This window comes from Phormidium sp. FACHB-1136, from assembly GCF_014697375.1.
Taxonomy (GTDB): Bacteria; Cyanobacteriota; Cyanobacteriia; order Phormidesmidales; family Phormidesmidaceae; genus Nodosilinea.
In genome coordinates this window covers 1-56,706 of sequence record NZ_JACJRS010000020.1, presented here as the reverse complement: position 1 = coordinate 56,706, position 56,706 = coordinate 1, and the positions used below count along the sequence as shown (strand labels likewise).

General features: G+C 58.0%; 57 protein-coding genes (1 of these 57 only partly in view). 33 read left to right on the top strand and 24 right to left on the bottom strand.

The features are described from left to right. The 4 genes from H6G62_RS08455 to petB form a co-directional block, all read right to left on the bottom strand. Window positions 1-719, bottom strand: partial view of a glycosyltransferase gene (locus H6G62_RS08455; RefSeq protein WP_347239313.1) — the 5' portion only. It extends 172 nt beyond the left edge of the window; 719 of the gene's 891 nt are visible here — the first part of the coding sequence; the start codon lies at window positions 717-719; its stop codon lies beyond the left edge, outside the window. 278 nt (window positions 720-997) lie between these two features. Beyond that, window positions 998-1,444, bottom strand: coding sequence for an anti-sigma regulatory factor (locus H6G62_RS08450; RefSeq protein WP_190494028.1), 447 nt, complete (start codon window positions 1,442-1,444; stop codon window positions 998-1,000). 228 nt (window positions 1,445-1,672) lie between these two features. After that, window positions 1,673-2,155 (bottom strand): cytochrome b6-f complex subunit IV, encoded by a 483-nt coding sequence (petD, locus tag H6G62_RS08445; RefSeq protein ID WP_190494026.1) that lies wholly within the window; start codon window positions 2,153-2,155, stop codon window positions 1,673-1,675. Window positions 2,156-2,324: 169 nt separating this feature from the next. Further along, window positions 2,325-2,993 (bottom strand): cytochrome b6, encoded by a 669-nt coding sequence (petB, locus tag H6G62_RS08440; protein WP_190494024.1) that lies wholly within the window; start codon window positions 2,991-2,993, stop codon window positions 2,325-2,327. Between the two features lie 727 nt (window positions 2,994-3,720). Here petB and ctpA point away from each other — a divergent pair. The 3 genes from ctpA to H6G62_RS08425 all read left to right on the top strand — a co-directional run bounded on the left by ctpA (window position 3,721) and on the right by H6G62_RS08425 (window position 7,660). After that, window positions 3,721-4,962 (top strand): carboxyl-terminal processing protease CtpA, encoded by a 1,242-nt coding sequence (gene ctpA / locus H6G62_RS08435; protein ID WP_190494022.1) that lies wholly within the window; start codon window positions 3,721-3,723, stop codon window positions 4,960-4,962. Window positions 4,963-5,097: 135 nt separating this feature from the next. Beyond that, the gene (locus tag H6G62_RS27315) at window positions 5,098-5,340 is read left to right on the top strand and encodes a hypothetical protein (protein WP_199324836.1); all 243 of its coding nucleotides are present in this window, start codon (window positions 5,098-5,100) and stop codon (window positions 5,338-5,340) included. Between the two features lie 43 nt (window positions 5,341-5,383). Next, window positions 5,384-7,660, top strand: a complete 2,277-nt coding sequence (locus H6G62_RS08425; RefSeq protein ID WP_190494012.1) for a GUN4 domain-containing protein — start codon at window positions 5,384-5,386, stop codon at window positions 7,658-7,660. Between the two features lie 96 nt (window positions 7,661-7,756). On the opposite strand, the gene H6G62_RS08420 is transcribed toward H6G62_RS08425, so the two are convergent. Beyond that, window positions 7,757-8,302, bottom strand: a complete 546-nt coding sequence (locus tag H6G62_RS08420; protein WP_190494010.1) for a transposase — start codon at window positions 8,300-8,302, stop codon at window positions 7,757-7,759. A gap of 244 nt (window positions 8,303-8,546) precedes the next feature. On the opposite strand from H6G62_RS08420, the gene H6G62_RS08415 reads away from it, so the two are divergent. From H6G62_RS08415 to argB, 3 genes are all read left to right on the top strand, one after another. Next, window positions 8,547-8,762 carry a hypothetical protein gene (locus H6G62_RS08415; RefSeq protein WP_190494008.1) on the top strand — a complete coding sequence of 72 codons (216 nt, stop codon included), beginning with the start codon at window positions 8,547-8,549 and terminating at the stop codon, window positions 8,760-8,762. Window positions 8,763-8,826: 64 nt separating this feature from the next. Continuing rightward, window positions 8,827-9,390 (top strand): shikimate kinase, encoded by a 564-nt coding sequence (locus H6G62_RS08410; protein WP_190494006.1) that lies wholly within the window; start codon window positions 8,827-8,829, stop codon window positions 9,388-9,390. A 40-nt stretch (window positions 9,391-9,430) separates the two neighbouring features. Then, a complete protein-coding gene (gene argB, locus H6G62_RS08405; protein WP_190494005.1) occupies window positions 9,431-10,333 on the top strand; it encodes an acetylglutamate kinase in 903 nt (300 codons plus the stop codon). A 136-nt stretch (window positions 10,334-10,469) separates the two neighbouring features. Here argB and H6G62_RS08400 read toward each other — a convergent pair whose 3' ends face one another. The 3 genes from H6G62_RS08400 to H6G62_RS08390 form a co-directional block, all read right to left on the bottom strand. Next, window positions 10,470-11,285, bottom strand: coding sequence for an ABC transporter ATP-binding protein (locus tag H6G62_RS08400; protein WP_190494003.1), 816 nt, complete (start codon window positions 11,283-11,285; stop codon window positions 10,470-10,472). 182 nt (window positions 11,286-11,467) lie between these two features. Next, window positions 11,468-13,243, bottom strand: coding sequence for a serine/threonine phosphatase (locus H6G62_RS08395; protein WP_190494001.1), 1,776 nt, complete (start codon window positions 13,241-13,243; stop codon window positions 11,468-11,470). 231 nt (window positions 13,244-13,474) lie between these two features. Then, window positions 13,475-14,059, bottom strand: coding sequence for a pseudouridine synthase (locus H6G62_RS08390; RefSeq protein ID WP_190493999.1), 585 nt, complete (start codon window positions 14,057-14,059; stop codon window positions 13,475-13,477). A 199-nt stretch (window positions 14,060-14,258) separates the two neighbouring features. Between H6G62_RS08390 and H6G62_RS08385 the strand changes: the two genes are divergently transcribed. Next, window positions 14,259-14,573, top strand: coding sequence for a hypothetical protein (locus H6G62_RS08385; protein WP_190493997.1), 315 nt, complete (start codon window positions 14,259-14,261; stop codon window positions 14,571-14,573). Window positions 14,574-14,843: 270 nt separating this feature from the next. On the opposite strand, the gene H6G62_RS08380 is transcribed toward H6G62_RS08385, so the two are convergent. Further along, window positions 14,844-15,731 carry a tetratricopeptide repeat protein gene (locus H6G62_RS08380; protein ID WP_190493995.1) on the bottom strand — a complete coding sequence of 296 codons (888 nt, stop codon included), beginning with the start codon at window positions 15,729-15,731 and terminating at the stop codon, window positions 14,844-14,846. A gap of 355 nt (window positions 15,732-16,086) precedes the next feature. Here H6G62_RS08380 and H6G62_RS08375 point away from each other — a divergent pair, with 355 nt between their 5' ends. After that, window positions 16,087-17,139, top strand: a complete 1,053-nt coding sequence (locus H6G62_RS08375; RefSeq protein ID WP_190493993.1) for a hypothetical protein — start codon at window positions 16,087-16,089, stop codon at window positions 17,137-17,139. Window positions 17,140-17,164: 25 nt separating this feature from the next. On the opposite strand, the gene H6G62_RS08370 is transcribed toward H6G62_RS08375, so the two are convergent. The 10 genes from H6G62_RS08370 to H6G62_RS08330 all read right to left on the bottom strand — a co-directional run bounded on the left by H6G62_RS08370 (window position 17,165) and on the right by H6G62_RS08330 (window position 26,575). Then, a complete protein-coding gene (locus H6G62_RS08370; protein ID WP_190493990.1) occupies window positions 17,165-18,349 on the bottom strand; it encodes a homocysteine biosynthesis protein in 1,185 nt (394 codons plus the stop codon). Between the two features lie 4 nt (window positions 18,350-18,353). Further along, a complete protein-coding gene (locus H6G62_RS08365; RefSeq protein ID WP_190493988.1) occupies window positions 18,354-18,560 on the bottom strand; it encodes a hypothetical protein in 207 nt (68 codons plus the stop codon). A gap of 42 nt (window positions 18,561-18,602) precedes the next feature. Next, window positions 18,603-19,493 (bottom strand): 50S ribosomal protein L11 methyltransferase, encoded by an 891-nt coding sequence (prmA, locus tag H6G62_RS08360; protein WP_190494067.1) that lies wholly within the window; start codon window positions 19,491-19,493, stop codon window positions 18,603-18,605. 206 nt (window positions 19,494-19,699) lie between these two features. Then, a complete protein-coding gene (serA, locus tag H6G62_RS08355) occupies window positions 19,700-21,280 on the bottom strand; it encodes a phosphoglycerate dehydrogenase (RefSeq protein ID WP_190493986.1) in 1,581 nt (526 codons plus the stop codon). Window positions 21,281-21,419: 139 nt separating this feature from the next. Next, window positions 21,420-22,640, bottom strand: a complete 1,221-nt coding sequence (gene hemW / locus H6G62_RS08350; protein ID WP_190493984.1) for a radical SAM family heme chaperone HemW — start codon at window positions 22,638-22,640, stop codon at window positions 21,420-21,422. A 59-nt stretch (window positions 22,641-22,699) separates the two neighbouring features. Then, entirely contained in the window at window positions 22,700-22,834 is a 135-nt protein-coding gene (locus tag H6G62_RS28285) for a hypothetical protein (RefSeq protein ID WP_277883011.1), read from the bottom strand. Further along, entirely contained in the window at window positions 22,821-23,174 is a 354-nt protein-coding gene (locus H6G62_RS08345) for a XisI protein (protein ID WP_242051891.1), read from the bottom strand. Before H6G62_RS08345 ends, H6G62_RS28285 begins: the two co-directional genes overlap by 14 nt. Then, window positions 23,174-23,452 (bottom strand): hypothetical protein, encoded by a 279-nt coding sequence (locus H6G62_RS08340; RefSeq protein WP_190493982.1) that lies wholly within the window; start codon window positions 23,450-23,452, stop codon window positions 23,174-23,176. The genes H6G62_RS08345 and H6G62_RS08340 overlap by 1 nt, the downstream gene beginning before the upstream one ends. Next, a complete protein-coding gene (locus tag H6G62_RS08335; protein ID WP_190493980.1) occupies window positions 23,452-23,679 on the bottom strand; it encodes a hypothetical protein in 228 nt (75 codons plus the stop codon). Before H6G62_RS08335 ends, H6G62_RS08340 begins: the two co-directional genes overlap by 1 nt. Window positions 23,680-23,761: 82 nt before the next feature. Further along, the gene (locus H6G62_RS08330) at window positions 23,762-26,575 is read right to left on the bottom strand and encodes a tetratricopeptide repeat protein (RefSeq protein ID WP_242051890.1); all 2,814 of its coding nucleotides are present in this window, start codon (window positions 26,573-26,575) and stop codon (window positions 23,762-23,764) included. A gap of 503 nt (window positions 26,576-27,078) precedes the next feature. Here H6G62_RS08330 and dps point away from each other — a divergent pair. The 4 genes from dps to trpA all read left to right on the top strand — a co-directional run bounded on the left by dps (window position 27,079) and on the right by trpA (window position 29,729). After that, window positions 27,079-27,612: a DNA starvation/stationary phase protection protein Dps gene (gene dps / locus H6G62_RS08325; protein ID WP_190493978.1), complete on the top strand. Its 534-nt coding sequence runs from the start codon at window positions 27,079-27,081 to the stop codon at window positions 27,610-27,612. Window positions 27,613-28,280: 668 nt separating this feature from the next. Next, complete coding sequence (locus H6G62_RS08320; RefSeq protein ID WP_190493976.1) at window positions 28,281-28,523, top strand: NAD(P)H-quinone oxidoreductase subunit L; 243 nt, start codon at window positions 28,281-28,283, stop codon at window positions 28,521-28,523. 4 nt (window positions 28,524-28,527) lie between these two features. Beyond that, window positions 28,528-28,830: a DUF3007 family protein gene (locus tag H6G62_RS08315; protein WP_190493975.1), complete on the top strand. Its 303-nt coding sequence runs from the start codon at window positions 28,528-28,530 to the stop codon at window positions 28,828-28,830. A 104-nt stretch (window positions 28,831-28,934) separates the two neighbouring features. Then, a complete protein-coding gene (gene trpA, locus H6G62_RS08310; RefSeq protein WP_190493973.1) occupies window positions 28,935-29,729 on the top strand; it encodes a tryptophan synthase subunit alpha in 795 nt (264 codons plus the stop codon). Window positions 29,730-29,757: 28 nt separating this feature from the next. Here trpA and sufR read toward each other — a convergent pair whose 3' ends face one another. Next, window positions 29,758-30,447 (bottom strand): iron-sulfur cluster biosynthesis transcriptional regulator SufR, encoded by a 690-nt coding sequence (gene sufR / locus H6G62_RS08305; RefSeq protein ID WP_190494061.1) that lies wholly within the window; start codon window positions 30,445-30,447, stop codon window positions 29,758-29,760. 138 nt (window positions 30,448-30,585) lie between these two features. On the opposite strand from sufR, the gene H6G62_RS08300 reads away from it, so the two are divergent. The 6 genes from H6G62_RS08300 (at window position 30,586) to H6G62_RS08275 (ending at window position 38,092) form a co-directional block, all read left to right on the top strand. Then, entirely contained in the window at window positions 30,586-30,948 is a 363-nt protein-coding gene (locus H6G62_RS08300; RefSeq protein ID WP_190493970.1) for a ferredoxin-thioredoxin reductase catalytic domain-containing protein, read from the top strand. A gap of 59 nt (window positions 30,949-31,007) precedes the next feature. Then, complete coding sequence (gene sufB / locus H6G62_RS08295; RefSeq protein WP_190493968.1) at window positions 31,008-32,444, top strand: Fe-S cluster assembly protein SufB; 1,437 nt, start codon at window positions 31,008-31,010, stop codon at window positions 32,442-32,444. 157 nt (window positions 32,445-32,601) lie between these two features. Beyond that, on the top strand, window positions 32,602-33,390 hold the full coding sequence (gene sufC / locus H6G62_RS08290) for a Fe-S cluster assembly ATPase SufC (protein WP_190494059.1): 789 nt from the start codon (window positions 32,602-32,604) through the stop codon (window positions 33,388-33,390). Next, window positions 33,390-34,736 carry a Fe-S cluster assembly protein SufD gene (gene sufD / locus H6G62_RS08285; RefSeq protein ID WP_190493965.1) on the top strand — a complete coding sequence of 449 codons (1,347 nt, stop codon included), beginning with the start codon at window positions 33,390-33,392 and terminating at the stop codon, window positions 34,734-34,736. Before sufC ends, sufD begins: the two co-directional genes overlap by 1 nt. A 120-nt stretch (window positions 34,737-34,856) precedes the next feature. Beyond that, entirely contained in the window at window positions 34,857-36,128 is a 1,272-nt protein-coding gene (locus tag H6G62_RS08280; protein WP_190493963.1) for a SufS family cysteine desulfurase, read from the top strand. Between the two features lie 275 nt (window positions 36,129-36,403). After that, a complete protein-coding gene (locus tag H6G62_RS08275; RefSeq protein WP_190493961.1) occupies window positions 36,404-38,092 on the top strand; it encodes an ATP-binding protein in 1,689 nt (562 codons plus the stop codon). Between the two features lie 44 nt (window positions 38,093-38,136). Here the strand turns inward: H6G62_RS08275 and H6G62_RS08270 are convergent, their stop codons facing one another. Next, a complete protein-coding gene (locus tag H6G62_RS08270; protein WP_190493951.1) occupies window positions 38,137-38,712 on the bottom strand; it encodes a hypothetical protein in 576 nt (191 codons plus the stop codon). Between the two features lie 435 nt (window positions 38,713-39,147). Between H6G62_RS08270 and mdh the strand changes: the two genes are divergently transcribed. Both mdh and H6G62_RS08260 read left to right on the top strand, forming a co-directional pair. Continuing rightward, window positions 39,148-40,122, top strand: coding sequence for a malate dehydrogenase (gene mdh, locus H6G62_RS08265; RefSeq protein WP_190493948.1), 975 nt, complete (start codon window positions 39,148-39,150; stop codon window positions 40,120-40,122). Window positions 40,123-40,590: 468 nt separating this feature from the next. Then, complete coding sequence (locus H6G62_RS08260) at window positions 40,591-41,976, top strand: cytosine deaminase (protein WP_190493946.1); 1,386 nt, start codon at window positions 40,591-40,593, stop codon at window positions 41,974-41,976. Here the strand turns inward: H6G62_RS08260 and H6G62_RS27500 are convergent. Then, window positions 41,956-42,306: a hypothetical protein gene (locus H6G62_RS27500; RefSeq protein WP_206755639.1), complete on the bottom strand. Its 351-nt coding sequence runs from the start codon at window positions 42,304-42,306 to the stop codon at window positions 41,956-41,958. The genes H6G62_RS08260 and H6G62_RS27500 overlap by 21 nt on opposite strands. Before the next feature lie 131 nt (window positions 42,307-42,437). Between H6G62_RS27500 and H6G62_RS08250 the strand changes: the two genes are divergently transcribed. Further along, complete coding sequence (locus H6G62_RS08250; RefSeq protein ID WP_190493944.1) at window positions 42,438-42,719, top strand: DUF2470 domain-containing protein; 282 nt, start codon at window positions 42,438-42,440, stop codon at window positions 42,717-42,719. A 72-nt stretch (window positions 42,720-42,791) separates the two neighbouring features. Continuing rightward, the gene (locus H6G62_RS08245) at window positions 42,792-43,031 is read left to right on the top strand and encodes a 2Fe-2S iron-sulfur cluster-binding protein (RefSeq protein ID WP_199324835.1); all 240 of its coding nucleotides are present in this window, start codon (window positions 42,792-42,794) and stop codon (window positions 43,029-43,031) included. A 122-nt stretch (window positions 43,032-43,153) separates the two neighbouring features. Here the strand turns inward: H6G62_RS08245 and H6G62_RS08240 are convergent, their stop codons facing one another. Further along, window positions 43,154-43,528, bottom strand: a complete 375-nt coding sequence (locus tag H6G62_RS08240; RefSeq protein WP_190493941.1) for a rhodanese-like domain-containing protein — start codon at window positions 43,526-43,528, stop codon at window positions 43,154-43,156. 289 nt (window positions 43,529-43,817) lie between these two features. On the opposite strand from H6G62_RS08240, the gene mutL reads away from it, so the two are divergent. The 11 genes from mutL to H6G62_RS08185 all read left to right on the top strand — a co-directional run bounded on the left by mutL (window position 43,818) and on the right by H6G62_RS08185 (window position 55,663). Further along, on the top strand, window positions 43,818-45,692 hold the full coding sequence (gene mutL / locus H6G62_RS08235; protein ID WP_190493939.1) for a DNA mismatch repair endonuclease MutL: 1,875 nt from the start codon (window positions 43,818-43,820) through the stop codon (window positions 45,690-45,692). Window positions 45,693-45,980: 288 nt separating this feature from the next. Continuing rightward, complete coding sequence (locus H6G62_RS08230) at window positions 45,981-46,415, top strand: tellurite resistance TerB family protein (protein WP_347239312.1); 435 nt, start codon at window positions 45,981-45,983, stop codon at window positions 46,413-46,415. 25 nt (window positions 46,416-46,440) lie between these two features. Next, window positions 46,441-47,142: a GvpL/GvpF family gas vesicle protein gene (locus tag H6G62_RS08225; RefSeq protein ID WP_190493936.1), complete on the top strand. Its 702-nt coding sequence runs from the start codon at window positions 46,441-46,443 to the stop codon at window positions 47,140-47,142. Window positions 47,143-47,204: 62 nt separating this feature from the next. Further along, window positions 47,205-47,936 carry a phosphoribosylaminoimidazolesuccinocarboxamide synthase gene (gene purC, locus H6G62_RS08220; protein ID WP_190493934.1) on the top strand — a complete coding sequence of 244 codons (732 nt, stop codon included), beginning with the start codon at window positions 47,205-47,207 and terminating at the stop codon, window positions 47,934-47,936. Window positions 47,937-48,091: 155 nt separating this feature from the next. Then, window positions 48,092-50,461 (top strand): BamA/TamA family outer membrane protein, encoded by a 2,370-nt coding sequence (locus H6G62_RS08215; protein WP_242051889.1) that lies wholly within the window; start codon window positions 48,092-48,094, stop codon window positions 50,459-50,461. After that, window positions 50,461-51,405 (top strand): UDP-3-O-acyl-N-acetylglucosamine deacetylase, encoded by a 945-nt coding sequence (lpxC, locus tag H6G62_RS08210; protein WP_190493928.1) that lies wholly within the window; start codon window positions 50,461-50,463, stop codon window positions 51,403-51,405. The genes H6G62_RS08215 and lpxC overlap by 1 nt, the downstream gene beginning before the upstream one ends. Window positions 51,406-51,597: 192 nt before the next feature. After that, window positions 51,598-52,035 (top strand): 3-hydroxyacyl-ACP dehydratase FabZ, encoded by a 438-nt coding sequence (gene fabZ, locus H6G62_RS08205; RefSeq protein ID WP_347239314.1) that lies wholly within the window; start codon window positions 51,598-51,600, stop codon window positions 52,033-52,035. A gap of 68 nt (window positions 52,036-52,103) precedes the next feature. Next, window positions 52,104-52,943 (top strand): acyl-ACP--UDP-N-acetylglucosamine O-acyltransferase, encoded by an 840-nt coding sequence (gene lpxA, locus H6G62_RS08200; protein ID WP_190493926.1) that lies wholly within the window; start codon window positions 52,104-52,106, stop codon window positions 52,941-52,943. Window positions 52,944-52,945: 2 nt separating this feature from the next. Then, window positions 52,946-54,181: a lipid-A-disaccharide synthase gene (lpxB, locus tag H6G62_RS08195; RefSeq protein WP_190493924.1), complete on the top strand. Its 1,236-nt coding sequence runs from the start codon at window positions 52,946-52,948 to the stop codon at window positions 54,179-54,181. Window positions 54,182-54,278: 97 nt separating this feature from the next. Next, on the top strand, window positions 54,279-55,004 hold the full coding sequence (locus H6G62_RS08190; RefSeq protein WP_190493922.1) for a MotA/TolQ/ExbB proton channel family protein: 726 nt from the start codon (window positions 54,279-54,281) through the stop codon (window positions 55,002-55,004). After that, entirely contained in the window at window positions 55,001-55,663 is a 663-nt protein-coding gene (locus tag H6G62_RS08185) for a biopolymer transporter ExbD (RefSeq protein ID WP_190493920.1), read from the top strand. Before H6G62_RS08190 ends, H6G62_RS08185 begins: the two co-directional genes overlap by 4 nt. A gap of 73 nt (window positions 55,664-55,736) precedes the next feature. On the opposite strand, the gene H6G62_RS08180 is transcribed toward H6G62_RS08185, so the two are convergent. Further along, window positions 55,737-56,261 (bottom strand): hypothetical protein, encoded by a 525-nt coding sequence (locus tag H6G62_RS08180; protein WP_190493918.1) that lies wholly within the window; start codon window positions 56,259-56,261, stop codon window positions 55,737-55,739. Between the last annotated feature and the right edge of the window lie 445 nt (window positions 56,262-56,706).

Here is a 56,706-nt window from a genome sequence, read left to right as displayed (position 1 = left end):
GGAACTCGCCAGCCCAAACGCCCATCCTGCAAGGGATCCGCCGAGCCGTCCTGATCACCAGACAGCACGGGCATCCCACAGGCCATCGCCTCTAGGTACACAATGCCAAACCCCTCCTGGGAAGGCATTACGTAGGCATCGGCAAGACGGTAGTGATCTACCAATTTTTCCGTAGGCACAAACCCAGCAAACACCACCCGATCCGCCACCCCCAACGCCTGGGCCAAGGCGGCGAGGCGAGGCTGATCGTCCCCCCGACCAATCACCAAATACTTCACGGTGGGGAACGCCTGGGCAATGATGGGCAGCGCCCGAATGGTCACGTCTACCCCTTTATAAATGTCCCCCGACCACAGACGAGCCACAGTCATTAACACAGGGCCATGCTCTAACCCATAGGCCGCCACCAGGGCCGGATCAGCGGAGCCGGGGCAAAAGGTATCGCCATCCACAACACAGGGCACCATCCACACCCGTTTGGGATCAAGCTGATTGGCTGCACAGGCTTGATCCCGGCTATAGCGGCTAATCGCCCAGATTTGATCCGCTTGCCGCAGAGCCCGCTGCACCCTTGGCGGCTGAGGATACCAAACCTCTTTGCCGTAGGTAATGACAATGTAGGGGATCCGCCACAAGCGACAGAGAGGAGCGACTAAGGGCAACAGCAACACATGGCCACAGATCACCCGCTGGGATCGATGGCATAGCAGGGTTAGCACCAGAGCTATGAATAACCGCAACCGACCTACGACGGCCCAAGGACTGGCAAGCGGGTGAAACCGTAGGGAACCAAGCCTGTTATCGGGGAGGTCCTGGGGGCCATCGCGCAGCAGGAAAACGCTGGCCCCAGGAGCCTGAGGCCAACTCCCATAGGCTGTTAGTAGATCCCTTACGTAGGACTGAATGCCGCCCTCGCAGGAAAAAACTTCCAGGAAAATAAAAATGTTGCGCTGAGATGCCAAGGGGGTCACAGGAAAGATCGACAACCAGAGCAAGGTTAACAGGTTGAACAAGCGCCGTACTTCACAATGGAGAGGCAGTTGCGACCATCCTGCAAGCGCTGGTAAGTGACCCGGTCGGCAAGGCGACGCAGCAGAAACCAACCATAGCCCCCATTATCCAGCAGTTCCCCTGGCTGGGGTTCAGGTAAAAGGTCAGGGTTGAAGGGATTGCCCTGATCCCAAATCCGAATTTCCACACAGTCATTGGCCAGATCAAAATCAATGTTGATGGCGGTGTCCGGGGGCAGGTGGGCATGGGCATGGCGCACGGCATTGGTAAAGCCTTCAGTCAAGGCCAAACCGAGTCGGTCTCGATAGTTGACGACCCAGCCTAAGTCATCCTCTAGAGAACGACAAACCTCATTAAACCAACGTTGCACCTGAAAGACCAAGTCGAGTTGGCTGGTGACCTTAAGCCGTTCTTTCCGTACCGTCTTGACCATCTTCTACCTGCCCTAACGCCATGCCATTAGCAAGCCAAAAGCTTTTGCACCCAGTGCTTAAAGTTTGTGACTTTAAGTTTGTAGTTTTCTATACTCTCTACGATAAGTTTACCGAAAAAACACGCATCCATAAAAAAACTTGCGCAAAACTAAATAGTTCTACGCAAGTCTCAAGTATGTCAAAGTTCTATGAAGATCGGCTATCGACTGAGACGATGGTTCCAAGACCTAGAACAGGCCCAGGGTCAGGGATTCTTGGATGGGGAAGGTGGCCCCAATGCCCAGCCATAGGGTCACCAGAGTGCCAAACAGGAACAGGGTGGTGGCCACAGGGCGGCGGAAGGGGTTTTGGAACTTGTTGATGCTCTCGATAAAGGGCACCAGCATCAGCCCCAGGGGAATGGCGGTCATCGCGCCGATACCCAGCAGCTTGTTGGGCACAATCCGCAGAATTTGGAAGGTGGGGTACAGGTACCACTCCGGCAGAATTTCCAGGGGAGTGGCGAAGGGATCGGCGGGTTCACCCACCAGGGCGGGATCCAGCACGGCCAGGGCCACGCAGCAGGCGATGGAGCCTAGGATTACCACGGGGAAGATATAAAGCAGGTCGTTGGGCCAAGCAGGTTCGCCGTAGTAGTTGTGGCCCATGCCCTGCTTGAGCATTTCTCTGAGCTTAGGATCGTTGAGATCCGGCTTCTTAAGGGTTGCCATTCAAATGTTCTCCTCTTAAACAAAGTAGGTGAGGCCATGCCTCAACAAATTCGACGAGGCCATGCCCCAGCAAACACGGCAGGGAGTTTCCCCTAACCTAAATAGAATTGGATGAGTTGACCGATCATAGGGTGTCCCATCCCGATTCCCAAAATTCGTTAGACCTTGTTTACAAAGGCCCGGAGATGCCTTGCTTACGAATCATCAGGAAGTGCATCAGCATGAACACGGCAATGGCCCAGGGCAGAACGAAGGTGTGCAGGCTGTAGAAACGGGTGAGGGTCGCTTGGCCAACCGCTTCGCCGCCACGCATCAGTTCGACAACGGTGCCGCCCACCACGGGGATAGCGCCAGGAACGCCGGACACGATTTTCACGGCCCAGTATCCCACTTGATCCCAAGGCAGGGAGTAGCCCGTTACACCGAAGGTCACGGTGATCACGGCGAGGATCACGCCCGTTACCCAGGTGAGTTCGCGGGGCTTTTTGAAGCCGCCCGTGAGGTACACGCGGAAGACGTGGAGGATCATCATCAGCACCATCATGCTGGCAGACCAGCGGTGGATGGAGCGAATCAGCCAACCGAAGTTGACGTCGGTCATCAGGTACTGAACCGAGTTAAACGCTTCCGTTACCGTGGGTTTGTAGTAAAACGTCATGGCGAACCCAGTGGCGAACTGGATGAGGAAGCAGGTGAGGGTAATGCCGCCTAGACAGTAGAAGATGTTGACGTGGGGAGGCACGTACTTGCTGGAGATGTCGTCGGCTAGGGCCTGAATTTCCAGCCGCTCATTGAACCACTGATAGGCCTTAGAGTCGGTAACTTGCTTGGTAAACATGAAGCGGGAAACTCTATATATCAATAATTGCCATCAATGAAAAATGTAACATAGCCGTAACGGCAGAACGACCCTGACCCTGGTTGTTTCACCGGGTTTTTCCGGTGACGATACCCCAAGGATCGCCCCCAAACGGCTTAAATTGGCACTTTTGCCCAGTTCTGGATGAGAAATCGGCTTCACTTTTTTAACATTTTGTTACATTCTCTCTCAGAGGCTTAATCCAAAGGCTCTAGGCGGGTTGCCGTGGAATCGGTCAATATGAACAATAGGAAGCGCCTAAGGTAAGGTACAACCAACCTGGGGTGTCTCCCGGTCACTCGGTCAATATATAGAGAGAAAGTTCCTGGTGGCCCTCAACCCTCAATCCCTCTCCCCTGTTGGGCTACTCCTTATACACACGCCTCTGTGCTGCTTGATGCCTGGGTTGGATCCCCCCTAGCCCCCCTTGCTAAGGGGGGAACTGGAATCAAAGTCCCCCGTTGTAAGGGGGATTTAGGGGGATCTCCAAGGACTTACGGTAGGAAAACAAGGTGTGGATAAGCAGTAGCCCATATTGAAATAAGGAACGTTGACTTCCTTCCGGCTCCCCTCTCCTTCCTGGGAGAGGGGTTGGGGGTTAGGGCCAAGCTCAGGTAGAGGGAAGCCTTCTCTATAGAAGTTCGGATCAAATTCAGATCGAATTAAGACGACCCTGTGACAATTCTGTTCGTGGTTTGCGAGGACTATGAGATCACTGCTACGGCTGTTGGTGTTGGGACTATGTATTGCTGGGCTGGTGTTTGGGGCTGTGGGCGCAAGGCCCGCCTTCGCCCTGACCTCGGATCAGGATTTGGTGGCGGAAGTTTGGCGCATTGTCAACCGTGCCTACGTGGATGAGACCTTTAATCACCAAAACTGGTGGTTTATTCGTCAGCGGGCGCTGAAGCGCAATTTTGCCACCCACGAGGACGCCTACGATGCCATCCGCGAGATGCTGGCCAACCTGGATGACCCCTACACCCGCCTGCTGCCGCCGGATCAGTACCACAGCCTGCAAACCAACACCGCTGGAGAATTAACCGGGGTAGGGCTTCAGATTACCAAAGATGACGATCCGGGCTGGCTGCGGGTGATTGCCCCCATCGAAGGCTCCCCCGCCGAACAGGTGGGGCTACAGCCGAAGGATTTGATCCTGTCCATCGACGGTACCGCCACGACGGATCTGTCCCTGGATGAGGCGGCGGCCAAAATGCGGGGGCTGCGCGGCACCACGGTGATGCTAGAGGTTAGAAGCGACCAGGAAACCACCTCCCGCCAAGTGATGCTGACCCGCGATGTGATTACCCTCAACCCCGTCTATGCCCAGATGGACGTGACTCCTGGCGGTCAACTCGTGGGCTATATGCGGCTGAGCCAGTTTAACGGCAATGCAGCAGAAAGCGTGGCCGGAGCGATTCGGGATCTCGCTGACCAAGGAGCCGAGGGTTTCATTTTGGATCTCCGCAACAACCCCGGTGGGCTGCTTCAGGCCGGGATTGAAATTGCGCGGCTGTGGCTACCGGAGGGTACCATTGTCTACACCGTCAACCGCCAGGGCATTTTGGACAGCTTTGAAGCCTTTGGCCATGCCCTCACCGATGCGCCCTTGGTCGTCCTGGTGAACGAAGGCACCGCCAGCGCCAGCGAAATTTTGGCCGGAGCCTTGCAGGACAATGGCCGCGCCAAACTGGTGGGCAGCACTACCTTCGGCAAGGGGTTGATTCAGTCCCTGTTTGACCTACCCGATGGGGCGGGCCTTGCGGTAACGGTGGCCAAGTACGAAACCCCAGACCACCACGACATCAACCGCCTCGGCATTACCCCCGACCGCCTCGTCAAAGGTGTGCCCCTCAACCGCGACACTATCGCCACCGAGGCCGACCCCCAATACCAGGCGGCGCTGGAGATGCTGAGCCAGTCGCCTGTGGTGGTGGCAGAAGTACCCTAGGGAGAGGTTCTACGATGTCCAAGATTTCCCCCTCCTCGGCTTCATCGCCCAACCCCGCCTCTGGAGCAACCGATTCACCGTGGCGGCCCTCGTGGCTACATTGGCTAATTTCGGCGTTGAGTGGAACCGTCGAAATTGTCTAACGACACGCTTTGCGAACGAGAAACAAACCGCTTGGCTGAGGCAAGAAAACGCGAGGCTGAAGCGCGTGAACGAGACCTTAGCCGAGATCGATGCCAAATACGATGCCTTGCGGCGCAAGTCCGCTACCAACTCGACCCCACCGACGACCACCGACGAGCATTAGCCCTGGCCTTGGCGCAGCTTGAGGAATATCAGCAGGTGTTGGATTGGGATTCAGAACAGGGGCAAAACTAAAGAGTGGGCATACCATAGGGAAAATGTAGCCGGAACGATGGCCATGACCGGAACACCGCCCAACCCTACACCCACCACCCTAGAGAAGGTCTTTGAACTGCTCGACCAAAAGTTGATCACCCTGGGGGTGCCAGGAGGATTGAGTGCTGTGGGGATTAACAACATCCGCACTGGGCAGTGGAACGAGGCTGCGCTGTGCTTTGGAGGGGCGGCGGCGGTGTGGATGGCGATCAAGGTGGGCAACAAGCTAGCGCCAGAAATTGACCAAGGGCTAGATCACGCCATTGCGGCGGCGAAACGCTTGCCCCAAACCTTGCGAACCGACTTTACCAGCGTTTATCTACGGCGGCAGGCCCGTCAGTGTGAAGAATCCACCATTGAAGGCTTTAACCCAGAGAACACAGCCATTCCACTTTTGGAAAAGGTCTTTGTGCCCCTAGATTTAAGCGGAGCAATAGGCGCATTAGATCAAGCGCCCCTTCGCCAGCTAGATCCCAGTTTGCGGTCTGAAAATCTGGATATTTGGAAACTGCTAGCCAAATCTCGGAAAAATCGCCAGTTTCGGCAGATGTGCATTTTGGCCAAGGGCGGCAAGGGCAAAACCACTCTGCTGCGCCATATTACGCTTCTCTATGGCCAAGGAAAGCGCCTTCACGGTGCCCCAAAGTTGGTGCCTGTACTGCTGCGTCTGCGGGAATGGGTGGACGAACTCAGCCAATCTCAGCCCCCCGGCTTGGCGCAACTGATGACCGAACACCACATCCCGACCCTGTGGAAAAATCACCCGCCCCAGGTGCCCGACCGCTGGGCCGAAAACCTGCTGAACCGTGGCCAAGCCCTGGTGATGCTGGATGGGTTTGATGAAATCCCCATGGCCAAGCGCCCCCAGGTGAGCCAATGGATTACCACCCAAATGGAAGACTACGACCAGTCTATTTTTCTGCTCACCTCGCGGCCCAAGGGCTACGAAAACTACACCGCCAAACGCCCCTCCCTCCCCATCTACATCAACGACTTCAATGCCGACCAACAGGCCGACTTTATTCGGCGGTGGTACCTCTGCCAAGAGCGCTGCTATCGCTCTACCCGCCGCCATGCCAGGGAAGCCGCCACCGAGTATGCCGACAACCTGATTGCCCAAATCCAAGCCCGTCCCGAAGACCTAGGGCAAATGGCCAAAAACCCGCTGCTGCTGAACCTATTGGTAACGCTGCACCGCTATGCCCCCACCAAAGCCCTGCCCAGCCAACGCCTAGGGCTATATCAGCGCATTTGCAGCCTGCAACTCGATACCCGCCCAGCGGCCCGACTGATCACAATGTGGCTGGACTACGACAAAAACATGGCCCTATTGCAAGCCATCGCCCTACACATGCTCAGCACCCCATCCCAAACCGCAGACCCCAATGAAGAACGCCTCGTCATCGATCACCATGCCCTACTAACGCTGCTGCAACCCCACCCCATCCTCCAAAAGGCCCAGGCAGACCCCGCCGATTGGCTAAAGCAAATTGTGGACGTGAGCGAACTGCTGGTGGAGCGCGAACCCAAGGAATACGAATTTCCCCACGCCAGCTTTCAAGGCTTTTTTGCCGCTAGAGAACTAGCCCAACTCCAAAACACCACCATTGCCCAAAACCTAGTTCTACAAAACTGGAACACCGCCCTCTGGCGAGAAACCGTGCTGCTCTACACCGCCCAACTCGATCCTGATGACCTGAACGACATCATCCGCAAAGCCTGTGAGCTAGATAGCGAAGCTGCCCAACTCGCCAAGCTTTGCCTACAGGAATATCCCCGCCCTGAAAAAGTAGACCCCGACCTCAAAGCGCTGCTGGAGGATCTGGAAACCGTTACCCAAAACTCGACCTATGCCAAGCTAGAGGAACTGCTAAAGGCTGGACAATGGCGCGAGGCTGATGAGGAAACCTATCGCCTAATGATTACCAACCCAGCCGTGGGCAAGGAAGAAGGTCAATGGTTTGACCCCAAAGACCTAGAAGAATTTCCCTGCGAAGACCTGCGAATTTTAGATCAGCTTTGGGTGAAATACAGCAACGGTAAGTTTGGCTTTAGCGTGCAAAAGAAAATTTATGTAGAGACAGGCAACCCGCTTGATGGCAAGTATCATGAAGACACTTGGCTAAAATTTGCAGATCGCGTCGGCTGGCGCAAGGACGGAAGCTATCTGAGCTACAAAGACCTACAAGCCAACCCTTCTTTTTCCCCCACAGCGGAATTTCCGTCGTGGCGTGGGGTGTGGGGGTGGCGTGCGTTGTGGGTGCTTCTCTTCTCTCGCGCGGAGACTTGTAAACTGTAGCAGATAAGCGCTTCAGCCCGATCCAAAAGAATGATTACCGACCCCCTCTGCACGGAAAATTAGGTGTTTCGGGGATCGCTTACCTGGCACCAAGGGTCAGGTCGTATTGGCCTCAAATCGGGCACTTACCACATCTGGGTTCAAACAGTTCGCTAATACAAATTTCTTAGCCACATTTTGCACCGCATCCATGGGCGCTTGCCATTCATCCCACAGGCTTTTTTGGCCAGGGGTCTTTTTCTTGGCCTTCATCTTTTGCCGAATCGCCGCCAGCTTCTTGCTGCCCCAGGTGTTGCGCCGCTCTGGCTTAGGTTTGGGTTTATAGCGCTTGCAAAACTTCCGATAGGCTTCCGCACAAAGTTCCAACGACATGCGGTTAAAGCACATGGCTGTGTACCAGTTCAGCCAATGCATAATCTTCGGCAAATCGTCGGGCTGTTTTGGCTCCAGCAAATAATGCACATGGTTGCTCATAATGCACAACCCATAGAGCTTGAAGCCGTATTTCGCCTTGCAGCGCTCTAGGGCATACAGCAAAATCTCACGGCACTCATCCCGAATTAACCGAAACTCACGGTTATTGCACCGCACCGTAACGTGGTAACAAAATCCGGTCTTGAAGCTACGTTTGGATCGCGCCATAGCCGTAGGGTGCCTTCGCGGCTTAAATCGTTTTGGCTAATTTTGGATCAATCCCTTGACCGCAATGTGCCGATTACCCATCGCGAATTTCTCTGTGTATGGCGTTGGTGCATTGCTTTGCATTGGCGCTAGCCTCGGCGTTATGAACTATACATCATTGGCTCATGGGAATTCGTTGGGCATAGGCATACGATCTAGCGGATTATCGGTCGGATATCGAAAGCCTGCGTGCTAACAACTGGCGATGATCATTGTCAGCGACACATCCCCTATCAGCAGCCCACTGAGAATTGAGCAACTCCCCCTGCTGCAAGCACTGTATGGCCGCGTCGTAATCCCCGAAAGCATCTACACCGAACTCTGCGCCCTACAGGCTTTCGGCGTGGATACATCCTGGTTGGCGGAGACCGAATGGATTGTCGTTCAATCGGTGGATAGTCAGGCCTTGGTTGATGGATGATATGTCTACCGTACGGGCGCACCGCTGTGTGCCCCAACCCTAGATCCCATTTTATTGATCCCCCATGACCCTTACCGAACGACTTCAAGGCACCAACCTCTATCTGATTGGCATGATGGGGGCGGGCAAAAGCAGCACCGGAACCGCCCTGGCCCAGGCCTTGGGGTATCAGTTTTTTGATACCGATGCGGTGCTGGAAACGGCGGCGGGGCAGACGATTTCTGAGATATTTGCTGAGGCGGGAGAGGATGCGTTTCGGCAGCAGGAAACCGAGGTGTTAGCACAACTGGCGGCCTATCGGCGGTTGGTCATTGCCACCGGGGGCGGCATCGTCACCCAGCGGCGCAACTGGAGCTATCTGCACCACGGCATTGTGGTGTGGCTGGAGGTGCCCCTGGGGGTGCTAGAGCAGCGCCTTGCCGGGGAAACGGGACGTCCCCTCTTGCAACGGCCCGACTGGCGGCAAACCCTAGCGGATTTGGTGGAACAGCGCCAACCCCTCTATGCCCAGGCGGATGTGCGGGTGCCCGTGGGGGCGGAGGACAGCGTGGAGGCCATCGTCGCCCAAATTTTAAGCCTTGTTGACGAAAGACTGCGGACGGATGCGCCCTCGGCCCAGCTCAATTGATACACTAGCGGGAGCCAATTATTCCCATTGCCCTAGCCCTATGGTTCAGTCTTCTTCTGCCGCCGATAGTATCCATGCCGCCGAGGCCACGCGAGTACAGATTCTCAGCGAAGCCCTGCCCTACATTCAGCAGTTTCGGGGCCGCACGGTGGTCGTCAAGTATGGCGGTGCGGCGATGAAAGACAGTAGCCTCAAGGCCGACGTGATCCGCGACATTGTGTTCATGGCCTGCGTGGGTCTGCGTCCGGTGGTGGTGCATGGCGGTGGGCCAGAAATCAACACCTGGTTGGGTAAACTGAACATCGAGCCCCAGTTTAAAGATGGTCTGCGCGTCACCGATGCCCCCACCATGGACGTGGTGGAAATGGTGCTGGTGGGCCGTGTCAACAAAGAACTGGTGGGCCTCATTAACCAGGCCGGGGGCAAAGCCGTGGGCCTGTGCGGCGTAGATGGCAACCTGATCACCGCCCGTCCCCAGGGGGCTGAAGGCGTGGGCTTTGTCGGCGAGGTCAGCGGCGTGGATTCTCGCGTGATCAAGACCCTGGTGGAGGCGGGCTATATTCCCATTGTCTCCAGCGTGGCCAGGGACGACAACGGCCAAGCCTACAACATCAATGCCGACACCGTGGCCGGAGAAATTGCCGCCGCCCTGGGGGCCGAAAAGCTCATCCTGCTCACCGATACCAAGGGCATTTTGGAGGACTACACCGACCCCAGCACCCTGCTACCCAAGCTGGATATCCAAAAGGCACGGGAGCTGATTGAGGTGGGCATTGTGGCGGGGGGCATGATTCCCAAGGTGAACTGCTGCGTCCGTTCCCTGGCCCAGGGCGTCGGGGCCGCCCACATCCTCGATGGCCGCATTCCCCATGCTTTGCTGCTAGAAATTTTCACCGACCTCGGCATCGGCTCCATGATTGTGGCCTCCGAGTTTCGGGGCTAATGGCCTAACGCACCGCCAGGACTGTCCGGATCCGAGCCTGGAGACGGATCTGGCGCTGAATGGCCACCGCTAGGGTAGCGGTGGCCTTAATGGAGGAGAAGGGCTTAATTGTCAGAGAGAGGATGGGAGGGCGGCCCTATCCTCGCTGGATGTGATGGCGCAGTTCGGTATACATGTCGTGGAAGTCGTCGGTGAAGCAGAGGTCGAGGGTGCGGGGGCGGGGCAGGTTCACCGATACCCGGTGGACGATGGTGCTAGGGCGAGCGCCGAGCACGTAGATGGTATCGGAAAGGAACAGGGCTTCCCGGAGGTCGTGGGTGACGAGCAGGGCAGTACATCCGGTTTTCTGCCAGAGGTCTTGCAATAGACCCCACATTTCCTCACGGGTGAAGGCATCGAGGGCGGCGAAGGGTTCGTCGAGCAACAAAATCTCTGGTTGGTGAATCAATGCGCGGCACAGGGAGGCCCGCTGGCGCATTCCCCCAGAGAGTTGCCAGGGGTAGTGGTGCTGAAAGGACTTCAGGCCCACGGTATCCAGCAGGGTTTCGGCGGATTTGGTGTATTGGTCGCGGTTTTGGCGAAACTTGCGCTTGTGGGGCTGGACGACCTCTAGGGGCAGCAGCACATTGTTGAGGGTGTTGCGCCAGGGCAGCAGCACTGGGTTTTGGAAGGCGATGCCAATATTTTTGAGCGGGCCAGTGATGGGTTGGCCATGGAAGTAAACCGCCCCTTCTTGGGCGGGGCTGAGGCCCGATACCATCCGCAGCAGCGTGGTTTTGCCACAGCCCGATGGCCCCACGAGGGAGACAAATTCCCCCTGGGCCACCTGAAACGCAACCTGGTCGATCACCGTGAGCGGTGCGCCTTGGCCGTAGTAGGTAAGCCGAATATCGCGAAAATCAAGGGCGGGATCCGTTGGGGTATAGGCAGACACCGGACTGACATCGACCATGGCAGAAACTCAAACGTTTTCCTAGACGCTACCGATCCGAGGGGCAATAAAATGTATTTGGAGCTACATCTTGTCTGACGACTGCGGGATGAACGCCCCATGATCAACGTCGCGTCACCATCGCCCAGGGCATCGGGGCGTCTCCGTGCGCCCGATTGAAGCGAATCTGGGCGATCCTGGGGTTACATCACCAGTTGGTTGAGGTCGGGCCGCAGCTTGAAGCGCACCAGAATAAGGGTGATATTGTCGTGGCCATTTTTCTCATTGGCCAATTGAATCAGATCGGCGACCCCTTGGTCGAGGTTGGCCCGCGAGCTGAGCAGGGGGGCAATGTGGCTCGCTTCGTGGCGTTCTAGCAGGTCATTGTCACTGAGGCCGTCGGAACACAGGATCAGGAGGGTATCTTCGGCAATCTCTAGGTAGCTAATGCCCGGTCTCAGGTAGTCTTGGTCGCGGGGGCCAAGGGCTTGGGTCAGTTGGTAGGCATCGGGACGGGCATAGGCAATGGCGGGTTCAACCCCACGGTTAATTTCCCGCTGCCCCACCTCGTGGTCTATGGTGAGTTGCTGCAAGCCCTGGCGCTTGCCGTAGCTGTAGATTCGGCTATCTCCCACATGCACCAAGGCCACCCGCAGGTCTTGCACCAAGGCCATCACTAGGGTGGTGCCCATTCGCCCCAGCCCTGAGGTGGCCTTCACTTGGTTGGCGTCAAAAATGGCCTGGTTGGCCTGGGCAACCCCGGCGGCAATGGTGGCTTCATCGAGGGCATCCTCACGGCTAAGCGGCCCGAAGTAATCCTGAAGGGTTTTCACCGCGAGTTGACTGGCCACTTCCCCGGAGGCGTGTCCCCCCATGCCATCACAGAGGATATAGATCCCCGCCGCCTGGAGGTGGGGGCCTTGGGGGCCATTGTGCTTTAGCCACTGGGTTTGACAGAAAAACCAGTCCTCGTTGTGGTTGCGCTGTTGGCCCACATGGCTTTGGCCCGCCTCCTCCAAGGACAACAACTTCATGGGGAGCACCATGGTAGGCAAGTCCATGCCGCCGCCCTCGTCAGCCCCTTCATCACCCTCGTCGTCGTCCCGATGGGCCATGGCCAACCGTAGCAGGTCTTCGTCGCTGGGGCTAAGGTCGGCTTCCTGGCCTTCTGTTTCCTGATATTCTGTTTCCTGGCCTTCCGTGGCGGGCGATTCCAGGGGAACTGAGGCCGAAATGGGGCCAGAACGGTATTGTCCGGCTAACTCGGCTAGGGCTTCCTGAAGCCGTTCTAGGGGGGTCAGATGACCGTTGGCTAGGGCATGAATAAGCTGTTGAATGGCCAACGCAGGTGGCAGGGCTTCGGTGAGCAACATCCGTTGCCAGGTTTGGCCTAGGGCAGGCAGATTGGGGGTAGTCGCCGAGATATCAATGTGGTTGAGACACAGAAGATGGTTAGGGCTCAAGATCAGGCAGTCGGGATTGAGCAGGGTGATTTGTCCTTGCCACGGGGCGAGGGCTTGCCACAGTAGGGTAATTTCAAAAAGCCACTGGGTCTGTTGCAAGGGATCGGCGGTTTTGCTGGCCCATAGGGCATCGAGACGGGGCCAGGTACTGCGATCTTCGAGGACTAAGATGGTTTGGCCATCGGTGCGCACCACGTCGTGTAGTTCTGGCACCGCTGGGAAATAGTCGGCCTGAAGGGCAAGGTAGGGCAGCGCCTGATCCGGCAACTCCGCCAGGGCCGGAACCGTTGCCGGATCTAAACCGGGCTGATCCATCCACAGATCTTGGAGGTCTCGGAGGGGGGAAACCTGTTCGGGGTTGCAGTCGAGCACCACTTGGGTGATCACAGCCTCTCCAGCGGCGGTTTGTCGATACAGGGGTTGCCCTAGGCGTTGGTAGCGCTTCTCGGCATCCAAATGGGGGGCTAGATGTCGCTGTTGAGGCTCTGGCAGAATTTCGTGACCGGGCCAGGACAAGCTGTACCAGCGTTGCAATGGCTGACCACACTGATCACACCCCCCTCGCTCATCGGGATTCTGAAACTGGCAAAAAGGGCAAGTTAGCATCGCTGAACGCCAATCCAACCTAGGCTATGGTGCGAATCTGTGGATCAAATCTGATGCCGCCACTACGTCCAGTATGCCATGGGACATCGGGCTAGGGATGAATTGAAAGGTCGGATACTCAGGTCGGATACTTCGTTCTACCTAAACCATGGTTCGCAGCCATCGCTGTTCATCGGGGGAGATGGATCGCCATTCACCGGGCCGTAAGGATCCCAGGGTGAGATCGCCGATGGCCCAGCGCACCAACCGCAGGGTGGGATAGCCCACGGCAGCGGTCATCCGGCGCACTTGGCGATTTTTGCCCTCCCGCAGGGTCATGGCAATCCAGGTGGTAGGAATAGACTGGCGATAGCGAATGGGCGGATCACGCGGGGGCAACGGAGGCTCCGTGGGCAGGCGATTAGCTTCGCAGGGGCGGGTGCGATACCCCCGGATCACCACCCCTTGCCGCAACTGGGCGAGGGCGGCGGCGGTCGGATCTCCTTCCACCTGCACCCAATAGGTACGGGGATGGCCATAGCGAGGATCGCTGAGGCGATGCTGAAGGCGACCATCATCGGTGAGCAGCATTAACCCTTCACTGTCGCGATCCAGTCGTCCCACGGGGTAGACCTCAGGGACGGGAATAAACGCCTTCAGGGTGAGGGCCGAAGTCGCGTCCTCGGAGGCGCTAAATTGGCTCAACACGTTGTAGGGCTTATAAAACAGCAAATATTGATAGGTCATCACCACACTCCTCCCCAGGGTGCTGGGTCAGGGTCAATTACTAACAGGATGGATGACAAACAGAGTTGCAGGATAGGGGCTGCTAAGAACCGTAGGATTGCAACTTTTTATTGCAACTGTTGTGGAAATATTGAGAATCCCCAGGCTTCTAGACTGTCCCGATATGCTGAAATCTATCGTATCAACGCAGGATACCCCTATGGACACCGGAACCCGATACCGCTTTTCTTGCACCCTCACCTTTGGCGACATCTACGGTCAGGTGATTGCTTGGCTGGTCATTTTGCTAATTAGCTTGGCCTCGTCCCTCGCCTTGATGGGGGCGCGGCAACCCGTGGTGGCCTTGGCAGCGGTGGGCTTAATTTTGGTGCTATCCCTGCCGTTCCTGCTGTTTGCCTTCGTCACCACGCTGCTGAACCACATTGAGTTTGAACCCGTGGCTTCCCCGCAAGCGGTGGCCCAATCGACGGGAACCCTTGATCGTGGCCAAGCCCCAGCCCAAGCCCTTAGCTAAATTGAGATCACTGACAGCGGGTTTCACTCGAATGAAGTACACCGCTAAGATCCCACCGTCCCCCTAATAAGGGGGACGGTGAATCTTCTACAGCCATAAACTGGGGGATCTAAAGCTAAACCAGCTTGTCCCTCACTGAAGCGAGAACCGCTATATGTTCCGATCCATTCAACTCGGATCAAGCTAGTTAGCCCCATTCAGCCGCATGAATCTCCTGGGACGCTGGGGCAACGCTGTCCTCGGCCCCAGGGTGATTCACGATCCGCATCGTTAGGGAGCAGCGGGTGTTCCAGTATCAGGGGTGATGTCCAAGGGGGCATCGCCCTCCGGTGGTACAGGGTCGAGGGGCAGAGAAGGATCGCCTTGGCTGGCCATTTGCTGAATTTGGTCTTTGAACTGGTCGGGGGCCATGGCGGCGGCTTGGTCAAAGAGCGCCTTAGCGGCATCTCGGTCGCCCTGTTCCTGCAAGACGAGTGCCTTGGCCAGCACCGGGCGGAAGTCCTCTGGGGTGGCGGCTATGGCCTCATCATACTGGGCCAGGGCTTGGTCGGGGCGGTTGTCCGCCAGGTACACCTGGGCCAGCAATAGCTTGATCGAGGTGGGATCTAGGCCAGGGGCTGCACCTTCGTTCTGGATGCGGTCAGCGGTTTTCAGGGCATCTTGCAAGAGCCCCGCCGCCGCCTGAGGACGGCCTTGCTGCACAAGCAGAGCCGTCAACCCCTGGAGGGCGTTCGTATCGGTGGGCTGCTGATCTAACACCGTACGATAGATTTGAGCGGCCCCTTCCAGATCGCCCGTTTGTTGCTTTGTTTGGGCCAACAACACCTGATATTCCGTCACCGTGGGGTTGAGCGTCACCAGCTTTTCGAGGGGGGCCACCACGGCCTCAACATTGCCCAACTGCACTTGGGTGTCGATCAACCCGCGCAGGGCGGTTTGGTTGTCGGGTTCGCGCTCTAGCACCAGTTCATATCCCCGCGCCTGGGCCTCCAGTTCGGCCTGCATGGCGTTAGGATCAGTGGCAGGAGCGTCGTTGTTGCCCGTGGCTCGACGGTTAGCGGTGCCGCTCAAAAAGGGTAGAAACGAGAGCGACAAGAAGGCGGCTAATGCCAGAATGAGCACTGTGCCCACCAGCCAGCGATTCCGTTTTACAGTCACAGGTCTACCCCCCACGTTCTGGTCTAGATGAGCCCGTTAATTCTAGCGCTTCCGGTGGTTCTTTTTAGGCCGATTTGGGGGCCGAAGCGGGGACGCCGCCGGGAGACCTGTAGGAGGTCTTTCTAAAGAGCTGTCGGACAGTCAACCCCGCCAACGCTAGATCACGGTCTAGATCGTCGTCCTCAGAAAATCACCAAAATGGCCGATCAGGAATTCATAAAGGATACGGATTATGGGCAGATAGGCGTGAAAACAGAGGCATCCTAGGTCGCAAAGTGAATGTTACGCTAGGCTTACTACGCTAATCCGGCAATGGATAGCGGCTGGTTGACGTTGAGAGGAGGTCGGTGGCGTTATGAGTGCTGTAGACAAGAATTCCTGGCCCGAAGCCCAGGGCAATGAGGCGGTGCCCCCCAAGGATGCCGCAGAGAAATCACAACCCTCAGCGGAACGCCCTGCCCTAGTGGCCCCTCCCCCCCGCCCGGTGCGGCCTACCCCGCCCAAACCAACGGTTCCCCCTGCCGCCGCCGCTACCCCAGCGGTTGTGGCGTCTCGCCCCTCAGCGCCCGCTGCGCCCGTCGAGCCCGCCTTTGATCCTGCGGCCTACCGCCATTTGCCCATTGCCCCCCCCAGCGAGCCCATGCAGTATCGCGCTATCGGGCTGGTTCGCGGCACCTATACCCCCGCCGAGGCCGATCAGTTAAACCGGGGTAATCTGGTCACCGACGATGGTTTTACGGTGGATTCGGTGCTGTTGGGGCGGGTTACCAGTTTGGTGAAAAAGCACCTTGATTTGGCCGTACCGCACCTGTGGGTGGTGTATCCACGCACCCGACGCGAAGTAGAAACCAACGAAGATCAGGATCTACATTTTCAAATTGTCGGTGTATGGGAGCCCGAAACCCTAGGCTTACCGGGGGAATCCCCCAAGGGTGAGGCCCAGATCACCGATGACATCCCGGCAACCTCCGAGGCTTCCCCCCTGCCGGATCTCGCTGCGGCAGAGCCCATAGTGGATGACCATTATTTCTCCGTTCGGGGTGAGGTGGTGAAGTGTGAGCCAGAGGAAGAACTCATTACGGTCAAAATTCTCCAGGGCATTAAGCAGACGCCGGGGGGAGCCAAATCCTTCAAACTCACCTTGAAAGGGCAGATTTCGGGCCGAACCGTGGGCTATTTTTGGGACTTCCAAGTCAAGCGCGACGCCAAAACCCTGGCGGTGGCAGCGGCCTCTGTGGTGGGTATTGTGCCACCCAAGAAGCGTCCTAAGGGCAGCGTCGGACGGAAACCTGGAGGCAAGCGTCCCGGTGGCCCCCGTTCCTCTGCGCCCCCCCGTAAACCGACGGGCACCCACGGCAGCCCCCGCCCCCGGAAGGTGATCCCAGATGGGGGGGATGCTCCAGCGTAGTGGGGCATGGGGGGCGAATTTTCGCCTAACTACCGAGGGCGTCCTGGGGCAAGAAAGCTCGATCCATCGGCAAAGCCGCTACTGGGATCGAGAGTTCAAAGGCTCCGGTTTCAATCCATTGTTTGAGTTCCTGCTGCACTTGGCGAGCTAGGTAAACGCTGGCCAGGGGAGCGGTGCGCACGGGTTGCCCCTCAATGGTGATGGTGCCCGATTTAAGCTGGGCATAGCTCACTAGGCCAAAGGTGGGCCGCACCCGACGGGGAATGGAAAAATCCATCACCGGGGCCACGATGTCTTTATCCTGTACGGCACAGTGGGCCGCGACCTGTTCGTTCAGGATGGGTATAGGCACGCCAACGCCAATCATCAACGACGGCCCATAGCCCTTGAAATAGCAGCCCCGTACCCAGCGGGCATCCATGGGTTTGGCATCGCCCACCAGGGCCACCGTCGCCGCAGGGCCGATAGGGGTGTGGTTGGGCAACCGTCGCTGCAAGGGAAAATGTTGGGTGCCCTCCCAGGCGATATAGCCGACGCCGCCGCCGAGGAAAATCCGGGTGCCAATGCCCAGGGTGGCTAAATCGGGATCGTTTAGCAGGGGGGAAATGGCCCCAGGGTTGGCGTAGACCGCATTGCCGAGGCGGGGTTGCAAGGGGCCGAGGTAGGTGGAAAGGGGACGGTCACCGCCGTTCACCCCCACAATAAAATTTTGGTACAGGCCACGGGGGTTAAACAGGTAAAACTGGTTAACGGTGTCGCGGGTGATGGTGGTTTCGAGGGAAGCCCTGGGGTAGCAGTCTGTGGCGTGGCCCGTGGCCTGGAGGTGTACCGTGCGCCCCGCCACTAGGTCGGCAATCACATGGCCACCGCCATGCTCCCGTGCTTCCTCCGACTCCATCCCCTCCGCCAATCGACTCACCGCCACGGGCTGGCTGGCCCCCAAGTAGAGATCCACCGCCCCAAATCCGGCGTAGGCGGGCACCCCATCCAGGTAGCACTCCAGCAGCTTGATCGGCGGGTCGGTATGGCCCAGGTTGATCATCGCCCCGGCAGACTCCATCGGCTCGAAGGTGCCCGTCACTACCACATCCACGGCCTTGGCAGCGGCGGTAATCCCCTGTTCCTGGGCCAGGGCTTTAAAGTCCTCGGCGGTATAGACCACCACTTGTCCGGCCCGAATTTTTTCGTTAATGCTGTCGATGGTACGCATGGGACTAAGCCCCAGCCTTGGTTTTTTGAGCCATGGCCCAAGCCCACAGCAGCACTGCCATCAGCGCCGAGGGCGCAAACAACAGCCCCAGAGCTAACCCCAGGGACGGTTCCAACCCACTCCAGGACAGGCGCGGCAGCAGGTATTTAATCACGATACCTAGCCCTGCCGACAGGGCCACTACCTTAATCAAAAAGCTCAGGTCAGACATGGTGGTTGGGAAACTGTTAACCTGCAATCAGGACATCAGGAATTACGACCGTCGCACATTGAGGCAGCACCACTCCTGGCGACGCCAGAGGGTCGCCACCACCCAGCCGTGCTGTTCGAGGGTATCGGCCACCAGTTTAGACTGCTCTAGCAAAATGCCGCTGAGGATCCCCCATCCCTCGGGGGTGACCAGGGTGTGCAGGTTGGGGATTAAGTCCATTATCACCTCGGCCAGGATGTTGCACACCACGCCATCCACCGGGGCGTCAACGGCGTTCACCAGATCCTCTAAGCTACCGTGGAGTACGGGCATATCCTCAGCGCTCAGGTGATTGAGTTCACGATTTTCCACGGAAGAACGGACGGCAAGATCATCCACATCTGCCGCATAGACCTTCTTGGCCCCCAGCAGCAACGCCCCAATGGACAAAATGCCCGATCCGCAGCCGATGTCGGCAAGGGTAACGTTAGGGGAATCGTAGGTGAGGCGCATTTCCAGGGATTCCAGGCAAAGCTGGGTAGTGGGGTGCGCTCCCGTGCCAAAGGCTACACCGGGATCTAGTCGCAGCACAATCCGCTGGTTGTCGTCGGGGGGTTCCAACCAGGCCGGGGTAATCAAAAAACGATCCCCAATCGGTTCCGGTCGCCAGTGGTCTTTCCAGCTTTTCGACCAGTCTTCTTCGTCGATGAGATTCCAGGTGACTCTGGGCACCGCCAAATCGCTACAGAGGGCGTCTTGTTTCACCAATAGGGCCAACGCCGACAAATCCAGCAGTTCTAGCCGATGCTGGGCAAAGTAGGCTTGGACAAAACTGGCCGACCCTCGCCGCTGGGTCGAGGTGCCTTGGCTACCAAAGCTATCAAACCGCCAGAAGATATCATCCTCCATGGCCGGATCACACAGAACCTGAACTTCCCACCAGCTATTGCCCAACGCCATGATCACCGTACTTTGCCTAGGTTGTTTCACCCCGAATCATATAGCAAAAAGCCCTAGCGGCCCTCACCCCCAGCCCCTCTCCCACGAGGAGAGGGGAGCCGGAAACGGTCTTCAAAGTCCCTCTCCCTTGGGGAGGGGGATTTAGGGTGAGGGCTACGGGGACTTTGCGATCTAATTGCCCCTAGGGAACAGGACACCGCCTAGAGGTTGACGGTGTAGGCGTCGCGGATGCCGTCTACCTTGATGATTTCCTCCAGAATGCCTTCGGGCAGGGGATCATCCAGACTCAGTACCATCACCGCATCGCCGCGCACGATTTTGCGGCCCACCTGCATACTGGCGATGTTGACGTTGAAGCTGCCCAATAGGGAGCCAATTTTGCCAATAATCCCTGGCATATCGCGGTGCAGGGTAAACAGCATGTGCTGGGTGGGGGGCACGTTGATGGGGAAGTCATCGATGTCGGTGACGCGGATTTCGCTGCCGCCCAGCAATACCCCGGTGGCGGAATGCTCACCCAGGCTACCCTTGGCCTTCAGGTTCAGGGCTCCGGCATAGTCGCGGCTGTCCTCGTCGCGGGTTTCGATGACGTGAATGCCCCGCTCCTTGGCTTCGATGCTGGCATTGACGTAGTTGACCCGCTCTTGCAGGGCATTGGACAGCAGCCCCTTGAGGGCGGCAATCACAATGGGTTTGCTGTCGCCGCTGGCAATGTCGCCCTGAATGCTGACGGTCAACTCTTCGACGCGCCCCCCGGCCAGTTGGCTGACCAGGTTGCCTAGGGTTTCCGCCAATTGCAGGTAGGGGCCAAGCTTCTCCAGCACCTCAGGCCGCAGACCGGGGATGTTCACCGCCGAGCGGGCGGGCAAGCCCAGCAGCACATCGCGGATCTGCTCCGCCACGTCGATGGCCACGTTCACCTGGGCTTCCTCGGTGGAGGCTCCGAGGTGGGGGGTGAGGATGACGTTTTTACCCAAATCCCGCAGTTCCGATTCCCCCAAGGGTTCCGAGGCGTACACATCCAGGGCCGCACCGCCAATGACGCCATCCCGCAGGGCTTGGGCCAGGTCGGCTTCGTTGATGATGCCGCCACGGGCGCAGTTGATGATCCGCGCCGTGGGCTTCATGGTGGCCAGGGTTTCGGCGTTGATTAGGTTGGCGGTTTCGGGGGTTTTGGGAATGTGCAGGGTGATGTAGTCGGCCTCGCGGAAGAGGAAATCCAGATCTACCAGACGACAGCCCAACTGTTCAGCCCGGTCAGCGGAAATAAACGGATCGTAGGCCAGCAGTTTCATGCCCATGGCGCGGGCGACGGTGGCGACGTGGGAGCCGATTTTGCCCAAGCCCACCACACCCAGGGTCTTTTTGTAGACCTCCACCCCAGTGAAATCCTTACGTTTCCATTCCCCCGACTTCACCGAAGCATCGGCGCTGGGCACATAGCGAGACAGGGACATCATCATCGCCAGGGCATGTTCGGCGGCGGCGATGGTGTTGCCCTCCGGCGAGTTGACCACCACAATGCCGCGACGGGTGGCTTCGGGCACGTCCACATTATCCACCCCAACCCCAGCCCGACCGATGATCTTGAGGTTGTTAGCCGCCTCGATCACCGCCTTGGTGACCTTGGTACCAGAACGAATCATCAGCGCGTCATACTCGCCAATGACGTTGACCAATTCCTCCGGGGAGAGGCTGGTGTTTACATCCACCTGCGCCACCTGGGACAGAATGTCAATACCTACCTGATCAATGGGATCGGAAACGAGAACCTTGGGCATGGGTCGGCCATAAAAATGTCACAGGAATCTACTTTACTGCAAAGGCGTAATTAAGGAAGACTGTGCCGAACACGATGCAATGACCAAGGTCCATCGCCACAGAACCCTTTTCCACCAAGCCCCCAGGCTGGACGCGGCCCTAGGCCACCGAGGGATCTAACTGCCGAAAACAGTCCACCAGCACCACATTGGAGAACAGAAAACCTTCGGGATCACTGAGCCGAATCCGCCGCAGATTGTCCCAGGTAATGCCGTCCCCACCGTCCCCATCCAGCCGCACCCAGCCCTCTCGAATGTGGGGCTTTAGGGCGGTGTAGAGGGTGGCCCAGGTGGCCGCATCGCAGAGGGAACGCACCTCATCACCACCGATGCCCTCCGCCAGCCGCAGCCCCACCATCAGCCGATCCAAAAACTGCTCGGTGGGCGGCGTGGGGGCCTCGTCGTAAATGCCCCCCCCCGCTTGGAAATCCTGCACCCATGGCCCATAGGTCGCCAGCGTCCGGGGCCGACTGACCCGCTGGTGTTGGGTGTAGCTGGTCGCCCCCAGGCCAAAACCATAGTAGGGCTGGTTGCGCCAGTAGGTGAGGTTGTGGCGGCAACGGTGCCCCGGTTGGGCGTAGTTGGAGACCTCGTAATGCTCGTAACCCTGATCGGTCAAATAACGCTGGGCGGTGCAATACATGGCCGTGGTCTGCTGATCCGTCGGCAACGGCACATCTCCGGGCTGATAGCGCTGGGCAAACACCGTCTGGGGTTCCACCGTCAGGTCATACACCGATAAGTGATGCGGCCCTAAGTCAACCGCCTTTTTTAGTCCCGACTCCCAGATTTCCATCGTCAAATGGGGTAGGCCCGAGATCAAATCCAGGCTCCAGTTGGGCATATCGACCCGATGCAGCCAGTCCACGCTTTGATACACATCCGCCACCCGATGGTAGCGGCCACAGCTTTCCAGGATGTCATCCTCCAACGCCTGCACCCCCAGGCTGATCCGGTTCACCCCCGCCCCCAGGTAGCCCTTCAGGTGTTCCAAATCAAAGGTGCCCGGATCCATCTCCATGGAAATTTCCGCCCCCGGATCAATTCCAAACCGCTGATCCAACACCGCCAAAATCCGTTCCACCTGCGCCACCGACAACAACGAAGGGGTGCCGCCGCCAAAGAATACGGTTTCCAGGGAAGCCCCTAACTTCGGCGTGGCCTGAATTTCCCTACACAACACCTCCACATAGCCCTCGACGGACAGGGAGGTTTCCCCCCGCCGCTGGTTGCCCAACACCGAAATGGGGAAGTCGCAATAAAAACAGCGCCGCCGACAAAAGGGAATGTGAACGTAGGCCGAACGAGGAGCAGAAACCATAGGAAAAGTAATTCGACTTTCAACTTTCGAGTCAAACAAGTTCATGTCTAGAACGATCTTCATGCCGAGGCGAGGGGGTCTTCGATCTTGGCCAAATTCTCGCGGCAGCGCACTGTCCAGGGGTGGTCGGCCCCTAGCTTGGGTTCGAGGATGGCCAGGGCTGGCTGATAGCGCAGAGGGTTAACGCACAGCATACTCAGTAAACTGGCGTTTGAAGGGCGAATGAAACCCCACGACGATATCCGTTTTGGGTACGCCCATATTGACTAATTGGGCCGGAATGTCGTCTTCTGTGCCGTTGTGCTGAAGCCAGATTTTACCGTCTTTGATATCTAGATGCAGGATGCAACCATAGATTCGCCAGTCGTTTTGCCAACCAACCTGTACGAGTTGATAATGATCTCTGACGGTATCCGCAATGATTTGGGTTTCTACGGTGCCGTCAAGGTCACTAAGTTTAGCAAAGCCTTTCAACAGCTTGTGCAAAATTTCTCGATAGTGTTCTAACTTATCCATAGCGTATTCGGCGGCCATCACGATTTTTTGTTGAGAATGCGATCATATTCCGCATGGGAGCCAATCCAAAACCAAATGATTTTGTCTTCTTGTGCTTTCATGGTTCCCAAGGCGCGCCAACCGATGCCAACTCTGACTGACCAAATGTTGAGTTTGGCGTTAACTTTCTTAAACTCCAGGCTAGGATGGGAGGGATCTTCTTGCCAAAGCTGGTAGTTTTTCTTGGCGGTTTCCTGGACTCGGTTGGGCAGTTTGGCAAAGAGCTTACGAAAGTCCTGAGTTCTGGAAGATTTCATTACGCTTCGCCAAAGCCCCCGTCCTCGGTTTCGCCTGCCTCATCTGCGGCCAAGGCGGCTTTGGCCATCGCTTCAAAACCACCTATATCAATTTCGTTGTTGGCTAGGGTTGCTTGCCATTGCAGCTCATTCTCAATGTCATTAAGAAGTTGCTGAGCCAACTCATCTTGGAGATCATCAGGTAGTTTCTGAGCTTCTTTAAAGGCGTATTCCAATAGTGTTGACATGGCTTGCTCTCCCTTTTATTACATTAGAAATCAATGAGTTGCCGATGATATACGCGAGGGGTCTTACTTTCTCATTATCCCGCTACCCTTTGTCCTCGTCTAACTTGGCCAAATTCTCGCGGCAGCGCACTGTCCAGGGGTGGTCGGCCCCTAGCTTGGGTTCGAGGATGGCCAGGGCTTGCTGGTAAAGGGTACGCGCTTCCTCGGTGCGGCCTTGGGCGGCGTAGAGAATGCCTAGGTTTTCAGTAACTCGGCCAACATTGGGATGATCTTCACCGAGTGATTGCCGCCAAATCCGTAAGGCCTCACTCAAATATGGCTCGGCTTCGCCATAACGCCCCTGATCTCGATAAAGGTTAGCCAGATTATTGAGGCTAATGGCGACAGCGGGATGCTCGTCCCCCAAGAGCCGCTTGCGTGTTGCCAGGGACGACTGCAAGAGAGGTTCGGCCTCATCGTAAGACCCTTGATTGTAATGGAGCAAGGCCAGATTATTGAGGCTGGTGGCGACATCGAGATGCTCGTCACCTAAGAGCCGTTTCCACATCGCCAGGGCATCTTGGAAGAGGGGTTTGGCCTCCCCATAGCGCCCTTGATGGCCGTAGAGCCCAGCCAGATTATTGAGGCTGGCGGCGACATCGGGATGCTCGTCACCTAAGAGCCGCTTGCGTGTTGCCAGGGCCGACTGCAAGAGAGGTTCGGCCTCATCGTAAGCCCCTTGATTGCAATGGAGCATCGCCAGATTATTGAGGCTAGTGGCGACATCGGGATGCTCGTCACCAAATAGTCGTTTCCACATCGTCAGAGCTTCTTGGAAGAGGGGTTTGGCCTCCCCATAACGCCCTTGATGGTCGCAGAGCCCAGCCAGATTATTGAGGCTCCCGGCGACATCAGGATGCTCGTCGCCCAAGAGCCGTTTTCGCATCGCTAGGGCGTCTTGGAAGAGTGGTTCGGCCTCCCCATAACGGCCTTGTTTTTGGTAGAGAACGGCCAGATTATTGAGGCTAGTGGCGACATCGGGATGCTCGTCACCAAATAGTCGTTGATACATTGCTAGGGCTTGCTGATAGAGGGGTTCAGCCTCACTGTAGCGGCCTTGCAGTTCGTGGCTTCTGGCAGCGCTGTTTAAGCTGTCGGCGATGTCTTCGTGTTCGTCCCCTAGAAGATTGCGCCGCAGGTCTAGCGCTTTCTGCAAGAGCGGGTCAGCCAGGGCATACTCTCCCCTTTCGAGTAAATACATACCCATGTCGTGAAACACATCAGCAGCTTCCGTAGAGGCAATAGCGCGCTGCTGGCAGTAGGTAGATAGGTCTTGTACATGGTTTACCAGTGGGGCTAGGGCGGGCCAGTCTTGATATTCAATGCCTTTGCTCTTTTCTGGAAGTAGCTTTACTATCGCCCTAAACAGCGGCTCCACCCAGCTTTGGCACCCGGCATCCCCCAGTTCTGCCTGCATCACCTCCTGCACCAGGCGATGCAGGCTCAAGCTCTGACTCTCTGGCTTCACCCGAATTAACGAATAGCTGCACAGCGGGTTCAGTAGGTCGTAGAGTTCCAGCGGGTCATCGGCGGCATCGGCTAGGGCGGTGGCTAGGGGTTCGCCGAGTTCTGTGGCCCCCTGGGTGAACAGGTTAAAGGGAATAGCATCGGCATGGAGAAAGGCGCAGTAGTTCAGCAGGGCCGCAGCAGCGGGGGCTTCGTTTTGCACTTCCTTGAGGTTCAAGGCCCAGGTGGTGGCGATGGATTCGGGGTATTGGCCCAGCTTGGGTTTGGCTTTTTCGAGGCGTTTTAGCCGCTGTTTGCGGTAGCTGGTGAGGTAGTCGCCAAAGGAGACTCGGTTGGTGACGATGTAGGCGGCGGCTTGCTCTAGGGCCAGGGGCAGATAGCCCAGTTCGGCAGTGAGTTCGGTGGCGGCGGCATATTCCGTAGGGGCAATCCCCCGTGATTGCCCTGACCCCGTAACGGTTGGGTTTGGCCCATCGATTGTATCGATCCTGTCGGATTGGCCCAATTCGTTGGGGAGATTGGTGGTGGGTTTGATGTCCTGGGTTGGGCGCACACGTGGGTGCGCCCCTACGGCGGCGGCGGGGGTGCGTGCGGTGCGGGTTAGGAGGAATGTTATGGCCTCTTCTGGGTTGAGCGTTTCCATTGCCACTGGTTGCACGATGCCCAGGTCTTGGAAGTCTTGCGCCCTAGAGGTAACTAGGATGTGGCCCGTAATCTCGCGGGGGAGAAACGGCTGCACCCGTTCGGGGTGGTCGGCGTTGTCAAAAATCAGCAGCCAGCCCGCTTCTCGGCTCAGCCAAAGCCGTACATACCGCACGGTTTCGTCCTGGTTTTCGGCATCCTTCAGGGGCAGGTTTAGCGCCTGGGCAATGGCCACGTAGCTGTTGGTCAGTTCCAGTTCCGTATCCGCCCGAATCCAGAACACATGGCGATAGTCGTCGCGATAGCGGTAGGCATATTCCACCGCCGTTTGGGTTTTGCCAATGCCGCCCAGCCCGCTAATCGCCTGGGTTTGGGAAATCGCCGCCGTCCGCCCCTCATGCAATTGCTGGTGCAGCGTCGTCAGTACCGCCTCCCGCCCGGTGAAGTAGGGATTGCGGTCATAGGGCACCAGCCACGCGGGTTCGTCTTCTGGTTTTCCAGGCGCGGCCTCTTCCCCAGCCTTCAGCACTCCCGGAAAAAGTTGCTCCAGTTCCTCATACAGACGATCTAACCCGCAGCCTGTCGATCCTTCGACCCAGCTCAGCAGAGCCGCCACTCGGTTGCCCTGGGCCGCTGCGCCTTCGGGCACAATCCCCGGTGACGGGTTGAGGGTAAATCGCAACTGCTCAAACTGTGGGGCTGGGAGCGCACCCAGGGTTTGAAAAAGAATCCGCCGTTGGGAAGACATCAGGCCGTTGGAGGAGAATGGCTGTGCCCATCGTAACCTAGGATTCTGGGTTGATGGTGGGGCAGTGCTCACCGGGCTGCATCCGGGCTACCTGGGGGCTGTAAGACTTATCCGCCCTAGGATACAGGCTCGACCAGCCTATCTCTCCTAGACTGGAAGCACTCACTTACTCAATCCGCCTCAATCCGCCTCAATCCGCTTTGTTGGTCTCCGGCATCAGCGGGCGAGACTTCCTCGCTCGTGTGGTCTGGCTGGGAATCGGAATTATCTAACTCGGATTCGGCATGAGGCCATAGGGAACTAACTCCCACGGGGCCTGTGCGGCTCCTCCTAGCGGCCTATCTCCTAGGGACAGTCTTTTTCTAGACAACTTGCAAGTCGTAGTCATAACGAGTATGATTTAGGGGTGATTCGCATCAACGTATCCACCGCTGTCCGGGAAGAAAGCCGTGACGGCCTGGACTCGCCGGATCGCGATTGAAGTATTGAATGAAGGAAAGCCCATGATTGCCACTGCAACCCGCAAAACGGACGCCGCTCATCGGTTCTATCCCACCCGCATCGATATGCCCGCCAATCTCCGTGCTCAGGTGGTGGCGGTGCTGAACCAAACCCTAGCGGCCACCCTAGATCTCAAAACCCAGGCCAAGCAAGCCCACTGGAACGTGAAGGGCATGAACTTTTTGCAACTCCATGAGCTTTTCGATGAAATCGCTGGGGAATTGGAAGGCTATGTCGATATGGTGGCCGAACGGGTCACTGCCCTGGGGGGAACCGCCTTGGGTACCGCTCGCATCGCCGCCGCCGAGTCCCTGCTGCCGGAGTATCCCCTTGATGCGGTGGATGGCCCGGAGCACGTCGCCGCCCTCGCCGAACGCTTTGCTCACTATGGCCAGCATGTCCGCGAAGCCATCGCCACCACCGACAATCTGGGCGACGCCGACACCGCCGATCTCTACACCGAAATCTCTCGCACCATTGACATGCGGCTGTGGTTCCTGGAGGCTCACCTGGTCAAAAAAGCCGACCTCGACTAGGCCAGGTTCTTCATACGCCCAGCACCCGTCGTTCCTATGAAAACATGACTTCGGTAGGATGGGGGCGGAGGGACTCGAACCCTCACGACCGCAATGGTCAACGGATTTTCATCCTCCCGCCGCTTTCGCGACCGCCAGCCCTTGGGATAACCCAGGGGCGAACGTTGAGAATTGGACCCTCCCTTTACCCTCGACTGCACGTTAGGGTAGCTCCCGTCGGGCCTCTGCACCTTCCAGCCTGTTCCGGTGATTCAACAGCGGTTCGGGCTGGCTTGGCTCAGGATTGCCATGTCCAAGGCTCTAGCTCTGTCCGAGAACAGCCTAAAACCCCAAAGTTAGGTTTCCCTGAGTTTGAGAGCTTCCACTTAGCAAATTTCTTCGCTAAGGCTCAGTTTTCTAAGTCCGTAGCGTCTACCATTCCGCCACGCCCCCATAACATCTTGCCTAGGCCAAAGCCCATGGCGATGTCGTGTCTTATTCCATCACCAACTGGCCCCAATTGCAACCATAGGCAGGATCTTTGCCGGGGGGCACAGATTCCAGGGAAGTTCTTACCGAGGAACGGCGTCCTCCCTTTACAATGGCGGAGAGGCGGGTGGTGATGGGGAGACCATGCCCATCTGGCCTGACCTTGCTTTGTGACCCTAGCCGCTGATTGCCTGGATACCATGCTTGCCGATCTAACCCTGTCCACTGATCTCCTGATTACCCTAGCGCTCTACGGTGGGCTGGCTGGGGTGTATTTAGTGGTGATGCCCCTGGCGATTTTGTTTTACTTGAAGGCGAACTGGCACCGAGCGGGTTCCGTCGAACGCACCCTACTCTACGGCCTGATGTTTGTCTTCTTCCCAGGTATGTTGCTGTTCAGCCCGTTTTTGAACTTCCGCCCCCAGGCCCGCAAGCTGAGCTAAACCCATGCGACGGATTGATGTATTTGGCATCGGGTTAGGGGTGTTCCTGGCTGGGGGAGGGATTTTTCTGGCCTTCCGGCTGGTGGGGCTAGATGGATTGTCGGCGGGCATTTGGAGCCAAGCCGTGATGGTGGGTGGCCTGGTGGGCTGGTTGGTGACCTACCTATTTCGAGTCGTCACCCGCAATATGACGCTGAATCAGCAGATGGACGACTACGAAACCGCTGTCCTAGAAAAGCGCCTAGAGGAATTGAGCCCCGAGGAACTCGCCGCCCTCCAGGCCAAGCTAGAGGACGAGTCGGCCTAGGGCCAAGCCTCCCGTTTCATCCCTCCAATCCCCACTCAGGCGGGCATAGACGCGGTGCCCGTCTTGGTTTAGAGTGCTCTATTGGATGTCTATCGGCCCGCTCTATGGCTCACGTTGCAGATCATTTCCAGGCGCTCAAAGCGCGGGGTGAATGTGCCCTCATTCCCTTTATTACAGCGGGAGACCCTGACCTAGAGACCACGGCGGCGGCGCTGAAGGTGCTGGACGACAACGGAGCCGATTTAATCGAACTGGGGGTACCCTACTCCGACCCCCTCGCCGATGGCCCGGTGATTCAGGCGGCGGCTACCCGTGCCCTGGCCAAGGGCGTCACCCTGGATCAGGTGTTGGATCTGGTCAAAACCGTTAGCCCCGGCCTCAAGTCTCCGATTATTTTGTTCACCTACTACAACCCAATCCTCAATCGCGGCCTTGATACCTTCATGGCGGATATCGCCGCCGCTGGGGTAGCGGGTCTGGTGGTGCCCGATCTGCCCTTAGAAGAAGTGGAGGCGCTGCTGCAAGCCGCCGCCGCCGCCCAGATTGATGTCACCCTGCTGGTGGCCCCCACCTCTCCCCTAGAACGCATCCAGGCCATTGCGGCCCAAGCCCAGGGGTTTGTGTACCTGGTCAGCGTTACTGGGGTGACTGGGATGCGGCAGGAGATTCAGGGACGGGTGAAGGATCTGATCGACAGCCTTAAGCAAACCACCAACAAAGCCATCGGCGTGGGCTTTGGGGTGTCTGGCCCAGATCAAGCCACCCAACTGCACCAGTGGGGGGCCGATGGGGTGATTGTGGGTAGCGCCTTCGTGAAGCGTTTAGCCGTTGAGGATTCCCAATCCGCTCTTCAGGACGTGGCTGAATTTTGCCGCACCCTCAAAGCCGCCATTCAGTAGCCCCTCGCCAGCCCCTCGCCAGAGGCTTCTAGGCTGGAGTGGCGGCTCGTTGGGCAATCAAATAACCGCAGCGATGTTCGCCCTGAACCAGCCAGTGGGTGCGCTGCACGGAGCAGTCGGAGAGAGCCAACTGAAACATTTCCAATTCGTGACCGCAAACGCTTGGGAAAGAAGCGGCGATGTGGGAAATGGCACAGTTATATTCGGTGATGATGTAGCAGGGGCCGGGATGATCCACGGCAATATGGGGCTGCATTTCCGTGGGATCGACCTCGTGCCATTCGGCCATATAGCCTTCGGCCTGTCGCAGGTCAACCAATTTGGCCACCCGTTCCGCCACGGTGCCTGTGCCCACCTGATCCCGGTATTCCAGAGCCTTGCGCTCCCATTGCTTGCGGAGGATGCTACCTACCTGGTCTTTGCCCACGGTTTCCGCCAGGGTATCTAGCAGGGAAATGGCGAATTCGTCGTACTGAGCCGGAAAACGATCCCGACCCTTGCCACTGAGGCGATAGAGGTGATTGGGTCGGCCCATGCCCTCGTGGACGGCCCGGTGTTCAATCAAGGCTTCGGCCTCCAAATCCTTGAGGTGGCGACGAATGGCCTGGGCGCTCACCTCAAAATGTTCCGCCAAGGCTTGAGCGGTGGCCTCGCCCTGCTTCAGCAGGTAGACCAGGATGTCGTCCTTGGTGGAGGAGGGTTGCTGCACAAAGGTCATGGCATCGGCCAACATGAAGGACTACATACTTTGACAACAGTCGTGTTGCTAAACTAATCTAAGATTGAGTTAGACAACCTAAATGTTGCTTTAATTGTATAGAATGATTGGGCTGTGTAGCCATATCTTTGTTCTGCGATGACTGTCACCCCTCCCACCCAAGCCTCCGACAAAAACCTCGAAATGATGCGAAGCTTTGCCCAAAGCTACGCCAAGCGCACGGGCACCTACTTCTGTGCGGATCCCGGCGTGACGGCGGTGGTGCTGGAGGGTTTGGCCAAGCACAAGGATGACCTGGGTTCCCCCCTGTGTCCCTGTCGCCACTACGAAGACAAAGAGGCCGAGGTGAAGTCCATCTACTGGAACTGCCCCTGTGTGCCCATGCAGGAGCGCAAGGAGTGTCACTGTATGCTCTTCCTCACCCCCGACAACCCCTTTGCTGGCGATCAGCAGGAGATTTCCGTGGAGACCATCCGCGCCGAAACCAGCAAATATCAGTAAGCCCAATCTCAGCCAGCCCAATCTCCGTTGACCGAGCCGCCGTCCAGAGAGTCGAGTCTATGAGTGCTTCTGTTCAGTCCCTCGTTAGCCAGCCCTATAAGTACGGGTTCACCACCGACATCGAGGCCGATGTTATCCCCCGTGGCCTCAGTGAGGACGTGGTGCGGCTGATTTCGGCCAAGAAAAACGAGCCGGAATTCATGCTGGAGTTTCGCCTCAAGGCCTACCGCAAATGGCTGACGATGCAGGAACCCGTGTGGCCCAACGTCAGCTATCCGCCCATCGACTACCAGAACATCATTTATTACTCGGCTCCCAAGGTTAAAGAAAAGAAGGGCAGCCTGGATGAGGTCGATCCCACCCTGCTGGACACCTTTGAGAAGCTGGGGATTCCTCTGTCGGAACAAAAGCGCTTGGCCAACGTGGCGGTGGATGCCATTTTTGACAGCGTTTCTGTGGCCACCACCTTTAAAGAAAAGCTGGCCGAGGTGGGGGTAATTTTCTGCTCTATCTCCGAAGCCATTCAGGAACACCCGGAACTGGTAGAAAAGTACCTCGGTAGCGTGGTGCCCATCGGCGACAACTACTTCGCGGCCCTAAATTCGGCGGTGTTTAGCGACGGCTCTTTTGTCTACATTCCCAAAGACACCGTCTGCCCGATGGATTTGTCCACCTACTTCCGCATCAACAACGGCGACTCTGGCCAGTTCGAGCGCACGCTGATCGTGGCGGAATCTGGCAGTTCCGTCACCTACCTGGAGGGCTGCACCGCCCCCATGTACGACAGCAACCAGCTCCATGCCGCCATCGTGGAACTGGTCGCCCTCGACAACGCCACCATCAACTATTCGACGGTGCAAAACTGGTACGCCGGAGACGAAAACGGCAAGGGCGGCATCTACAACTTCGTCACCAAGCGCGGCCTCTGCGCCGGGAAAAACTCCAAAATTTCCTGGACTCAAGTAGAAACCGGTTCCGCCATCACCTGGAAATACCCCAGTTGCGTGCTGGTGGGCGAAGGCTCTGTAGGCGAGTTCTACTCCGTGGCCCTCACCAACAACCTGCAACAGGCCGATACCGGAACCAAGATGGTGCATGTAGGCAAAAACACCAAGAGCACCATCGTTTCTAAGGGTATTTCCGCCGCCAAGTCGAAAAATAGCTATCGCGGCCTAGTGAAAATTGGCCCCAAGGCCGAAGGATCCCGCAACTATTCCCAGTGCGACTCCATGCTGATCGGCGACACCTCCAGCGCCAACACCTTCCCCTACATCCAGGTGCAAAACAGCACCGCCCAGGTTGAGCACGAAGCCTCTACCTCCAAAATTGGGGAAGATCAGCTCTTCTACTTCGCCCAGCGGGGCATTTCTCCCGAAGATGCGGTGTCGATGATCATCAGCGGTTTCTGTCGCGATGTGTTCAACAAACTGCCGATGGAATTCGCCGCCGAAGCCGATAAGCTGCTGGCTCTCAAACTCGAAAACAGCGTCGGGTAAACCCGTAGGGTGGGCACTGCCCACCATCCCCCTTGGCCCTGTCGAGAAAACACCGGGGATGGTGTATTGCTTCGCGAATGCACCCTACGAATCAACGATATTGCCGATTATTTTTTGCCCTGAAGCCTACCGGATATTGCCCAATCACCCCAACACCATGATTAACGAAAACAGCGAGATCATTCTTTCCGTCAAAAACCTCTATGCCAATGTGGACGGCACCGAAATTCTCAAGGGACTCAACCTGGAGGTACGGGCCGGAGAAATCCATGCCATCATGGGCCTCAACGGTTCCGGCAAAAGCACCTTTTCTAAGGTGTTGGCGGGCCATCCCGACTACGAAGTCACCGCTGGGGAAGTAAGTTTCAAGGGCGAAAATATCCTAGAACTAGAACCCCACGAACGGGCCACCGCTGGGGTGTTTTTGGCCTTTCAGTATCCCCTAGAAATTCCCGGTGTCAGCAACCGCGACTTTTTGCGGGTCGCCTACAATGCCCACCGCAAAGCTAGGGGCGAAGAGGAAATCGATGTATTCGACTTCGACGATCTGCTGGACGAGCGGCTGTCGGTGGTGAAGATGGACGCTTCTTTCCTGGATCGCAGCGTCAACGAAGGCTTCTCTGGCGGCGAAAAAAAGCGTAACGAAATCCTGCAAATGGCGCTACTAGAACCCGCCCTGGCGATTTTGGACGAAACCGATTCTGGCCTAGACATCGACGCCCTAAAAATCGTAGCCAACGGCGTGAACCAACTCACCACCCCCGACAATGCCGTGGTGCTGATCACCCACTACCAGCGGCTGCTCGACTACATCGTGCCCGACTACGTCCATGTGATGGCCGAGGGCCGCATCATCACTACGGGCAGCAAAGAACTGGCCCTAGAACTGGAATCTCGCGGCTATGAGTGGATTTTGGCCGAACATCGTGCGGAGGCTGTGGCGTAATGTCAAATTCTTCTGATCTCAACGCAACTCTGAGTATCCCTACCTCGACCAGCCTGACCGAACAGCGATATGCCTACCTCAAGGCGCTGATCGCCACCGCTAAAGCTGCCGTCCCCGCCGACCTCGCCCTGGCCGATCTCCGCACCCGCGCCGAAGCCCTGCTGAAGGAAGAAACCTTCCCCTCTACCCGTCAGGAAGATTGGCGCTTTACGGATCTGTCGGCTCTGCTGTCGGTGAACTTTGCCGCAGCGGAATCCTCGACCGTCACAGAAACAGCTATCAATCCTCTGCGCCTACCCGAAACCACGGGGGCACAAATTGTTGTGGTCAACGGCATTTTCAACGCCGAACTATCTCAACTGGAGCAACTGCCGGAGGCTGCAACGGTTGGTAGCCTGCGCCAATTGGGGCAAAATTTTGACCTGATGGCCAAGGTGCAAAACCGACTCGGCCAAGCCAGCGGAGGCCACGAGGTGTTTACGGCCCTCAACACCGTAGGCTTTCAGGATGCGGTGTTGATTTATCTGCCCCGCAACGTGGTGGTCGATACCCCGGTGCAGATTCTCTACGTCCACCAAGGCCAAGACACCTTGGCTCAACCCCGTTGCTTGGTCGTTGCCGAAACGGGCAGTGCGCTGACCCTCGTAGAAGACTTTTGGGGAGATGGGGACAACCTCAACCTCACCAATGCCGTTACCGAAATCTGGCTAGATGCCAACGCCCAACTCACCCACAGCCGCATTCAGCGGGAGGGCGCAGGCACCTACCACATCGGCAAAACGGTTGTTACCCAGGCCCGCGACAGCCAGTACATCGGCACAGCGGCAGACTTTGGGGCCAAGCTGGCCCGCCACAACTGGGAAACCTACCAAACCGGGGAGCAAACCACCACCAAGCTCTACGGCCTGGGGGCTATCACCGACACCCAGCACGCCGACACCCACAGCTTGGTAGCCCTCAGCTATCCCCGCGGCACTGTAGAGCAGCAGCACAAGGCTATCGTGGACGGCAAGGCCCACAGCGTCTTTAACGGTCGAGTGGTGGTGGCCCAAAAGGCCCAGCAAACCAACGCCAGCCAGCTCAACCGTAATCTGCTGCTGTCGGACAAAGCTAGGGTAGACACCAAACCCCAGCTCGAAATTGTGGCCGACGACGTGAAATGCGCCCACGGAGCCACCGTCAGCCAGCTTCAGGCCGACGAGATTTTCTATCTGCAAAGTCGCGGTATTAGTGCCAACCAGGCCCAGCGGTTGCTGATCTATGCCTTCGCCATGGAAATCCTAGACCGGATCCCGTTAGAATCACTGCGAGCCAACCTGGCCCAGCGGATTACCCAATGGACGTAGATGGCCCACCCTTACGGGAAGCGAGCTACACCCCCAGCCTATCGGCCCTCACCCCCAACCCCTCTCCCATGGGGAGAGGGAAGTCGGATAGCCCACCCACCCATTACCCCCCGCCCTCCCATGACCGTCGCCCAAGAACTTTCCCTGGCTGCTAAGGTTCGTGCCGACTTCCCGATTCTGCATCAGGAGGTGAACGATCACCCGCTGGTGTATCTCGACAATGCGGCCACCTCCCAAAAGCCGAGGGCGGTGCTGGAGGCGCTGAACCACTACTACCAGCTCGATAACGCCAACGTTCACCGGGGGATTCACGCCCTCAGTGCGCGGGCGACGGATGCCTACGAGGGGGCACGGGATAAGGTTGCGGCCTTTGTCAACGCCGCCAGCCGCGATGAGATTGTCTTTACCCGCAACGCCAGCGAGGCGATTAACCTCGTCGCCTACTCTTGGGGGATGAGCGCCCTGAAGCCGGGGGACGAAATCATCCTCTCGGTGATGGAGCACCACAGCAACCTGGTGCCCTGGCAGTTTGTGGCCCAACGGACGGGGGCCGTTCTGAAGTTTGTGGGCCTAGCCGAGGATCACGCCTTTGACCTGGAACAGTACCGTTCCCTGGTGGGCGACAAGACTCGCCTAGTGGCGGTGAATCACGTTTCCAACGCCCTGGGCTGCATTAACCCGGTGGAGGAGATCATCGCCCTGGCCCACCGCCACGGAGCCAAGGTGCTGATCGACGGCTGCCAGAGTGCGCCCCACCTGCCCCTGAATATGCAGGCGATGGACTGCGACTGGTTCGTGGCCTCTGGCCATAAAATGTGCGGCCCCACAGGCATCGGCTTTTTGTACGGCAAGCTAGCCCTGCTTCAGGAGATGCCCCCCTTCCTGGGCGGTGGCGAAATGATTGCCGATGTGTACTTCGACCACTCCACCTACGCCGACCTGCCCCACAAGTTTGAAGCAGGCACCCCAGCCATTGCCGAAGCCATCGCCCTCGGTGCTGCCGTGGATTATTTAGCCTCCGTCGGGATGGACAAAATCGCCGCCTATGAGCACGAACTGACGGCCTACCTCTACAAACAAATCCAGGCTATCCCCGAAATCAAGCTCTATGGCCCCAATCCCAAGGCTGACGGCAGCGGTCGTGCGGCATTGGCGACGTTCACCATTGACGGAGTCCACGCTCAGGATTTAGCGACGCTGCTGGATCAGTCGGGTATCGCCATTCGCTCTGGCCACCACTGCACCCAGCCCTTGCACCGTTTGCTGGGGGTCGATTCCACCGCCCGCGCCAGCCTCTATTTCTACAACACCAAGGCCGAAATCGACGCCTTTATTGCCGCGCTTAAAGACACGCTGGAATTTTTCCGAGGCATTTTTGAGGACGAGGATTAGGGCGTGTCATGAATGGGTTAATTGGATGAAATGAACGATTTCTCAACACTCTAGCTGCCCAGGCCAAGGGGCTGAGCCCAAGTCCCTTGTTCTATGGGGATGGTGATAGCAAAACAAGGGCTTGAGCTTATTGGATGACAGGTCTTGGGTGTTTAGGTACCCATACTAGTGATCTAGAAGAAGGGTGCTAGACTTTTGGCAAGAGCTTCAGCCGTGGATCGTGGGCGTTTGCGGCGATGGCGGCTGGGACGACACGCTTGGAGCAGGACGTTTCGATGGCACCCAAACCCAAATCCCCAGAGCTTCCGGTAATTGGCACGGTGAAAGGGCCAGGGGAGACGGGCAACCAATACCTATTCATCACCGCCGACCATCGCCAGGTGAAGATTGGCGAGTTTGTCTACTATCGGGTGGATGTGGTGGATGTGCCCCAGGCGGAGATTTTGGGCAAAATTTCGGCCCTAACGCTGATTGATCACCTGCCCGACCGTCTGTTTGCCGACCCGGACATCAACCCGGAGGCTATCGCCGCCCTGGTGGGGTTTGCCCATCCCAACCCGGAAGTCTATGAGGTGACCGTGGATGTGGTGGGCTATTTCCATCCGGCCCTGGGCTTCATTAACCCCCGCATGGCCCCCGATCCGGGCGCAAAGGTGTACCTGGCGGACGACGCCAGTTTGCAGCAGATCATCAACAAAAAGCAGCCCCAGGCGGCGGGTTCTGCCCACATTGGTTCGCTGCTGCTGCGGCCCGGTGGACGGGTGCCCGTGGCCCTGGATGTGAAGGAACTAGTGAGCACCCACATGGCCATCTTGGCGGGGACGGGTTCCGGCAAATCCTACACGGCGGGGGTGTTGATCGAAGAACTGATGAGTCCCTACAACCGGGCGGCGGTGCTCATTTTTGACCCCCACGGCGAGTACGGCACCCTGACGGATATGCGCGGCCACCCGGCCTTTGCGGCGGACGACGGCTACAGCCCAGCAGTGAAAATCCTCACCCCCGACGACATCCGCATTCGTATGTCCTCCCTGGATTACTACGATATTTTGACCCTGCTGCCCGACATGAGCGACCGTCAGCAGGCCATCCTCAACAAAGCCTTTAGTCTGCTGGGCAAGCACAAGCTGGGCGACCACCGCTGGGATGTACAGGATTTGATCGCCGCCTGCTACGAATCTGACCGCAGCACCGACGACGAGGGCAACGAAAAAACGGGTTCCTCTGCTCCCGCTCTAGAGTGGAAATTGGGCAAGCTAGAACGGTCGGATTACTTCCATCGAATGCAGCACCTTGCCCCGAAGGATTTGTTTGCCCCCGGCCAAGTGACCGTGCTGCAAATGAACGAAATTAGCCAGGAAGAACAGCAGGTGATCTGTGCGGCGGTGCTGCGCCAAAGCTACCAGGCCCGCATGAACACCGCCAAGGACAAAATCGCCCCCGACGACGAAAACTATCTACCCTATCCCGTCTTTATTTTGATTGAAGAGGCCCACCGTTTTGCCCCTGGTCACGAACCCTCCCGCTGCAAGCAAATTCTGCGAACCATCCTCAGCGAAGGACGCAAATTTGGCATGGGTGTGGGCCTGATTACCCAGCGTCCCGGCAAGCTCGATTCTGACGTGCTCTCCCAGTGCATGAGCCAGTTTCTGATGCGGATTGTCAACCCTGTAGACCAGGAAAGCCTGAAGTACGGCGTAGAGGCCGCTGGACGCGACCTACTGCAAGAACTGCCCGCCCTCACCAAGGGCCAGGTGATTGTGTCAGGGGCTTGTGTGAACACCCCCGTCCTTTGCCAGGTTCGCCAGCGCAAAACCAAGCACGGCGGCGAAACCATGGATGCCCCGGCAGCATGGCTAGGCTATTTTCAAGCTCACCGCAAACAGGCCCGCCAAATGGAAAAAGCGCCCCTGGCCAAACCGGGCAAAGCCGCCGAAACCTTTGGCGGAATTAGCATTGAGTAAGATGGGAGGTGGAGGAAGCCTCTATGCCTCTTTGGCAGACTATTCTACCGATGTGGACGACGCCACTGAACTAAATTTCCAGCCTCTTGCCAGTAGCTTCTGATTGTCGCCAATACATCAGTATCATGCCCTGAGCCGTACGATCCACCATCATAGAAGCCTGTAATCCTATCGTGGAAACTCCCTGTGGCATGACAGAATCCGATCAAGTTTTCTTGATTGCCTATATTGATTCGACCTCTTCTGGAAGCACTTTCAGTGCCTTTCCAAACTCCCAATGCCGCCTCTCCCCACTCCCATGTATCCTCCTCTTCTCCTGCATGTCGAAGCCAACCGAGGTACTGATCTTCAATGGGAACGCTATATCCGACGATAAGTACTTCTTGGCAACAGCCTGACTTTCTAATCTTCTCCGCTGCTTGTGCAGGGAAAGTGGAAACAGGCTTGACTTCAACAAAAACCTCTTTAGCCTCGCTAATAACAAAGTCTGGAATCCAGCCTTCAAAATCAATAGGCTCATACTCAACGCGCCATTGAAGCAGGTCAAACATTGCCGCCCAGCGAGCTTCAAGGCGTGATCTGTATTGCCGACCTTGATACAGTGTTGGGACTGCTTCCATGTACTCGCTACCAACTTAGCATAGGTGTACGGGTTAACTATATCAGCCTGAAGTCCTCGGCAAGTGTTGGGTTCCGCTTTGCTGCACCCAACCTACTCTAGAGATGTGTCAGGCAATCAGGGTAGCAAGACTTGGGAGGCTTGAACAACACGACTTAATCAAGACAAACCGCAGAGAGCGCAAGGGAAATTTAGCGTGAGATGGCTCACTATGTGATCGGCAAAATCATCTGCGAAAAATTACTGAGATTGCGACGTCTGACAATGCTTAAGTTAATCTTTAGTTTTCAATGACTTAGACTTTGACTGGATGGCTTAGCGCCTGAAAACGACAGGGATCAAGGGAAACCTAAGAAGATTAAGAATATCAACAACTACGAGACAGTTCCCTATGGCCGTAAAGACAATAGAGGCATAGTCCTAATGGGCATCTCTCGTGGCGACCTCTCTTCCCTCCCTTGCCTACTGTAATGAAAGCCAAGTCACCATCGTTGGGGCTGGCCATGTGGGTAGCGCCTTGGCCCAATGCATCGCCCAGCGCGACCTGGCCAATGTGGTGTTGTTTGATGTGATTGCCGACCGACCCCAAGGGCTGGCCCTCGACCTCAACCAGGCCCGTAGCCACGGGCGCTATGGCCACACCATTCGAGGCACCAACGACTATGCCGACACCGCCAACTCCGACCTGCTGGTCATTACCGCTGGGCTACCCCGCCGCCCCGGCATGAGCCGTGAGGATTTGCTGACCACTAACGGCAACATCGTGGCAGAGGTGGTGCGCCAATCCCTCGTCTATTCTCCCCACGCCAGTCTAATTATGGTCACCAATCCCTTGGATGTGATGACCTATTTGGCTTGGAAGGTGAGTGGTCTGCCGCCCCAGCGGGTGATGGGCATGGCGGGGGTGCTAGATTCCGCTCGGTTTCAAACCTTTTTGGCGGCGGAACTGGGGGTTCCGGCTGGGGATGTGGCGGCGATGGTGTTGGGTAGCCACGGCGATCTGATGGTGCCCTTACCCAGCTACTCCACGGTGAGCGGTATTCCGGTCACGGAACTGTTGCCCCCTGACCGCATCCAAGCTGCCATTGACCGCACCCGCCACGGTGGAGCCGAGATCGTGTCCCTGCTCAAACAGGGGGGAGCTTACTATGCTCCAGCCGCCGCTACCTGCGCCATGGTTGAATCCATTGTGTTGGGTCAGTCCCGCATTCTTCCCACGGCGGCCTATTTGACGGGGCAGTATGGCCTAGAGGATGTGTATTTAGGTGTGCCCTGCCAGTTGGGTAAGGGCGGGGTAGAGCGGATTATCGAACTCGCCGCCTTAACACCAGCGGAACAGGACGCGTTAATGCGCTCGGCGGCATCGGTGAAACAGAGCTTGAACCAAGCTCTAGCGTTGCTATTGACCTAGGTGGTGAGCTGAAACCTTGGGTATGACAAAGGGGGGCGGTGTTCTGGAATCAGCCTTGTTGCCGTTAATTGGGTTGCCGTTAGGAGGAACGGACGTATCTCAGCCAATCGCTATCCCAGGGGATAACCTAGGCGAGCAGGATAACCAGCAGTAGGAATCCAAAGACGGAAACGCCGGATTGCCAGAAAATGTGAAAGGTTGTGTTGCTAACCATGGGGTTTACCTCGCAGACTAAGAGTAGAAACACCCTATTCTATTAACATTCCCAAAATGGGAACGGAAAACATTATGTCCTTATGTTTAAATTACTCCTATGTCAAGGGGGGTGAGGTGACCGGTTGGCCTCCCCTTGGTGATCCCATCGTGCCCTAGACGTAACCCTGCTCACGAGTCGGTGTGATATCGATCACGCTACAGTGATTGCTGTGGTCGTCTCATCGGCCACACCCCTCTCCCCTGGGCCGATTCATGACCCGATTGCCTGATTTTCTTCCTACGGGTAGCCCGCCTGCCGATGGTCTATCGACCCCAGATCGCTACTGGCTAACCCATATCCGTATTCCTCTCTGCTGTTTGGATAGATCGGTCTCCTGGAAAATACCGATCCCCTCCCTCGCTGTTCCCCCCTGGCGGGAGGAACTCGTCGCCGCCCATCTGGAGGTGCGCCAGGGGCAGATTGGGGCGATTATCCCAGCCAGCCAGCCCGTGCCGGAGGAAGCCCTCACCTGGGATTTGCGCCAGGGGCTCGTGTGGCCTTGCTTTGTAGACAGCCATACCCACCTCGACAAGGCCCACATTTGGCCCCGACAGGCCAACCCCGACGGCACCTTTGGCGCAGCGATCACGGCAGTGCGGCAGGACTATCCTCGCTGGTCGGCGGCGGAGTTGCAGCAACGGATGGACTTTGCCCTGCGCTGTAGCTACGCCCACGGCACCCAAGCCCTTCGCACCCACCTAGACAGCCTTGGCCCCCAGGGCGAGCTAAGCTGGGCGGTGTTGGATGACCTACGTCGCCAATGGGCCGGACGCCTGACCCTGCAAGCCGTAGCCCTAGTTGGGATGGAGGTCTACGAGACCCCGATAGCGGCAGAATTGGCGGATCGGGTTGCCCAGTATGGTGGCCTACTGGGGGGCGTTCTGTATCCCCAACCTCGGCTGAGAGAGCGGATTGATGCCGCCTTTCGTCTGGCCCAGGAACGGGGGCTAGATTTGGATGTCCACGTAGACGAAAGCCTTGACCCAGAGGCCAAAGGGCTGCGCTGGATGGCCGAGGCTAAACTGCGCCACAACTTTAGCGGCCAGGTAACCTGTGGCCATGCCTGTAGCCTCTCGGTGCAACCCGAAGACCAGGTAGCACAAACCCTAGCCCTCGTGAAGCAGGCCGACATGGCGGTCATCAGCTTGCCCCTGTGCAACGCCTATTTGCAGGATCGTCAGGCCGGACGAATGCCCCGCTACCGAGGCGTAACCCTGCTGCCGGAACTGGCCCAGGCCGGGGTGCCCGTTGCCCTCGCCAGCGACAACTGCCGCGATCCCTTCTTTGCCTACGGCGACCACGACATGCTGGAGGTGTTTAACCAGGGCGTACGTCTAGGCCAATTAGACGCCCCCTTTGGCACCTGGCCCCAGGCCGTCACCACCACCCCCGCCCGTATCCTTGGCCTGCCCCAGGGCGGGCAAATTGGAGTCGGTCAAGCAGCGGATTTAGTGCTGTTCAAGGCCCGTAGCCTGAATGAATTACTCTCTCGCCCCCAGAGCGACCGCGTGGTACTGCGCCATGGAGTTGCTATTGACCGCACCCTGCCCGACTATGCCGAACTCGACGAGGTTCTATCAGGACGAGGGATGGGATAGGCCCACCGCTTCAGCCTGACGGGGGGGATTGCCTGTAACCCGATCTTCCCCATGGGTGAGATGGGCGGTTTTGGTGTACCACCAGTTGCGGGTGGCGGCATCGAACTGAGCGGTGTAGAGGGTGGTTACGAAGGGCTGAGTATGGTAGCCCTGACCGACAATTTCCACACAGTAGGAGGGAGATTTGCGGGTGGCGAGATCGGGCACCAGGCGCTTGCCGACACGCCGCCAACTGGGTTCCTTACCTCGCCACTGAATCCGGCAGCAGGGCCAGGGCAACTGCTCGCGGTCAAACAACCGACAGCAGGGGCCAACCACCCGGTAGGTCAAGTGGGCTCCAGGGCTTTGGAACAAGTATCCTGTGGGCCAGGGGTGCTGGGCCTGGGGGGAAGGGTTGGGTGTCATCGCGGGAAGGGGGTGCGCTACATTATCCTGTGTTGATGTAGTTTACGAGATTTCCTATGGCCGAGCCCATTACCGCCGCCGTGAGCGACCGTATTTGCAAGCATATGAACAAAGACCATGCGGAAGCCGTGTTGTTCTACGCCACCACCTACGGCAACTTGCCCAGTGCCACCGCCGCCATCCTCAATGCCATTGACCCCGAAGGCATGGATCTCACAGCCACGGTAGACAATCAGCCCCAATCGGTGCGCGTGGCCTTCGACCATACCCTAGCTGGGGCCGAAGACGCCCACCACACCCTGGTGGCCATGCTCAAGGCTCGGTCAGCCTCGGCCTAGGCTGTGACGGTACAAGATTGGTAGACGGTACAAGGATTGGTGGCAGTACAGGATTGGTGACCTGACAGGATTATGGTGACAGTGCAGTTTTTGCCCGACGACATCACAATCACCGCCGAGGTAGGTGAACCCCTGTTGCAGGTGGCCCATCGGGCCGGAATCACCATCCCCACGGGTTGCCTGATGGGATCGTGCCACGCCTGCGAAGTGGAACTAGAGGGATCCACTGATCCCATCTGTGCCTGTATTTCGGCAGTGCCCCCAGGGGTCAATCCGGTGGTGATTAACCTCTATGTTGACCCAACTTGGTAGCCAGCCCCATCGATGGCGGCGAGTATACTGCGGCTTTCGGAGGTTGGCATACCTAAAAAAAGAGTGCATTGCTGAGCGAATGCACCCCTTAGGAGTCTTGAGGATTGAGGTGATTGGCGGACTTAAGCGACCATCTGAGGAATCGCTTCGACGGGGAATCCGGCGGCTTTCCAGGCCGAAACGCCACCCCGCAGAACCGATACCGATGTATACCCAGCCGTCCGCAGTTGTTCCGCAGCGACGCTCGCTTCCTCGTCAGTGATGCCGTAGATATAGAGATCGCGGTCGATCTCGAAGCAGCGGTGGGCGGTTTCGAGGAGCTGGTGGGCGGGGATGGAAATGGCCCCTGTGATGTGGCTAGCGCTGAAGTCGGCTCGGTTGCGGATATCCACAATGGAGAGGGCGGGTTCGCCCCAGTCGAGGCGTTCCTTCAGGTCGTAAACACGGGACTCGGGCCGCAGGGGAGAGGGCTTGGGGAACCAGCTAAACAAGTTCATGGTGTTGAGGAGGTGGAGAACATCTGTCCCTTGCAATGTAACAAGCCTCACCACTCTCTGCAAACTTTTGTTAACAAAGCTGGACATGATGCGGATTTGGCTGTGCGGATGGATTGAGAATTTTCACGTTTGACGCGATCTATTTCCCTAGGTTCAGCCTACTGAGGGTATGGGGTCATAATGGTGAATACAGGCTGGGACTTGGCTTTGGCCTAGGGTACCCCTGCCCAGTTATGTTCATGGTGAGGCAGCCATTATCGCGGATTGGTTGAGTTCTAGCGCTAACCCAATGGCAGGTCACGAGCCAGAGGCCATTCGTCCCCTGCCGGAGGCCATGGTGGCCCAGATGGCGGCGGGGCAGGTGGTGGATTCCCTGGCGGCGGTAGTGCGCGAACTGGTGGAAAACGCTATCGATGCCCAGGCGAACCGAATTACGGTGCAGCTTTGGCCGGATCTGGGGCGGGTGCAGGTGGTGGACAATGGCCGGGGCATTGGGGAACATTCTCTCCCCTGGGCGGCGATGGCCCACAGCACCAGCAAGATTCACCATCCCCAGGATCTTTGGCAGGTGAAGAGTTTGGGCTTTCGGGGGCAGGCACTCTACAGCTTGACCCAGGTGGGCGTTCTCACCCTATGCAGCCGTCCAGCCTTCGCCGATCAGGGGTGGGCGGTGACCTATGCCCGCACCGGAGCCCCCCTGTCTTCTCAGCCCATAGCCATGGCACCGGGCACCATTGCCACCGTGGCGGATTTGTTTGCCCGGTGGCCTTCCCGCCGCCAGGGGTTGCCCGCTCCCAGCCGCCAACTCCGGGCCGTGCAGGGGGTGATTCAGGATCTCGCCCTCTGCCATCCAGGGATTACCTGGACCGCCCAAACCAACGACCGCTCCTGGTTTACCATCGCCCCTGGGTCAACCGCCAAGGCGATTATTCCACAACGATTGCATGGGGTGGCGGAGGAAGATTTACGGGAACTTACCACGTCTGGGGTATTCACTGTTTCCCCTCCATCGCTCCATCCATCGATCCATCTAGGCATTTCATCCAATCTATCGCCCGAACCGTCGCCCGAACCGTCGCCCGAACCATCCCCCGAACCATCCCCCGAATCGTCATTTAGTATCTATGCTGTGATTGGCCTGCCCGACCGCTGCCACCGGGCTCGTCCCGACTGGGTGAAGGTGGCGGTCAATGGTCGTGTCATTACCCTGCCCGATTTAGAGCAGGGCCTCATCCACGCCTTTCGACACACCCTGCCTCGCCATCGGTTTCCCCTTTGTTTTCTGCACCTGTCCCTACCGCCCCAGGCCATCGACTGGCATCGCAGCCCCGATAAATCCACCCTGTATCTTCACCATTTAGAGGACTGGATTGCCCAGGGGCAAGCCTGTATCCGGGCTTTGTTAGGCCACAGCCCTATCACCGAGGGCAACCCACGGGTGATCCAGTTGGTCAAAGCCGCCGAGGCCGGAGGGGGCTATGGGGTCACGGCGGGGGCAAGGCCTGGGTTAGACATTGCAACAGAGACCAGGACGGCAGGGGATCCAGCGCCTAGGATCGAGTCGGGTGTCTATCCGGGGGTGAATCTATCCGATCCCCTACCGGAGGCGAGGCCGCTGGGAATGGGCCTGACGGCGGTGGCCCAGGTACAAGGGCGCTACATCGTAGCGGAACAGGGGGATGGCCTCTGTGTGATTGAGCAGCACATTGCCCATGAGCGGGTGCTGTACGAGCGGCTTCAGGATCGATGGTCGGTGGTGTCGCTGGATCACCCCGTGGTGTTGGAGGGTTTGGGCGAAGAGCAACGGGAACAACTTCAGCGGATTGGCATCACTGTGGACCCCTTTGGCCCCCAGCGCTGGGCCATTCGCCAAGCCCCCGCCCCCCTCAAGGATCGGCCCGATCTAGCTGAGGCGTTGATGGAACTGAGCCGGGGACAAAATTTTGATGCGGCCCTGGTGGCCGTAGCCTGTCGCACCGCCCTACGCAACGGCACCCCCCTCAGTCTGCCAGAGATGCAGACGCTCCTAAACGACTGGCAGCGCACTCGCCACCCTCGCACCTGCCCCCACGGACGCCCGATCTGCCTCACCCTTACCGAAACCAGCTTGGCCCGCTTTTTCCGCCGCCACTGGGTGATTGGCAAAAGCCATGGGTTGGGCTAAACCGGGCGATCTAGATAAAAAACTAGGCAAAAAAAATCGACATTCCCCGGAGGGCTTGCCGATTCGTTGTGTGTTCCCTGTAGATGACTCGGTTAATGTTGAGTCTTCCTTAGTATCTATACAAGCGGTGGAAATGCCCAGGAGCCTTGTCACGGCGGGCAGTGAGATCGATCACACCCAGGTGGCTGGGCTGTAACAACTCCGCAAGTCTTGGTTACGAAGCCCACAATCTGAGGCAAGATTGAACTACGGACGACTAGCGAGGCCATCATGGGGCTATTTGATAAAGTGTTTACATCCGACGGCGAAACGGACAGTCCTCAACTGATGGGTGCGGCTGAAGCCATTGCCAGCATTGCCCTGGTGGCCATTGCTGCCGATGGCTACCTAGCCGACCAGGAGGGCCAAGACATGACCATGATGCTGTCGCGGATGCACCTCTTTCAGGGCTACCCAGAGGACATGCTGCATCGTCTGTTTGACAGTTTGTTGATGCGCCTGAAGGAGCAGGGGCCAGCGGCCTTGGTGGATCAGGCCAAGGTGGCTCTACCCTCAGATTTGCGAGAAACCGCCTTTGCCATCGCCACGGATTTGGTGCTGTCGGATCGCACCGTGACCCCCCAGGAGCAGGCGTTTCTGGACGATCTCTACCGCATTCTCGAAATTCCCGGCGATACGGCCCTGCAAATTGTGCAGGTGATGACTATCAAAAACCGAGGCTAAGTCCGGTTGTATCTCCCGAAACCCCATGGCCAAGCCGTCCTCCCCCAGCCCCAGATCCCCTCTCTATGTCTATGGCCTCTGCCTGAGCCCGGATCAACCGCTGGATCTTCCTCCCGGCATTGAGGGCCAAATATCCCTAGTGTCGGTGGGCGATCTGGCGGCCTTTGTGGAAACCGATATTGACCTAGAGGTGATCCAGGCCGATCATCCGCGACTGCTAACGGCGGTGCTGAGCCACGACCGGGTGCTGTGCCACCTGTTTCAGCAAGCCCCCCTACTGCCGCTGCGGTTTGGCACCCAATTTCCCGCCCTCGAATATCTGGAAGCCTACCTAAGCCAGGAACAAGCCACCTACCAAGCCAAGTTTGCCGACCTCGCCGACCGAGCCGAATACCAGATTAAGCTCATACCCACCGATCTCAGCCCGCCGCCGCTGCCGGAGGGACTGAAGGGGCGAGACTATTTTTTGGCCAAGAAGCAAAGTCTCCAGGCGCTCACCGAGGCCCAACAACAGCAGCAGGAGGAACGGCAAGGGCTGATCCAGGCCATCGCCGCCGCCTACGGCAACTCGGTCGTGGATGATGGCAACCCCGAAACCAAGGTGTATCTGCTCCTGTCCCGGTCGCAGCAGGACGCCTTAGCCCAAGCCCTGACCCAGTGGCAGGCCCAAGCCCCCCACTGGCAGATTCACCTCAGCGCCCCCCTACCGCCTTACCACTTTGTTTAACGGTTCCAGGGGGGCGAACCGCATCTTGTAAGATAGGAACGCCCCTTTATGCCCCTTGCACCATGGCTGGCGAAAAACTCTACGAAGGCAAAGCCAAAATTATCTACACCACCGACGATTCGGCGGTGTTGCTGACCTACTTTAAAGACGACGCCACTGCCTTCAACGCCCAAAAACGGGGGCAAATTGCCGATAAGGGCAAGATTAACTGCGCCATTTCCACCTACCTTTTTCAGCAGCTAGAAGCGGCGGGGGTGCCGACCCACTGGCTAGAGACCACCAGCGACCGGGAAATGCGGGTGAAGGCGCTGACTATTATTCCCCTGGAGGTAGTGGTGCGAAATATCGCTGCCGGGAGCCTCTGCCGCCAGACAGGGTTGCCCCTGGGCCAAGTGATCAACCCGCCCCTGGTGGAGTTCTACTATAAAAACGACGACCTCGGCGACCCCCTGCTCACCCCCGACCGAATGCGGCTGATGGCCCTGGCTACCGAGGAACAGATTGAAACCCTGCGTCGTCAAGCCGAACACATTAACCAAATTCTGACCGCGTTCTTTGCCAGTTGCGCCATTACTCTGGTGGATTTCAAGCTGGAATTTGGCCTCGATGCCGATCAGCGTATTCTGCTGGGGGATGAAATCAGCCCCGATACCTGCCGCCTGTGGGATCAATCCACCCAGGACGAAACCCAGCGGGTGATGGATAAGGATCGCTTTCGCCAGGATCTAGGGCAGGTGGAACAAGCCTACCAGCGTGTGCTAGAGCGAGTAATGGCACAGGCCAGTCAACATTGAAATCCATCAATGCGGTAGAATTTGTCCGACCATTGGGCTGAGGTGTCCAAGGGCCAAGGTATTGCTGTCTCGATTCGGCAAGGAATCGGCGTGTGTGATGTGTGGATGTTGTTAGTAGGTGTGATTGGATGCAGGTATCTCCTAGGTTTTTAGCGTTGCTGACCGCGTCCGGGCTAGTGGGGCTGTTGGCTTCGTCGGCCCAGGCCAATCCTGGTCTAGCGGAGTCCCCTGCGGTGGAAGCTGAGGCGGTGGAGATCTTGCCCCCAGCGGCCCTATCCGCCGAGACCCTCCGGCCCCCGGCCCCCCAAGCCGTGGTTCCGGCCACGGATACCCCGTTGCCTGTGGGGCTACCGGAGACGACTCCCCCGGTGCCCGTTAACACGGTGACGGAGGATGTGCAGGCGATGGTGGAAGCGTTCCGCCCCAACACCCCGGTGGATGTGGCCACTGACTATCCCCAGCCCACCCTCGATCTCAGCCAAAGCCCCAGCTTGCAGGGGGGATCCCCGATGGCTGAGCCCTCTGACCTGGCTGAGTCCTCCGACTCTGACGGTACGGCCCTGAGCCAATCTGGCCCCCGTGAGATTAGCCCAGAGGAAACTCAGCGGATTTTAGATGGAGCTGTGGAGCGGCGCAGCCAGCCCCAGGGTTCACCGCCGCCTACCCCTGAACCCGTAGAGGGTCAAGATACGGACGCCCCAGAGGCAGAGGTAACTGAACCCGAAACGCCCCCCGCCGCCGCTGAACCCGAAGAACCGAGGGTGTTGGTGGCCGAGGTGCTGGTGGAGGCTCCTGAGGGAGACCTAACGCCGGACTTGGTGAATTTGGTCTACAGCGTCATCGAAACCCGTGCCGGACGAACCACCACCCGTACCCAGCTTCAGCAGGACATTAACAGTATTTTTGCGACCGGATTTTTTGCGGATGTGGATGCCCGCCCCGAAGACACCGACCTGGGCGTGCGCGTCACCTTTTTGGCCCAGCCCAACCCCGTCCTCAGCGATGTGCAGGTCACGGGCAACGACGTTCTGCCGCAAACTGTGGTAGATGAGATTTTTGCCGATCAAAAGGGTGAGATCATCAACCTCCTGACCTTTCAGGACGGCATTCTGGAACTGAATCAGTGGTACCAAAACAACGGCTATGTGCTGGCTCAGGTCGTGGCGGCCCCCCGTGTTTCCGACGATGGCGTGGTCACCCTGGAGGTGGCCGAGGGCGTGGTGGAGTCCATTGAAGTCCGGTTCTTCAATGATGAGGGTGAGTCGGTGGACGAGGAGGGCAACCCCCTACAGGGCCGCACCCATGCCTACATCATTACCCGCGAGTTTCAGACCCAGCCGGGGGATGTGTTTAATCAAGCCCAGATTGAGCGCGACTTTCAGCGGGTGTTTGGACTACAAATTTTTGAGGACGTGACGCCCGGTCTAGAACCAGGGGATGACAACCCCCGCCAGGTGAAACTGATCGTCAACGTGACCGAACGCAGCACTGGATCGGTGGCGGCGGGCCTAGGCTTCAACTTCACAGGGGATATTTTCGGCACCGTCAGCTACCGCCAGGATAACTTTGGCGGTAACAACCAAAAGCTCAGCGCCGAAGCCCAGGTGAGTACACGGGATTTGCTGTTCGATGTGTCCTTCACCGATCCCTGGATTGCGGGCGACCCCTACCGTACCTCCTACACCGCCAACGCCTTTGCCCGACGGGCCATCAACCTCAACTTTGATGGTGGCCCCACCCCCATTGACCTACCCAATGGTGATCGGGTACGGATTCGACGATTGGGAACCGGGGTGACCTTTAGCCGCCCCCTAGAGGCTGGCTGGACGGTGGCCGTGGGTACCCGCGCTCAGGTCGTCTCTGCTCGTGATGCCGATGGGACGATTAATACCGTGGACGCAGCGGGCAACCCCCTCACCCTCAGCGGTACTGGCACAGATTTTCTGTGGACATTCCCGGTGAGCGCGACCCTAGACCGACGCAACGATCCCTTTAACCCCACCAGGGGCAACATTTTGCGCCTAAACAGCGAGCAGTCTGTGCCCCTGGGCAGGGGCAGCATTTTTATGAATCGCCTCCAAGGCAGCTATAGCCAATATATTCCAGTCAGTTGGATCCGCTTCAATGACGGGCCTCAGGCGCTGGCCTTTAATTTTCAATTGGGTACCATCCTCGGTGATGCCCCTCCCTACGAAGCCTTTGCCTTGGGTGGTACCAACTCCATCCGAGGCTATGAAGAAGGAGACGTGGGCGGGGGGCGCAGCTATGCCCAATTCACGGCGGAGTATCGGTTCCCCCTGTTCTCTTTCCTGGGCGGGGCGCTGTTCTTCGATGCCGGGTCTGATCTGGGCAGTGGTAACGCCATCATCGGAGCACCGGGGCCATCGCGGGGCAAGCCAGGTAGCGGCTTTGGCTATGGCTTAGGGGCAAGGGTGCAAACCCCCCTTGGCCCCCTGCGCATTGACTACGGCTTTAGCGACAGTGGCGAAGGCCGCATCCACTTTGGCATTGGGGAGCGGTTCTAATGGTCAGCACTAACCCCCTTGCGGCTCTGGGCGTTACCCCAGACCAAGCCGGATTAACCGCTCACCAGAATGCTCTCAGCCCCGTAACGGCCACCCTCGCCGCAGCGGTGCAGCGGCGAGGGGTCGGTCTCCATTCCGGTGTGGTCACCACCGTTACCCTGCGCCCAGCCCCAGCCCAAACCGGGCGAGTTTTCATCCGCCAAGATCTCCCCGGTCAGCCCCACATTCCGGCCCAGTTGGCGGCGGTGGATCAAACCCTACTGTCCACGGAACTGCGGCGGGGGGAGGCCACCGTGCGCACGGTGGAGCATCTGCTAGCGGCCCTGGTGGGGCTGGGGGTAGATCACCTCTACATTGACCTAGACGGCCCAGAGGTGCCCCTGCTGGATGGATCGGCCCTGGGCTGGGTGGAGGCGATTCGGGAGGCGGGTCTGGCGATTCAGGGGGAACCTATCGCCCCCTTGACCCTGGCCCAACCCATCACCCTTCAGCAGGGCGATGCTTGGATAGCGGCCTTTCCCGCCGCCGCCCCCCGTCTCACCTATGGCATTGATTTTGAGGTCGCCGCGATTGGTCACCAGTGGTTTAGCTGGCAACCCACCGCCGATCCCCTGGCCCCAGAGGGATTTGCCGAGGCTATTGCCCCGGCCCGTACCTTTGGCCTAGCCCACCAAATCGAGGCGCTCCAGCGTCAGGGGTTAATTCAAGGTGGCAGTTTAGAGAACGCCTTGGTGTGCAGCCACGAGGGTTGGGTAAATCCGCCCCTACGGTTTGAGCAAGAACCCGTGCGCCACAAACTGCTGGATTTAGTGGGGGATTTGGGACTGCTAGGCCGCTTGCCCCAGGCCCATGTGGTCGCGTACAAAGCCAGCCATCGCCTCCATGTCGCCCTCGCCAAGGCAATCCAGAGTTCAGCCCTGGAATGTCCCCTAGGGGCGGTATAGTGACAGAATTAAAAGGCTGTGGGCCTGTTTGACACCACCCCCAACGTCGCTTGGGCACCATTGACTGTGGCCTAGAGACGGCCCCTTTGCTGATAGGAGCGTATCGACATCACCGTGATTGAAGCCACTTCCCCTAGTCCCCTACCGTCCCCCTCCCCAGCCCCCAAGACCGAGGCACAGAATGCCGCTGGGGTGAAAACCACCTATGCCGCCGAGGAAATCCACGCCCTGCTGCCCCACCGCTACCCCTTTGCCCTGGTGGATCGGATTATCGACTATGTGCCGGGGAAACAGGCCACGGGGATTAAAAACGTCACCTTCAACGAGCCCCACTTCCAGGGACATTTCCCTGGACATCCCCTGATGCCGGGAGTGCTGATTGTGGAGGCGATGGCCCAGGTGGGCGGCGTGGTGTTGAGCCAAATTGAAGGGGTAGAAGGGCTGTGCGTGTTTGCCGGGATTGACAAGGTGCGATTTCGTCGCCCGGTGGTGCCTGGGGATCAGTTGATTATGACCGTGGAACTGTTGGCGATTAAGCGAATGCGGTTTGGCAAAATGCGGGGGCGGGCCGAGGTAGACGGCCAACTGGCCTGTGAGGGGGAACTGATGTTTTCTGTAGTGGATCGCTAGCGTAACCCGGACAGAGCATCGATGACCGTACCGTTGTATCTCAAGTGCTGGCTTCTGGAGGCAAGTCGTTGACTACTACTCTGATTCACCCAACCGCCGTGATTCACAGCGGGGCCAGCCTTCATCCCAGTGTCAAGGTCGGCCCCTACGCGGTGATTGGCGAGCAGGTCACCATTGGCCCCGGCTCCGAGATTGGAGCCCATGTGGTGATTGATGGCCACACCACCCTAGGGGCGCACAACCGCATTTTCCCTGGAGCCGCTATTGGCCTAGAACCCCAGGATTTGAAGTATGCCGGGGAGATCACCTCGGTGGAAATTGGCGACCACAACCTGATCCGCGAATGCGTCACCATCAACCGCCCCACCACAGCGGATGCGGTCACCCGTTTAGGACACCACAATCTGCTGATGGCCTATTCCCATGTGGCCCACAACTGCATCGTGGAAGACCAGGTGGTGATTGCCAATTCCGTCGCCCTGGCGGGGCATGTTTATATCGAGTCCTGGGCGCGAATTAGTGGCTTGGTGGGCATCCATCAGTTTGTTCACATTGGCCGCTATGCCTACATTGGCGGGCTCAGCCGCATTGACCGCGATGTGCCCCCGTTTACCATGGTGAACGGGAACCCGGCCCTAGTGCGAGGGCTGAACCAGGTGGGCTTGCAGCGGGCCGGACTGGCCGACCAAAACCATGGCCAGGACTACCGCCAACTGAAACAGGCTTACCGGATGGTCTACCGTTCCAGTCACTCCATGGCCGAGGCACTGAGCCAGTTAGAGCCCTGGGAAGAGAACGTGCTTGTGGGCCACTTTAGGCAATTCCTGCGCGATTCCTCCCAGCAGCCCAACCGCCGGGGGCCAACCCCCAGCCGCAAACGCCCCAGTCGATCTATCGAGGCAGACTAGGTATGGGTGATCCGACCATAGCGGCAGGCTCCCCCCGGCAAATTTTCATCAGCACCGGGGAGGTCTCCGGCGATTTGCAGGGGGCCATCCTCGCTGAAGCCCTGCACCTGGAGGCGGCAGAACGGGGCATCGCCCTGGCGATCACGGGTCTGGGGGGGCCACGCATGGAACGAGCCGGGGTGGCCCTCGTGGGGGATACCACAGGTATTGGATCCATCGGCATCTTTGAAGCCCTACCCTACCTCCTGCCCACCCTGCGGCTACAACGACAGGCAAAACAAGCGATCCTAGCCCACCCCCCCGATGCGGTGGTATTGCTGGACTATATGGGGCCAAATATGGAAATGGGGCGTTTTTTGCAGGATTACCTGCCCCGGGTGCCGATTACCTATTACATCGCGCCCCAGCAGTGGGTGTGGGCTTTTTCCGAAAAAGACACCCACAAACTGGTGAGCTACAGCGACCAGATGCTGGCGATTTTTCAGGCCGAGGCCGAGTACTATCAGCATTTTGGGGCTAAGGTGACCTGGGTGGGGCATCCCCTGGTGGATCGCTACCCGACCCCGCCCGATCAACGGGAGGCCCGCCAACGGCTAGGGCTAACCGCTGACCAAACCGTGATCACCCTACTGCCCGCCTCCCGTCGCCAGGAGGTGAAGTATTTGCTGCCCACGCTGATCCAGGCGGCCCAGATCCTTCAGCAGCAACTCCCCGATGCCCTGTTTTTAATCCCTGTTTCGGCGGCGGAACTGCAACCCCGCTTTGATCATGCCTTCACCCAGGCGGGGCTGCGGGGGCGTCTGGTCATCCCAACCGCCGATTACCAGCCCACCGACGCCATCGCCGCCGCCGATGTGGCCCTGACCAAATCCGGCACCGCCAACCTGGAAGTGGCCCTGATGAACGTACCCCAGGTGGTGGCCTACCGCATCAACCCCATCAGCGCTCGCATTGCCTACTATGGGCTCAACTTTAGGTTGCCCTACGTGTCGCCCGTAAATCTAGCGGTGAACCAACGTATTGTGCCGGAGTTTTTGCAGTGGGAAGCCACCCCAGAAGCCCTAGCAACGGCGGCCCTCGATTTACTACAAAACCCCACCAGCCGCCAAACTATGCTGGCGGGCTATGCCACCCTGCGCCACACCCTAGGCCACCCTGGAGCCTGTCGGCGGGCGGCTGGGCTGATTTTGGATCAACTCTCCATGGTTGGATCGCCTGGGGTAGGGTCGCGGGAATAGAGGTTCTGTTGAAACGCCCCCATCTTCACTACAATTGGTATGCTTTCTCGCCAACCGGGTGAGAAGGCCATGGACACCGTGGTGAGAGGAGAACTGTGTGAGTATACCGGAGTTATTTGAACGGGGCGGCATTGCCATGTGGCCGCTGCTGCTGCTGTCGATTCTGGCGGTGGGCACGATTCTAGAGCGGATCTGGTTTTGGTCCCGGATCCTAACCCGTGAGCGAGAGGTTTCGGGACGGGTCATCGAAGCGGCGCAACGGGATTGGTTGGCCGCCGCCGACATTGCCAAACGATCGAGCCCTTTGCCCATGGGGCGGTTTTTGTCCTCCGCCCTCAATCTGCAATCCCCTGACCCAGAGGTGTTTCGGCTGGCCCTAGAAACCGCTGCCAACGAGGAACTGGCGACCATGGGCAAGGGCGACAAAATCCTTGAGGCCGTGATTGCTCTTTCACCGCTGCTGGGGCTACTGGGCACGGTGCTGGGCCTGATCAACTCCCTAGGATCCATCCAAATTAGCGACCTGGGCAGCGGCGATGCCACCGCTGGCACCTCCCTAGGCATTAGTGAGGCGCTGATTAGTACTGCCGCTGGTCTTATTATTGCCATCATTAGCCTCGCCTTTTATCGGTTGTTCCAGGGCTTTATTTTTGGCCAAGCCAAGATGTTTCGACAGGCGGGCAGTGAGCTAGAACTGCTCTACCGCCAAAGCTGGGCCCAGGGCAAGGTACACAGCCTAGGGCCAATAGCGGATGTCCCCCAATCTCCCGCGACCGATGCGGGGGCTGAACCCACTACCCCCACGGAGATCCCCACCCTATGAAGGTCGATCTGCTCGATACCCCGAAGGAGGATGTGCGACTAGAGATCATCCCGCTCATCGATGTGATCTTCTGCATCCTGACCTTTTTTATCCTGGCGGCGGTGGGGCTCACCCGTCAGCAAGCCATTGACCTAGATCTGCCCTCGGCCCAAACGGGACAGCCCCTACCAGGTCAGGTAGGCCAAGGCGGCATCAGTGATCGCCTCTACGTCAGCGTGGATAACCTGGGCCAGGTGTATCTCGACCAGCAGCCCGTCAGCATCGATCTGCTCTACGACGTACTGGTGCAGTTCAACCAGGTGAATCCGGGCGGATTGATGGTGCTCTACGCCTCCCGCGATGCTCGCTACGAAGATGTGGTGACGGTACTGGATGTGCTGCGTTCCGTGGGGGGAGATCGGGTGGCCCTGGCCACGTTGCCCAGGGATATTGACCTCAGTGATCCCAATGCCACCACGAACCCATTTCCGGGACTACCACCCCAAGAATCTCCCCTCGATAGCACGCCCAGCCTAGACATCCCTGACTTTGGCCCCTCCGAGGGTTTGGACAATTTGGACGGTCTACCTAGCCCCAGTCTGCCCTTCAACCCCTCCGAGGGACGCTTGTCTTCCCCGCCCCCATCGAATTTACCCTCCGATGGCCCGATCTCCGATTAGCGGTTACCTCGCCTGCCCTCGCCGGAGTATTAGCGCATTGGGGAATTGGGATATCAGAGGTGAACGGGTTAGCCTAGCCCAGCCAGTTCATCCCCCCCAGAATCAATAGCACGACAACCACCGTGGTCAGCCAGCCCACTCGGCCCCGCAGGGCGTTAATTTCCGCCGCCTGTCGTTCTAGCAGCGGTGCTTCGATGCGGGGGGGCAAGGCCACAGGAATAGGGGCAACATCGATTACCTCATCCGGGGCATCCCCCTCAATCAGCGGCGGGCCATCAAACCGCAGCAGGTTAAACAGCCAGCGGGTAATGAGCCAGGGGCAGTTGCGGCGAAACCAGCGCAGGGCAAACACCCGAAAAATCGGTTTACTGAGGCGGGCAATCCCCTTCAGGGGCCAGCGCAATATGGCAATGGGCACCCGCTGATCAATCAGCCGCATCGAACCCACATCGTAGAGGCAGTCGAGGATAGATTGGGCGGTGGCTTCCTCTCGCTGAATCAAATTCTCCAGCAGTCGCATCACCTCCTCCACGCGCTCGATTTCCGTCTGGCTGAGGGAGGCCAGGGGGTGAGGCGGATAGGGGGGACGTTCTTGCATAGGCGGCGACCGCGAAAGCCCTGGGGCTTTCCATGGGGGCAATGATAGGATCAATAACAAAGGTAGCCATGGTAGGCCAGCGTTTTAAGGCAACCTTTGAAGCCAGCGTTTAGGCATCTATCGTTAAGTCTACTGGCTGTCCTTTGATCCCCGCCGCTATTTCTCGGATGATTTTCAGAGCTGGTTCAAGATCAGCCCTCTCCCCCAGTCCCGCTCCCATGGGGCTGCTACGTACGGGGACGTTGATTCTAGTTCCCCCCTTTTCAAAGGGGCTAGGGGGGATCAATCCCTGGCAAGGTCGGCTGATATAGCAGCCCGCAGGCAGGTTAGGACAATACGCGGAAGGCATTGTCGAGGGCATCCCACAAGGTGTCAAACTGGTGCAAGGTCTTTCGCACGTAGTGCTTGATCCGTGCCCAAAACTTCTCAATTTTGTTCAAGTCAG

Bases quoted from the DNA above. Each gene is read 5' to 3' on its own strand.
- H6G62_RS08450 (WP_190494028.1), bottom strand. From the start codon at position 1,444: ATGGTCAAGACGGTACGGAAAGAACGGCTTAAGGTCACCAGCCAACTC.
- petD (WP_190494026.1), bottom strand. From the start codon at position 2,155: ATGGCAACCCTTAAGAAGCCGGATCTCAACGATCCTAAGCTCAGAGAA.
- petB (WP_190494024.1), bottom strand. From the start codon at position 2,993: ATGTTTACCAAGCAAGTTACCGACTCTAAGGCCTATCAGTGGTTCAAT.
- ctpA (WP_190494022.1), top strand. From the start codon at position 3,721: ATGAGATCACTGCTACGGCTGTTGGTGTTGGGACTATGTATTGCTGGG.
- H6G62_RS08425 (WP_190494012.1), top strand. From the start codon at position 5,384: ATGACCGGAACACCGCCCAACCCTACACCCACCACCCTAGAGAAGGTC.
- H6G62_RS08420 (WP_190494010.1), bottom strand. From the start codon at position 8,302: ATGGCGCGATCCAAACGTAGCTTCAAGACCGGATTTTGTTACCACGTT.
- H6G62_RS08415 (WP_190494008.1), top strand. From the start codon at position 8,547: ATGATCATTGTCAGCGACACATCCCCTATCAGCAGCCCACTGAGAATT.
- H6G62_RS08410 (WP_190494006.1), top strand. From the start codon at position 8,827: ATGACCCTTACCGAACGACTTCAAGGCACCAACCTCTATCTGATTGGC.
- argB (WP_190494005.1), top strand. From the start codon at position 9,431: ATGGTTCAGTCTTCTTCTGCCGCCGATAGTATCCATGCCGCCGAGGCC.
- H6G62_RS08400 (WP_190494003.1), bottom strand. From the start codon at position 11,285: ATGGTCGATGTCAGTCCGGTGTCTGCCTATACCCCAACGGATCCCGCC.
- H6G62_RS08390 (WP_190493999.1), bottom strand. From the start codon at position 14,059: ATGACCTATCAATATTTGCTGTTTTATAAGCCCTACAACGTGTTGAGC.
- H6G62_RS08385 (WP_190493997.1), top strand. From the start codon at position 14,259: ATGGACACCGGAACCCGATACCGCTTTTCTTGCACCCTCACCTTTGGC.
- H6G62_RS08375 (WP_190493993.1), top strand. From the start codon at position 16,087: ATGAGTGCTGTAGACAAGAATTCCTGGCCCGAAGCCCAGGGCAATGAG.
- H6G62_RS08370 (WP_190493990.1), bottom strand. From the start codon at position 18,349: ATGCGTACCATCGACAGCATTAACGAAAAAATTCGGGCCGGACAAGTG.
- H6G62_RS08365 (WP_190493988.1), bottom strand. From the start codon at position 18,560: ATGTCTGACCTGAGCTTTTTGATTAAGGTAGTGGCCCTGTCGGCAGGG.
- serA (WP_190493986.1), bottom strand. From the start codon at position 21,280: ATGCCCAAGGTTCTCGTTTCCGATCCCATTGATCAGGTAGGTATTGAC.
- hemW (WP_190493984.1), bottom strand. From the start codon at position 22,640: ATGGTTTCTGCTCCTCGTTCGGCCTACGTTCACATTCCCTTTTGTCGG.
- H6G62_RS28285 (WP_277883011.1), bottom strand. From the start codon at position 22,834: ATGCTGTGCGTTAACCCTCTGCGCTATCAGCCAGCCCTGGCCATCCTC.
- H6G62_RS08345 (WP_242051891.1), bottom strand. From the start codon at position 23,174: ATGGCCGCCGAATACGCTATGGATAAGTTAGAACACTATCGAGAAATT.
- H6G62_RS08340 (WP_190493982.1), bottom strand. From the start codon at position 23,452: ATGAAATCTTCCAGAACTCAGGACTTTCGTAAGCTCTTTGCCAAACTG.
- H6G62_RS08335 (WP_190493980.1), bottom strand. From the start codon at position 23,679: ATGTCAACACTATTGGAATACGCCTTTAAAGAAGCTCAGAAACTACCT.
- H6G62_RS08330 (WP_242051890.1), bottom strand. From the start codon at position 26,575: ATGTCTTCCCAACGGCGGATTCTTTTTCAAACCCTGGGTGCGCTCCCA.
- dps (WP_190493978.1), top strand. From the start codon at position 27,079: ATGATTGCCACTGCAACCCGCAAAACGGACGCCGCTCATCGGTTCTAT.
- H6G62_RS08320 (WP_190493976.1), top strand. From the start codon at position 28,281: ATGCTTGCCGATCTAACCCTGTCCACTGATCTCCTGATTACCCTAGCG.
- H6G62_RS08315 (WP_190493975.1), top strand. From the start codon at position 28,528: ATGCGACGGATTGATGTATTTGGCATCGGGTTAGGGGTGTTCCTGGCT.
- trpA (WP_190493973.1), top strand. From the start codon at position 28,935: ATGGCTCACGTTGCAGATCATTTCCAGGCGCTCAAAGCGCGGGGTGAA.
- sufR (WP_190494061.1), bottom strand. From the start codon at position 30,447: ATGACCTTTGTGCAGCAACCCTCCTCCACCAAGGACGACATCCTGGTC.
- H6G62_RS08300 (WP_190493970.1), top strand. From the start codon at position 30,586: ATGACTGTCACCCCTCCCACCCAAGCCTCCGACAAAAACCTCGAAATG.
- sufB (WP_190493968.1), top strand. From the start codon at position 31,008: ATGAGTGCTTCTGTTCAGTCCCTCGTTAGCCAGCCCTATAAGTACGGG.
- sufC (WP_190494059.1), top strand. From the start codon at position 32,602: ATGATTAACGAAAACAGCGAGATCATTCTTTCCGTCAAAAACCTCTAT.
- sufD (WP_190493965.1), top strand. From the start codon at position 33,390: ATGTCAAATTCTTCTGATCTCAACGCAACTCTGAGTATCCCTACCTCG.
- H6G62_RS08280 (WP_190493963.1), top strand. From the start codon at position 34,857: ATGACCGTCGCCCAAGAACTTTCCCTGGCTGCTAAGGTTCGTGCCGAC.
- H6G62_RS08275 (WP_190493961.1), top strand. From the start codon at position 36,404: ATGGCACCCAAACCCAAATCCCCAGAGCTTCCGGTAATTGGCACGGTG.
- H6G62_RS08270 (WP_190493951.1), bottom strand. From the start codon at position 38,712: ATGGAAGCAGTCCCAACACTGTATCAAGGTCGGCAATACAGATCACGC.
- H6G62_RS08260 (WP_190493946.1), top strand. From the start codon at position 40,591: ATGACCCGATTGCCTGATTTTCTTCCTACGGGTAGCCCGCCTGCCGAT.
- H6G62_RS08250 (WP_190493944.1), top strand. From the start codon at position 42,438: ATGGCCGAGCCCATTACCGCCGCCGTGAGCGACCGTATTTGCAAGCAT.
- H6G62_RS08245 (WP_199324835.1), top strand. From the start codon at position 42,792: ATGGTGACAGTGCAGTTTTTGCCCGACGACATCACAATCACCGCCGAG.
- H6G62_RS08240 (WP_190493941.1), bottom strand. From the start codon at position 43,528: ATGAACTTGTTTAGCTGGTTCCCCAAGCCCTCTCCCCTGCGGCCCGAG.
- mutL (WP_190493939.1), top strand. From the start codon at position 43,818: ATGGCAGGTCACGAGCCAGAGGCCATTCGTCCCCTGCCGGAGGCCATG.
- H6G62_RS08225 (WP_190493936.1), top strand. From the start codon at position 46,441: ATGGCCAAGCCGTCCTCCCCCAGCCCCAGATCCCCTCTCTATGTCTAT.
- purC (WP_190493934.1), top strand. From the start codon at position 47,205: ATGGCTGGCGAAAAACTCTACGAAGGCAAAGCCAAAATTATCTACACC.
- lpxC (WP_190493928.1), top strand. From the start codon at position 50,461: ATGGTCAGCACTAACCCCCTTGCGGCTCTGGGCGTTACCCCAGACCAA.
- lpxB (WP_190493924.1), top strand. From the start codon at position 52,946: ATGGGTGATCCGACCATAGCGGCAGGCTCCCCCCGGCAAATTTTCATC.
- H6G62_RS08185 (WP_190493920.1), top strand. From the start codon at position 55,001: ATGAAGGTCGATCTGCTCGATACCCCGAAGGAGGATGTGCGACTAGAG.
- H6G62_RS08180 (WP_190493918.1), bottom strand. From the start codon at position 56,261: ATGCAAGAACGTCCCCCCTATCCGCCTCACCCCCTGGCCTCCCTCAGC.